The organism is Propionibacterium cyclohexanicum (assembly GCF_900111365.1).
Lineage (GTDB): Bacteria > Actinomycetota > Actinomycetes > Propionibacteriales > Propionibacteriaceae > Propionibacterium > Propionibacterium cyclohexanicum.
In genome coordinates this window covers 1-57078 of sequence record NZ_FOGZ01000001.1, presented here as the reverse complement: position 1 = coordinate 57078, position 57078 = coordinate 1, and the positions used below count along the sequence as shown (strand labels likewise).

At 67.7% G+C, this 57078-nt stretch carries 51 protein-coding genes and 1 other RNA gene (1 of these 52 only partly in view); 32 read left to right on the top strand and 20 right to left on the bottom strand.

The window, feature by feature from the left end:
* Nucleotides 1–320 carry the beginning of a PspA/IM30 family protein gene (locus BMX93_RS00260; protein ID WP_091966487.1) on the bottom strand. The gene continues 490 nt to the left of window position 1, outside the view, so the window shows 320 of its 810 coding nt (coding positions 1–320); the start codon lies at nucleotides 318–320; the stop codon falls past the left edge of the window.
* Nucleotides 321–574: 254 nt separating this feature from the next.
* On the opposite strand from BMX93_RS00260, the gene BMX93_RS00255 reads away from it, so the two are divergent.
* Both BMX93_RS00255 and BMX93_RS00250 read left to right on the top strand, forming a co-directional pair.
* Complete coding sequence (locus BMX93_RS00255) at nucleotides 575–1156, top strand: DUF3043 domain-containing protein (RefSeq protein WP_091966485.1); 582 nt, start codon at nucleotides 575–577, stop codon at nucleotides 1154–1156.
* On the top strand, nucleotides 1156–1371 hold the full coding sequence (locus tag BMX93_RS00250) for a hypothetical protein (protein ID WP_091966483.1): 216 nt from the start codon (nucleotides 1156–1158) through the stop codon (nucleotides 1369–1371). Before BMX93_RS00255 ends, BMX93_RS00250 begins: the two co-directional genes overlap by 1 nt.
* A gap of 46 nt (nucleotides 1372–1417) precedes the next feature.
* On the opposite strand, the gene gcvT is transcribed toward BMX93_RS00250, so the two are convergent.
* Complete coding sequence (gene gcvT, locus BMX93_RS00245) at nucleotides 1418–2554, bottom strand: glycine cleavage system aminomethyltransferase GcvT (RefSeq protein ID WP_091966481.1); 1137 nt, start codon at nucleotides 2552–2554, stop codon at nucleotides 1418–1420.
* 265 nt (nucleotides 2555–2819) lie between these two features.
* Here gcvT and sucB point away from each other — a divergent pair, with 265 nt between their 5' ends.
* From sucB to BMX93_RS00205, 8 genes are all read left to right on the top strand, one after another.
* Entirely contained in the window at nucleotides 2820–4655 is a 1836-nt protein-coding gene (gene sucB / locus BMX93_RS00240; protein ID WP_091966479.1) for a 2-oxoglutarate dehydrogenase, E2 component, dihydrolipoamide succinyltransferase, read from the top strand.
* A gap of 166 nt (nucleotides 4656–4821) precedes the next feature.
* Nucleotides 4822–5583, top strand: a complete 762-nt coding sequence (locus BMX93_RS00235) for a DUF4191 domain-containing protein (RefSeq protein ID WP_091966477.1) — start codon at nucleotides 4822–4824, stop codon at nucleotides 5581–5583.
* 142 nt (nucleotides 5584–5725) lie between these two features.
* Nucleotides 5726–7513: an ABC-F family ATP-binding cassette domain-containing protein gene (locus tag BMX93_RS00230; protein WP_091966475.1), complete on the top strand. Its 1788-nt coding sequence runs from the start codon at nucleotides 5726–5728 to the stop codon at nucleotides 7511–7513.
* A 153-nt stretch (nucleotides 7514–7666) separates the two neighbouring features.
* A complete protein-coding gene (glnA, locus tag BMX93_RS00225; protein WP_091966473.1) occupies nucleotides 7667–9088 on the top strand; it encodes a type I glutamate--ammonia ligase in 1422 nt (473 codons plus the stop codon).
* Nucleotides 9089–9333: 245 nt separating this feature from the next.
* Nucleotides 9334–10437, top strand: a complete 1104-nt coding sequence (locus BMX93_RS00220; protein ID WP_091966471.1) for a lactate oxidase — start codon at nucleotides 9334–9336, stop codon at nucleotides 10435–10437.
* Between the two features lie 54 nt (nucleotides 10438–10491).
* Nucleotides 10492–11019, top strand: a complete 528-nt coding sequence (locus BMX93_RS12620; protein ID WP_143052762.1) for a hypothetical protein — start codon at nucleotides 10492–10494, stop codon at nucleotides 11017–11019.
* An 11-nt stretch (nucleotides 11020–11030) separates the two neighbouring features.
* Entirely contained in the window at nucleotides 11031–14315 is a 3285-nt protein-coding gene (locus BMX93_RS00210; RefSeq protein ID WP_091966468.1) for a GH92 family glycosyl hydrolase, read from the top strand.
* A 76-nt stretch (nucleotides 14316–14391) separates the two neighbouring features.
* On the top strand, nucleotides 14392–14604 hold the full coding sequence (locus BMX93_RS00205) for a hypothetical protein (RefSeq protein WP_091966466.1): 213 nt from the start codon (nucleotides 14392–14394) through the stop codon (nucleotides 14602–14604).
* Here BMX93_RS00205 and BMX93_RS00200 read toward each other — a convergent pair.
* Together BMX93_RS00200 and BMX93_RS00195 are read right to left on the bottom strand one after the other, a co-directional pair.
* Nucleotides 14591–15547 carry an aldo/keto reductase gene (locus BMX93_RS00200; protein WP_091966464.1) on the bottom strand — a complete coding sequence of 319 codons (957 nt, stop codon included), beginning with the start codon at nucleotides 15545–15547 and terminating at the stop codon, nucleotides 14591–14593. The two genes, BMX93_RS00205 and BMX93_RS00200, sit on opposite strands and share 14 nt — an antisense overlap.
* Before the next feature lie 94 nt (nucleotides 15548–15641).
* Nucleotides 15642–16292, bottom strand: coding sequence for an NADPH-dependent F420 reductase (locus BMX93_RS00195; protein WP_091966463.1), 651 nt, complete (start codon nucleotides 16290–16292; stop codon nucleotides 15642–15644).
* Between the two features lie 203 nt (nucleotides 16293–16495).
* Here BMX93_RS00195 and BMX93_RS00190 point away from each other — a divergent pair, with 203 nt between their 5' ends.
* Nucleotides 16496–17113, top strand: coding sequence for a TetR/AcrR family transcriptional regulator C-terminal domain-containing protein (locus tag BMX93_RS00190; protein ID WP_091966461.1), 618 nt, complete (start codon nucleotides 16496–16498; stop codon nucleotides 17111–17113).
* Between the two features lie 43 nt (nucleotides 17114–17156).
* Here BMX93_RS00190 and dprE2 read toward each other — a convergent pair whose 3' ends face one another.
* Nucleotides 17157–17948, bottom strand: coding sequence for a decaprenylphospho-beta-D-erythro-pentofuranosid-2-ulose 2-reductase (gene dprE2 / locus BMX93_RS00185; RefSeq protein ID WP_091966459.1), 792 nt, complete (start codon nucleotides 17946–17948; stop codon nucleotides 17157–17159).
* A complete protein-coding gene (locus BMX93_RS00180) occupies nucleotides 17945–20917 on the bottom strand; it encodes a bifunctional [glutamine synthetase] adenylyltransferase/[glutamine synthetase]-adenylyl-L-tyrosine phosphorylase (RefSeq protein ID WP_245725635.1) in 2973 nt (990 codons plus the stop codon). The genes dprE2 and BMX93_RS00180 overlap by 4 nt, the downstream gene beginning before the upstream one ends.
* Before the next feature lie 122 nt (nucleotides 20918–21039).
* On the opposite strand from BMX93_RS00180, the gene BMX93_RS00175 reads away from it, so the two are divergent.
* A complete protein-coding gene (locus tag BMX93_RS00175; protein WP_143052761.1) occupies nucleotides 21040–21789 on the top strand; it encodes a sterol carrier family protein in 750 nt (249 codons plus the stop codon).
* Between the two features lie 57 nt (nucleotides 21790–21846).
* Here BMX93_RS00175 and BMX93_RS00170 read toward each other — a convergent pair whose 3' ends face one another.
* Nucleotides 21847–23148: a glutamine synthetase family protein gene (locus BMX93_RS00170; RefSeq protein ID WP_218139167.1), complete on the bottom strand. Its 1302-nt coding sequence runs from the start codon at nucleotides 23146–23148 to the stop codon at nucleotides 21847–21849.
* A 187-nt stretch (nucleotides 23149–23335) separates the two neighbouring features.
* Between BMX93_RS00170 and BMX93_RS00165 the strand changes: the two genes are divergently transcribed.
* Together BMX93_RS00165 and map are read left to right on the top strand one after the other, a co-directional pair.
* The gene (locus BMX93_RS00165; RefSeq protein WP_091966453.1) at nucleotides 23336–24208 is read left to right on the top strand and encodes a DUF2510 domain-containing protein; all 873 of its coding nucleotides are present in this window, start codon (nucleotides 23336–23338) and stop codon (nucleotides 24206–24208) included.
* A 46-nt stretch (nucleotides 24209–24254) separates the two neighbouring features.
* A complete protein-coding gene (map, locus tag BMX93_RS00160; RefSeq protein WP_091966451.1) occupies nucleotides 24255–25163 on the top strand; it encodes a type I methionyl aminopeptidase in 909 nt (302 codons plus the stop codon).
* Here the strand turns inward: map and BMX93_RS00155 are convergent.
* The gene (locus tag BMX93_RS00155; protein ID WP_091966449.1) at nucleotides 25138–25686 is read right to left on the bottom strand and encodes a hypothetical protein; all 549 of its coding nucleotides are present in this window, start codon (nucleotides 25684–25686) and stop codon (nucleotides 25138–25140) included. The genes map and BMX93_RS00155 overlap by 26 nt on opposite strands.
* 277 nt (nucleotides 25687–25963) lie before the next feature.
* On the opposite strand from BMX93_RS00155, the gene BMX93_RS00150 reads away from it, so the two are divergent.
* From BMX93_RS00150 to BMX93_RS00120, 7 genes are all read left to right on the top strand, one after another.
* Entirely contained in the window at nucleotides 25964–27610 is a 1647-nt protein-coding gene (locus BMX93_RS00150) for an amidohydrolase (RefSeq protein ID WP_218139159.1), read from the top strand.
* Between the two features lie 28 nt (nucleotides 27611–27638).
* Nucleotides 27639–28631, top strand: coding sequence for a sugar ABC transporter substrate-binding protein (locus BMX93_RS00145; protein ID WP_091966445.1), 993 nt, complete (start codon nucleotides 27639–27641; stop codon nucleotides 28629–28631).
* A 57-nt stretch (nucleotides 28632–28688) separates the two neighbouring features.
* Nucleotides 28689–30200 (top strand): sugar ABC transporter ATP-binding protein, encoded by a 1512-nt coding sequence (locus BMX93_RS00140; protein ID WP_091966443.1) that lies wholly within the window; start codon nucleotides 28689–28691, stop codon nucleotides 30198–30200.
* Between the two features lie 39 nt (nucleotides 30201–30239).
* Entirely contained in the window at nucleotides 30240–31304 is a 1065-nt protein-coding gene (locus BMX93_RS00135; RefSeq protein ID WP_091966441.1) for an ABC transporter permease, read from the top strand.
* 307 nt (nucleotides 31305–31611) lie between these two features.
* The gene (locus tag BMX93_RS00130) at nucleotides 31612–32682 is read left to right on the top strand and encodes a FecCD family ABC transporter permease (protein ID WP_218139158.1); all 1071 of its coding nucleotides are present in this window, start codon (nucleotides 31612–31614) and stop codon (nucleotides 32680–32682) included.
* Nucleotides 32679–33527, top strand: coding sequence for an ABC transporter ATP-binding protein (locus BMX93_RS00125; RefSeq protein ID WP_091966439.1), 849 nt, complete (start codon nucleotides 32679–32681; stop codon nucleotides 33525–33527). The genes BMX93_RS00130 and BMX93_RS00125 overlap by 4 nt, the downstream gene beginning before the upstream one ends.
* Before the next feature lie 11 nt (nucleotides 33528–33538).
* Nucleotides 33539–34627 (top strand): ABC transporter substrate-binding protein, encoded by a 1089-nt coding sequence (locus BMX93_RS00120; protein WP_218139157.1) that lies wholly within the window; start codon nucleotides 33539–33541, stop codon nucleotides 34625–34627.
* A 445-nt stretch (nucleotides 34628–35072) separates the two neighbouring features.
* Here BMX93_RS00120 and rnpB read toward each other — a convergent pair.
* An RNA gene (gene rnpB, locus BMX93_RS00115) (RNase P RNA component class A) lies at nucleotides 35073–35460 on the bottom strand.
* A 95-nt stretch (nucleotides 35461–35555) separates the two neighbouring features.
* Nucleotides 35556–36299 (bottom strand): zinc ribbon domain-containing protein, encoded by a 744-nt coding sequence (locus tag BMX93_RS00110; protein ID WP_091966437.1) that lies wholly within the window; start codon nucleotides 36297–36299, stop codon nucleotides 35556–35558.
* A gap of 235 nt (nucleotides 36300–36534) precedes the next feature.
* Here BMX93_RS00110 and BMX93_RS00105 point away from each other — a divergent pair, with 235 nt between their 5' ends.
* Nucleotides 36535–37986: an aminopeptidase P family protein gene (locus tag BMX93_RS00105; protein WP_091966834.1), complete on the top strand. Its 1452-nt coding sequence runs from the start codon at nucleotides 36535–36537 to the stop codon at nucleotides 37984–37986.
* A gap of 45 nt (nucleotides 37987–38031) precedes the next feature.
* Here the strand turns inward: BMX93_RS00105 and BMX93_RS00100 are convergent, their stop codons facing one another.
* Nucleotides 38032–38820: a YflT domain-containing protein gene (locus BMX93_RS00100; protein WP_091966435.1), complete on the bottom strand. Its 789-nt coding sequence runs from the start codon at nucleotides 38818–38820 to the stop codon at nucleotides 38032–38034.
* Nucleotides 38821–38911: 91 nt separating this feature from the next.
* Nucleotides 38912–39775: an HpcH/HpaI aldolase/citrate lyase family protein gene (locus tag BMX93_RS00095; protein ID WP_091966832.1), complete on the bottom strand. Its 864-nt coding sequence runs from the start codon at nucleotides 39773–39775 to the stop codon at nucleotides 38912–38914.
* 66 nt (nucleotides 39776–39841) lie between these two features.
* On the opposite strand from BMX93_RS00095, the gene BMX93_RS00090 reads away from it, so the two are divergent.
* The 3 genes from BMX93_RS00090 (at nucleotide 39842) to BMX93_RS00080 (ending at nucleotide 42971) form a co-directional block, all read left to right on the top strand.
* A complete protein-coding gene (locus BMX93_RS00090; RefSeq protein ID WP_091966433.1) occupies nucleotides 39842–41188 on the top strand; it encodes a magnesium transporter MgtE N-terminal domain-containing protein in 1347 nt (448 codons plus the stop codon).
* The gene (locus BMX93_RS00085; protein WP_425438723.1) at nucleotides 41188–41724 is read left to right on the top strand and encodes a DUF1003 domain-containing protein; all 537 of its coding nucleotides are present in this window, start codon (nucleotides 41188–41190) and stop codon (nucleotides 41722–41724) included. Before BMX93_RS00090 ends, BMX93_RS00085 begins: the two co-directional genes overlap by 1 nt.
* Before the next feature lie 89 nt (nucleotides 41725–41813).
* Nucleotides 41814–42971, top strand: a complete 1158-nt coding sequence (locus BMX93_RS00080) for an Mrp/NBP35 family ATP-binding protein (RefSeq protein WP_091966431.1) — start codon at nucleotides 41814–41816, stop codon at nucleotides 42969–42971.
* Nucleotides 42972–43046: 75 nt separating this feature from the next.
* Here the strand turns inward: BMX93_RS00080 and BMX93_RS00075 are convergent, their stop codons facing one another.
* Nucleotides 43047–43499, bottom strand: coding sequence for a sec-independent translocase (locus BMX93_RS00075; protein WP_091966429.1), 453 nt, complete (start codon nucleotides 43497–43499; stop codon nucleotides 43047–43049).
* Between the two features lie 79 nt (nucleotides 43500–43578).
* Nucleotides 43579–44463 (bottom strand): 4-hydroxy-tetrahydrodipicolinate synthase, encoded by an 885-nt coding sequence (gene dapA, locus BMX93_RS00070; protein ID WP_218139166.1) that lies wholly within the window; start codon nucleotides 44461–44463, stop codon nucleotides 43579–43581.
* Nucleotides 44464–44565: 102 nt separating this feature from the next.
* On the opposite strand from dapA, the gene BMX93_RS00065 reads away from it, so the two are divergent.
* Nucleotides 44566–45198 (top strand): O-methyltransferase, encoded by a 633-nt coding sequence (locus BMX93_RS00065; protein WP_091966425.1) that lies wholly within the window; start codon nucleotides 44566–44568, stop codon nucleotides 45196–45198.
* A gap of 91 nt (nucleotides 45199–45289) precedes the next feature.
* On the opposite strand, the gene glgC is transcribed toward BMX93_RS00065, so the two are convergent.
* The gene (gene glgC / locus BMX93_RS00060; RefSeq protein ID WP_091966422.1) at nucleotides 45290–46552 is read right to left on the bottom strand and encodes a glucose-1-phosphate adenylyltransferase; all 1263 of its coding nucleotides are present in this window, start codon (nucleotides 46550–46552) and stop codon (nucleotides 45290–45292) included.
* A gap of 99 nt (nucleotides 46553–46651) precedes the next feature.
* On the opposite strand from glgC, the gene glgA reads away from it, so the two are divergent.
* Nucleotides 46652–47848: a glycogen synthase gene (gene glgA / locus BMX93_RS00055; protein ID WP_091966829.1), complete on the top strand. Its 1197-nt coding sequence runs from the start codon at nucleotides 46652–46654 to the stop codon at nucleotides 47846–47848.
* A gap of 149 nt (nucleotides 47849–47997) precedes the next feature.
* On the opposite strand, the gene BMX93_RS00050 is transcribed toward glgA, so the two are convergent.
* The 5 genes from BMX93_RS00050 to dapE all read right to left on the bottom strand — a co-directional run bounded on the left by BMX93_RS00050 (nucleotide 47998) and on the right by dapE (nucleotide 52138).
* On the bottom strand, nucleotides 47998–48165 hold the full coding sequence (locus tag BMX93_RS00050) for a DUF3117 domain-containing protein (protein ID WP_091966420.1): 168 nt from the start codon (nucleotides 48163–48165) through the stop codon (nucleotides 47998–48000).
* Nucleotides 48137–48544: a DivIVA domain-containing protein gene (locus tag BMX93_RS00045; protein WP_091966419.1), complete on the bottom strand. Its 408-nt coding sequence runs from the start codon at nucleotides 48542–48544 to the stop codon at nucleotides 48137–48139. The genes BMX93_RS00050 and BMX93_RS00045 overlap by 29 nt, the downstream gene beginning before the upstream one ends.
* A 19-nt stretch (nucleotides 48545–48563) precedes the next feature.
* Nucleotides 48564–50048, bottom strand: a complete 1485-nt coding sequence (locus tag BMX93_RS00040; protein ID WP_091966417.1) for a chloride channel protein — start codon at nucleotides 50046–50048, stop codon at nucleotides 48564–48566.
* Between the two features lie 99 nt (nucleotides 50049–50147).
* The gene (locus tag BMX93_RS00035) at nucleotides 50148–51023 is read right to left on the bottom strand and encodes an LOG family protein (RefSeq protein WP_245725634.1); all 876 of its coding nucleotides are present in this window, start codon (nucleotides 51021–51023) and stop codon (nucleotides 50148–50150) included.
* Nucleotides 51020–52138: a succinyl-diaminopimelate desuccinylase gene (gene dapE / locus BMX93_RS00030; RefSeq protein ID WP_091966827.1), complete on the bottom strand. Its 1119-nt coding sequence runs from the start codon at nucleotides 52136–52138 to the stop codon at nucleotides 51020–51022. The genes BMX93_RS00035 and dapE overlap by 4 nt, the downstream gene beginning before the upstream one ends.
* A gap of 210 nt (nucleotides 52139–52348) precedes the next feature.
* On the opposite strand from dapE, the gene BMX93_RS00025 reads away from it, so the two are divergent.
* The 5 genes from BMX93_RS00025 to BMX93_RS00005 all read left to right on the top strand — a co-directional run bounded on the left by BMX93_RS00025 (nucleotide 52349) and on the right by BMX93_RS00005 (nucleotide 57007).
* Nucleotides 52349–52909: a TetR/AcrR family transcriptional regulator gene (locus BMX93_RS00025; protein ID WP_091966415.1), complete on the top strand. Its 561-nt coding sequence runs from the start codon at nucleotides 52349–52351 to the stop codon at nucleotides 52907–52909.
* A gap of 44 nt (nucleotides 52910–52953) precedes the next feature.
* The gene (locus tag BMX93_RS00020; protein ID WP_091966413.1) at nucleotides 52954–54387 is read left to right on the top strand and encodes an MFS transporter; all 1434 of its coding nucleotides are present in this window, start codon (nucleotides 52954–52956) and stop codon (nucleotides 54385–54387) included.
* Nucleotides 54384–55598: a M20 metallopeptidase family protein gene (locus BMX93_RS00015; RefSeq protein WP_091966411.1), complete on the top strand. Its 1215-nt coding sequence runs from the start codon at nucleotides 54384–54386 to the stop codon at nucleotides 55596–55598. Before BMX93_RS00020 ends, BMX93_RS00015 begins: the two co-directional genes overlap by 4 nt.
* A 212-nt stretch (nucleotides 55599–55810) precedes the next feature.
* Nucleotides 55811–56533 carry a ZIP family metal transporter gene (locus BMX93_RS00010; protein ID WP_091966409.1) on the top strand — a complete coding sequence of 241 codons (723 nt, stop codon included), beginning with the start codon at nucleotides 55811–55813 and terminating at the stop codon, nucleotides 56531–56533.
* A 267-nt stretch (nucleotides 56534–56800) separates the two neighbouring features.
* Nucleotides 56801–57007, top strand: coding sequence for a hypothetical protein (locus BMX93_RS00005; RefSeq protein ID WP_091966407.1), 207 nt, complete (start codon nucleotides 56801–56803; stop codon nucleotides 57005–57007).
* Nucleotides 57008–57078: the final 71 nt, after the last annotated feature.

Below are 57078 nucleotides of genomic sequence, written 5' to 3'. Positions count from 1 at the left end.
GTCTTGAGATCGTCGAGCTGGCCCTGCAGACCGGACTTGCGGGTCAACGCCTCGCGGGCGAGGTCCTCGCGTCCGGCCCCCAGCGAACGCTGGGCGGCGACCGTGAGCTTGTCCATCTCCTGGGTCAGCTGGTTGGCCTGCAGTTCGACACGCTTGCGGCTCGTGGCCACGTCCGCGACGCCACGACGTACCTTCTGGAGCAGCTCGACCTGCTTTTGGTAGGAGTAGTCCAACGTTTCCCGGGGGTCCTCGTACTTGTCCAGGGTCTTGTTCGCCTTGGACTTGAAGATGAGGGACAACCGCTCGAATATGCCTGCCATAGCTGCGTCGGTCCTTCCGAATGACGTGCGTCGCCTGCGATGGATGGGCCATCACAAGTCGGTTGGATCAAGCCTATTGCCAAGCGGGGGTGCGCCGAAACGAATCCGGCGAGCCGGCTGGTCGGGATTGGGGGGACGACGAGGGTGTCCCTCACTGCGCCCACACCCGGGGGATCTCCGGCGCACGGCGCCTAGAATTGGATCCGATCTGACTCCAGACCAGTCAATGGCAGACCGCCGAGAAGGAGCACCCCGTGGATCAGTTGCGTGCACGCAAGCCGCTGGACGACCAGGGCCCGGCCCCAGCCGCCGCGTCCGCGCCGTCCGGTTCGCCGGCCCCCTCGGCCAAGAAGGGTGCACCGACTCCCACCCGCAGGCAGGCCGAACAGGCACGCATGGAACGCCTGCATCCGGTGCTCACGCAGAAGGAGATCCGCAGCCGCGAGCGCGAGGCCCGTCTGAAGAAGCGCAGTCTGGCTTTCGAGGCCACCGAGTCGAGGGCCGAGCGGGCATTGCTGCGCAACCATGTCGACGCCCACTGGTCGGTCTGCGAGTTCACGTGGCCGGCGATCGCCATCCTGCTCGTCGTCTCGCTGGCGGCGCGCTATGCCCCGATCCTCACCTACTTCGGTTCCATCGCCATCTGGGTGTTCTTCTTGGTCTGCGGTATCGATGTCGCACTGCGGTGGCGCAGCTTCAAGAAGGAGGCCACCCAGCGCATTCCTGACTTCGCCGTGCGCAAGCGAGGCCTGCTCGCCTATATGGCCTCGCGGATGATCACTCTGCGCCGCTTCCGCAACCCGGCCCCGGCCATCGCCAGAGGGGCGCAGTACTGATGGCCTTCACATGGAGCGCCCAGCCTGCTCCGGGGGTCACCATCGATGAGCAGCAGCTGAGTGAGCTGGGCTTGCACGAGAGTTTCGCCAGCCGCGCGGAGGCAGAGGCCTGGCTGGGCGAGTACTACCTCGACCTGTCGCAGGCCGGGGTCGCCTCGGTGAGTCTGTTCGACGACGGAACGCTGGTCTACGGGCCGATGTCGCTGGACGAGTAGCCACGCCACCCGGACGCGGGGCTCGACGCCCGGTCCGTCCCCCGCACTAGTGCACTCGGCTGGGCCACAGCGGAGGCTTCACGACCTCGAAGTCCTCGAGCCGGGAACGCACCTGGATGCCGACATGCTGGCCGGGCTGCACGTGCGCGTCAAGATAGGCCAGGCCGATTCCGACGCGCAGGCTCGGGCTGTAGGTGCCCGAGGTGACGGTGCCCAGCGAGGGCGAACCGGGGCCCTGGTCCGCCGCGAAACAGTGCATGCCGCCCCGAGGAATGGCGCGCCCGCTGGCCCGCAGGGCCCTGAGGCGGCGCGCCGGGCCCGCGCTGCGGATCTCCACCAGTGCCTCACGGCCGCGGAATCTCGGCTTGTCCCAGCCGATTGCCCAGCTCAGTCCGGCGCTCACGGGGTCGATCTCCAAGGACAGCTCGTGGCCGTGCAGGGCGTAGCCCATTTCGGTGCGCAGCGTGTCGCGGGCGCCCAGTCCGCAGGGCCGCGCACCCAGGGGCGCACCGGCCGACAGCACGGCCAGCCAGATGCCCTCGGCTCGCCCGGCATCGACGATCAGCTCGTAACCGCGCTCCCCGGTGTACCCGCTGCGGCACACGCTGAGCGGGACGCCAGCCAGCGCCGCCGTGGCGAAGGACATGTACTCCATCTGCGTCGGCAGACCCAGGCTCTCCAGCAGCGCAGGACTGGACGGTCCCTGCACGGCGATGATCGCGTGACGTCCGTGCTCGTCGGCCACCTCGATGCCCCGAGGAGCCAGATCCCGCAGGATCTGTGCGACCTGTGCGCAGTTGGCGGCATTGGGCACGAGCAGCAGTTCGTCATCGGCCAGCAGATAGGCAATGAGATCGTCCACCACGCCGCCACGCTCGGTGCACAGCAGCTGGTACTGCGCTGAGCCGGGCCTCAGGCGCCCCAGATCGTTGGCGAGCACCGTATTGAGCCAGCTCATGGCGCCCGGGCCGCTCACCCGTACCGTGCCCAGGTGCGAGACATCGAAGACGCCCGCAGCCGTGCGCACTGCGGCGTGCTCGCTCAGCACCCCGCCCCCGGCGTACTCCACAGGCATCTGCCAGCCGCCGAAGGTCACGAACCGGGCGCCCTGTCGCTCATGGCAGGCGTGCAGGGGCGATTGCTGGGGCGAGCGGGTGGCCGTCGTCCGGTCAGGTGTGGTCATCGCAATGCCTTCCACTGGTTCTGGGCCTTCCACTGGTTCTGGGCCTTCCGCTGGTTCGGGGCACCACGCTAGCGAGCCGCCAGGCCGATCGACGCCCCGATCCATCGCTGGGCGCCCCGCCGTGTTCGCTGCCGGCTGTGACCCGGCGGCGGGGTGGATCGCCGCGTCCCACTCGCACAGGCGCCGTTGGGCGTTAGGCTGGCAGCGTCCGCCGGAATGAACCGGCCGTGCACAAAGACCTGTGGTGAAGGAGTCCCGTACAACCATGTCGACCGAAGTCACACTCCCCACACTGGGCGAAAGCGTCAACGAGGCCACGGTCTCCCGATGGCTCAAGGAGGTCGGCGACCACGTCGACGCCGATGAGCCCTTGCTGGAGGTGAGCACCGACAAGGTGGACACCGAGATCCCGGCGCCCGTCGCCGGGACGCTCACCGAGATCCGCGTCAACGAGGACGAGACGGCTCAGGTGGGACAGGTCCTCGGCATCATCGGTGAGGCCTCCCAGGATGGCGCGCCGGCCTCGCACAGTACTGCGACGCCCACTGTCCAGGAGCCGACGCCGACCCCCACCGGTGAGCACGTTCAGCCCGAGGAGCCCGCCAAGCCACAGGAGTCGGCCCCGACCGTGGTTCCCTCCGCCGAAGCCGAGGAGCCCGCCGAGAAGAAGCCCTCCGAGACTGCGAGCGCGCAGCCCTCGGGCGCCGAGGCAGAGCTCACCGAGGTGACGCTGCCCACACTGGGTGAGAGTGTCAACGAGGCAACCGTCTCGCGCTGGCTCAAGGAGGTCGGCGACGCCGTCGAAGCCGACGAGCCCCTGCTCGAGGTGAGCACCGACAAGGTCGACACCGAGATCCCCGCCCCCGCGGCTGGCCACCTGCTGGAGATCAGGGTGAAGGAAGACGACACGGCGCAGGTGGGGCAGGTGCTTGCCGTCATCGGCGAGGCCGCGAGTGCGCAGCAGCCCGCCCCGGCACCCGCCGAACCGGCACCGAGCGCACCCCAGGCCAGCCCTGCTCCAGCTCCTGGCGCACCTGCCCAGTCCGCGCCGACGCCCCCTCCTGCCGAGAAGGCGCAACCTGCCCCGGCGGCACAGCCCGCAGCCGAACGGCCCGCGCAGCCTGCCCCTGCCTCACCGGCACCGCGGGCCACGGTCCCCGATTTCGACGGCTACGTCACCCCGCTGGTGCGCAAGCTCGCCAGAACCGAGGGCGTGAACCTCTCGGAGGTGAAGGGCACCGGGGTGGGTGGCCGGATCCGCAAGCAGGATGTGCTGGACGCCGCTGCCGCTGCGAAGGCAGCCCAGGAGGCGGCCGCCAGGGCAGCCGCGGCGAAGTCCGCCACGCCGGTCGCACCTTCCGCGGACGCCGACAAGCGCGGCACCACCGAGAAGCTGTCGAAGCTGCGGGCGATCGTCGCGGCGCGGATGACCGAATCGCTGCGCGTCTCGGCCCAGCTCACCGCCACGGTGGAGGTAGACCTGTCCGCCGTGGCCCGGGTGCGAGCTGGCGCGAAGGACAGCTTCCGCAAGACCGAGGGCGCCGGCCTGACATATCTGGCATTCATCACCAAGGCAGCCACCGAGGCACTGCGCCAGTTCCCGAAGGTCAACTCGAGCATCGATGTCGAGGCGGGAACCGTCACCTATCACGATTCCGAGGACATCGGTATCGCGGTGGACACCCCGCGTGGTCTCATGGTCCCGGTCATCAAGGGGGCCGGTGATCTCAACGTGGGGGGCATCGCGAAACGGATCGCCGATCTGGCTGCCCGCAGCCGCGACTCCAAGATCGGGCCGGACGAACTCACCGGCGCCACATTCACGATCACGAACTACGGCTCCACGGGAACCCTGTTCGACACGCCCATCATCAACCAGCCCAATGTCGCGATCCTCGGCACGGGGGCGATGGTGAAGCGTCCGGTGGTCGTCACCGATGCCCACGGTGAGGACACCATCGCCATCCGGCCCATGATGTACCTCTCGATGACCTACGATCACCGGATCGTCGACGGTGCCGATGCCAGCCGCTTCCTGTCGGCTGTGAAGGCCCGTCTGGAGGAGGGCGACTTCGGCGGGGAGTTTGGCTTGAATCACTGAGCATCCGCAGGCATATCGATGGGGTTCCGCCACCGGGCGGGACCCCATCGTGCCGCTGCGACTCGGGCCGTGCCCGCATCCCCGAGCAGCACCGCTGGGGTGCACTAGACTTGCTCGACGGCGGGGACGCCGCGATCCCCCTTCCCTGGAGCACGGAGACTGATCAATGGCGAGCGAACGGGCCAAGGAACTGGCCAAGAAGCAGAAGGCCGAGGCCAAGGCGCTCAAGGCCGCCAAGAAGAATTCGAGCGACCCCACCGACTGGGGCACTGCCAAGCAGATCCGTGAGACCTACAAGCTCACCGCGAAGTACCAGCCGAAGATCCCATGGATGCTTGCCGGTGCGGTACTGATCTGCCTGATTGTCGGGGTGGGCATCGGTCTGGCGGCGGGAACCTGGTATCTGTGGGCACTGCTGGGACTGCTGGGCGGCGTCACGGCGGCGCTGTGGGTGCTGCAGCGGGAGGCGAAGAAGGCTTCCTTCGCCCGTGTCAAGGGCCAGCCCGGTGGCGCCGAAATGGCACTCACCATGCTCGACAAGAAGAAATGGCACTACACGGCGGCTGTCGCGGTGGATCGGCAGACCAATTGCGTGCACCGAGCGATCGGACCGGGTGGCATGATCCTCATCGGCGACGGCAAGGGCTCCCAGAGCCTGCTGCGCACCGAGGTCCGCCGCCATCAGCAGGTTCTCTACGGCGTCGAGGTGCAGACCGTTCTCGTCGGCGAGGGCGAGGGCAAGGTGCCGGTCGAGAAGTTGACCGCCTATCTCAAGAAGCTGCCGAAGACGTTGACATCCGAACAGATCGAGGAGATCGAATACCGCCTCAAGGCCCTCGACAAGCTGCGCTCTCGCGTTCCGATCCCCAAGGGGCCGATGCCCACCGGAGGCCACGCCAAGATCTCGCGCCGGGCCATGCGGGGCTGAGCGCCCCGCGGGCGCTGGCCCGATTCAGCCGCAAGCCTGCGGGTGCTCGCCCCGTGGGACCCGCGGCCGGGCTGGTCCTGTGACGGGCAGCACATTCCTGGTTCGCAGTCGGCGCCACGGCCCACCTAGGCTGTAGGGCGACATGTCGAATCTCATCAGCGCCGAGGCCCTGTCCCTGGCCTATCCCACCACAACCGTCTTCGACTCGGTCTCCCTCGGGGTGAACGAGGGAGACCGGATCGGCATTGTCGGACGCAACGGCGATGGCAAATCGAGCCTGCTGTCCCTGCTGGCCGGACGTCGCCAGGCAGATTCCGGCCAGGTGACGATGCGCAGGGACATTCGGATCGGTGTGCTGGACCAGCGCGACGATCTCTGCGACACGAACTCGGTCCTCGACGCCGTGGTGGGCGATGTCCCCGAGCATGTCTGGGCCGCGAACCCGAAGATCCGCGATGTGGTCAACGGTCTGCTGAGCGAGATCGACCGCTCGGCGTCCATTGGCGCGCTGTCCGGTGGCCAGCGGCGCCGCGTGGCGCTGGCACGCGTCCTTGTCGGGGACCATGATGTGCTGGCACTCGACGAGCCGACGAATCATCTCGATCTGGAGGCGATCGCGTGGCTGGCGGGCCATCTTGCGCACCGCTGGGCCACGAACAGCGGTGCGTTGCTGGTCGTCACGCACGACCGCTGGTTCCTCGACGAGGTGTGCACGACCACCTGGGAGGTGCATGACCAGATCGTCGAGCCTTTCGACGGGGGCTATGCCGCCTACATCCTGCAGCGGGTGGAACGGGACCGGCAGGCTGCGGCCCGCGAGGAGCGGCGCAAGAACCTGGCCCGCAAGGAACTGGCCTGGCTCAGTCGGGGGGCGCCGGCGCGCACCTCGAAGCCCAAATTCCACATCGAGGCGGCCAACGCCCTCATCGCCGATGTGCCGGCTGTGCGCGATGCCCTCTCGCTGCAGTCGCTGGCGATTTCGCGGCTCGGCAAGCAGGTGGTCGATCTGCTCGGGGTCTCGGTGAGCTATGGCACCCATGAGGTGCTGCACGACATCACCTGGCTCATCGCGCCCGGCGAACGCACCGGCATTCTGGGGGTCAACGGGGCCGGGAAGTCGACCCTGCTGGGGCTGGTGTCCGAGTCGGTCGCCCCCACCTCGGGGCGGGTGAAGCGCGGCAGCACCGTCAAGGTGGCCACGCTCTCCCAGCAGATGACGGAGCTGGCGCCGTTCCAGGGCTACACGGTGCGCGAGATGCTCGAAGGCCTGCATTCCAGTTACACCATTGGCACCGGCTCCAAGGCCCAGGAGCTCACCCCGGCCCAGTTCCTCGAGCGCATGGGTTTCGCCCCCGGCCAGTTGGCCACCCCCGTGAGGGACCTGTCCGGGGGCCAGCAGCGGCGACTGCAACTCCTGCTCGTGCTGCTGGGCCAGCCGAATGTGCTCATCCTCGACGAGCCCACCAATGATCTGGACACTGACATGCTGGCGGCGCTGGAGGATCTGCTCGACTCCTGGGCAGGCACCCTGCTGGTGGTCTCTCATGACCGCTACTTCCTCGAGCGCGTCACCGATCAGCAGTATGCCGTGCTCGACAAGGGGCTCCGTCATCTGCCGGGCGGCGTGGACGAATACCTGGCACTGCGTACCGCTCAGCAGCAGAACCGGCCGGGCGCCGCCGGCAATCGCGCCGAGACGAGAACCGGGTCGGCGTCGGCCACCGAGCGCGCGACCCGCAAGGAGCTGGCTGCCATCGAACGCCGCCTCGCGAAGCTCGCGTCCCAGATCGAAGCCCGGCAGGACGCGATGGCCCAGCACGATCCGAGCGACTACCAAGGCCTCGGCGCACAGGCCGCTGCCCTGGACGAGCTGAAGGCCGAGAGCTCTGCCCTGGAGGACCAGTGGCTCGAACTTAGCGAACAACTGTGAGCGCCCGGGGCCAGGCCACACCAATGCGAAGCCGCCGTAACACGGCTGAAACATGACCGCAACACGGACCGTGGAGCCGACCGCTATGGTGACCACATCACCCGTGAAGTGGGCCTCACGATGCCCGCTCACATCCAGAGCGTGGAGGATTCTATGTTTTCAGGCGCCGACGACCTGTTGAAGTTCGTGAAGGACGAGGGCATCGAGTTCGTTGATGTCCGCTTCTGTGACCTTCTGGGTGTCATGCAGCACTTTGTCGTCCCATCCGGCTCGTTTGGCCCCGAGGTCTTCGACGAGGGTCTGGCTTTCGACGGCTCCTCGGTCAAGGGCTTCCAGAAGATCAACGAGTCCGATATGGCGCTCATGCCCGACCCCACCAGCGCCTTCCTGGATCCCTTCCGTGCCGCCAAGACACTGGTCGTGAACTTCTTTGTGCACGACCCGATCACGAAGGAGCCTTACAGCCGCGATCCTCGCAATATCGCGCGCAAGGCCCAGAACTACCTGCTCACCACGGGCATCGGCGACACCGCCTACTTCGCCCCCGAGGCCGAGTTCTATGTGTTCGACGATGTGCGCTTCGAGACCACCGCCAACAAGTCCTTCTACAGCGTCGACGCCGAAGCCGCCGCCTGGAACAGCGGACGTGTGGAGGAGCGCGGCAACCTCGGCTACAAGGTGAAGGTGAAGGGCGGCTACTTCCCGGTCGCCCCGACCGATCACTACGGCGACCTGCGCGACGAGATGGTCAGCTATCTGGAGGACTCCGGGCTCATCATCGAACGCGCCCACCACGAGGTCGGTTCGGCGGGCCAGGCCGAGATCAACTGGCGCTTCGATGAATTGCTGATCAGCGCCGACAACGTCATGAAGTTCAAGTACATCGTGCGCAACACCGCCCACGAGCACGGCAAGACGGCCACCTTCATGCCGAAGCCGGTCTTCGGTGACAACGGCTCGGGTATGCACTGCCACCAGTCGATCTGGTCGAAGGGCGTGCCGACCTTCTTCGACGAGAACGGCTACGCACAGCTGTCCGACACGGCCCGCTGGTACATCGGCGGTCTGCTCAAGCATGCGCCCAGCCTGCTGGCCTTCACCAACCCGAGCGTGAACTCCTACCACCGCCTGGTGCCCGGCTTCGAAGCTCCCGTCAACCTGGTCTACTCGAACCGGAACCGCTCGGCCTGCATCCGTATCCCGATCACCGGCCCGAACCCCAAGGCCAAGCGCATCGAGTTCCGCTGCCCCGACCCGAGCGCCAACCCCTACCTGGCCTTCTCGGCCATGCTGCTGGCCGGTATCGACGGCATCCAGAACAAGATCGAGCCCCCGGCTCCGGTGGACAAGGACCTCTACGAGCTGCCTCCCGAGGAGCACGCCAACATCTCCCAGGTGCCCGGCTCCCTGGACGAGGTGCTCGAGGCCCTCGAGAAGGACCAGGACTATCTGCTCGCCGGTGACGTCTTCACCGCCGACCTCATCAGCACCTGGATCGAGCTCAAGCGCGAGGACATCGCGGCGCTGCGTCAGCGTCCCCACCCCTACGAGTTCGACCTGTATTACCACATCTGAGCCGTTCCCGGGCGAGTGAAGCCGGGGCCCTGCGGGTTCGTCTCGCGGGCCCCGGCTTTTCTGCGCCTTTCGAGGCCGCGCTGGGCTGTATTCGGGTCCTGGCGAACCCGGGTACACCGGCATCGGCTCCCTGACAAGTGGGGACGCCAACAGCTGAGTCACTGTGGATCCCGGGAAGCCGGTGGTACCGCTGAAGGGGTAATCCATCCGCGCCTCCCTGGCAGGGAGAGCAGAATCGAGTGACGATGACGGTGACCAACGGGTACGAGCAAAGTGACCGGGAGCAAGCAATCAAGATCATCAACCTTGACGAGCTGGAGGACCAGGCCCGCCAGATCATCCCCCAAGGCGGCTTCGGCTACATCAGCGAAGGCTCGGAGGACGAGTGGACCAAGGCCCGAAACCGGGCCGCCTTCAACACCGTACAGATCGCACCGCGTGTACTCCACTCGGTCGAAGCCCCCTCGACCAGCACATCGGTGTTCGGCGTGAGCATCAAGACTCCCGTCATCATGGCTCCGACCGCAGCCCAAGGACTTGCGCACACCCGCGGCGAAGCGGCCACCGCCGAGGGCGTGGCCGCGGCCGGCACCATCATGTCCCAGAGCACCTATGGCACCACCTCGATCGCCGAGACCGCCGAGGCGAGCAAGGGAGCACCGTGGTTCTTCCAGCTGTACATGAGCAATGACTGGGAGTTCAACGAGGCGCTGCTGGACGAGGCGAAGAGTCACGGTGCCGCAGCTGTCGTGCTCACCGTCGATTCGATGCAGGGCGGCTACCGCGAGCCGGACATCCGCAACGAATTCCAGTTCCCGCTGCCGATGGCGAATCTGGCGGCTTTCAGCGAGACAAGCGGCAAGGGCAAGGGCATCTTCGAGATCTACGCCGCCGCCAAGCAGAAGATCACCGGCGCGGACGTGCGCCGGGTGGCCGAATACGTCGGTCTGCCGGTGATCGTCAAGGGAATCCAGGATCCCTGCGACGCCGCGCTGGCGCTGGGCTCGGGAGCCTCGGGCATCTGGGTGTCGAATCATGGCGGGCGTCAGCTCAACGGCGGACCCGGCTCCTTCGATGTGCTGCCCTCGATTGCCCGCGCGGTGAACGGCCGTGTGCCCGTCATCTTCGATTCAGGGGTCCGGCGCGGTTCCCAGGTATTCAAGGCCCTGGCCAGCGGCGCCGATCTCGTGGCCATCGGGCGCCCTGCCATCTATGCGCTGGCGCTGGGTGGTGCTCAGGGGGTCCGGACTGTCTTCGAGTACCTCACCCATGAGTTCCGGATCGTCATGCAGCTGGCCGGAACCCAGACCGTCGACGATGTGAAGCGGGCCAAGCTGCTGCATTACTGACCTCGCAATGGGCGAGGGACGCCGTGGGGACGGGCACAGCGGCATACTGGCCCCATGCGCGTCCCCACCCGTCTCGCCATCGCTGGCTGTGCGGCCACCGCCGCCCTCGTGCTCGCGATGAGCGGGTGCAGCCCCAGCGGGCCGACCGCAGGCACGGCGTCGTCACCAGGTCCGCAGCTGACGCCGACTCCCACCAGCTCACCCAGGCCCGCCGAAAGCGCCAGATTGCCGCAGCGGGCCGACGGCTGGGCTGCCAGTGCATCGCCGACAATGCTGCCGACCGACGTCGACAATGTGCGGGTACGCATGCAGACAGCCGTCTTCCACGACGCATCTGGCACGGGCAGCCGGATCGTCACCCTGGTCATCAGCCCTGACGAGGGATACGGCCAGTCCCAGCACAAGGCCCTGACCAACCAGCAGGTCTTCGGACCCGCCGTGTGCGGCATCCCCGAAGGCGTGCCGAATGCGATCAGCTGCCTGATCCAGCTCAACGGCGGCATCCTGCAGACCACCGGCACGGGGCAGGATCTTGCTGGCCTGGCAGGCTTCACCAACAACATCTATGCATCCTTCCAGTGAGGTGGCAGAACATGGCGCGGATTGACCCGAAGGGATCGCTCAGCGTGCGTCCTGACCCAGGCCCCGACAACCCCAGCGGCGCATCCGGTACCGGACTCATCCCCGGACCCGTCTTCCGCTACGAGTTCGGCGCGGAAGGCGGCTCAGCCCGCCTGGACGGGCGGCTTGGCGTGCCGCCCCATGCCTGCCTGGCCTTCGCCCTCTTCCCCGAGCTGCAGTTCGACCCGCCCGGCGGCGGCGCGCCCGACCCCGTGCCCAACGTCGGCTCCTGCCTCGTCGGGGTGCGCGTCCTCCTCGACGGCAAGGCGGTGGAGCTCACCGATCAGTACGGCCAGCCCTCCAGCACCGAGGACCCCGGATGGCTGTGGACAGACCAGTGGAACTGGCTGGAGTTCGATCTCGCCGATCTGGCCGGCGCCACCCTGTCCGAGGTGGAACTCGTGGCACCCCCGGGCCACCGGGGCAGCGGCTGGTTCCAGCTCGCCGGGGTCCGCACCACAGCTCAGGAGCCCGCCGATGTGGTGGCCCGGGCGACGATGATGCGCGGCTCCCACTCCGACCATGATTTCTCGCGCGGCAACACCTACCCGATGGTCTTCCGACCCGGAGGCTCGCACGCTCTCGCACCGCTCACCGATGCGCGGGCGATGAGCTGGCTGTACCGCTGGAACGATCGGGGTCCTGTGCCGAGGATGCAAGGCTTCGGCTTCGTCCACGCCCCCAGCCCGTGGATCGGGGACCGCAACAACGCCCACTTCATGCCATGGATGGGTCGCGCCGAGGTGACGCCCGAGCGCCGCGAGCTGCTCTTCCGCCACCTCGAGGAAACTTCCCGGCCCGATCTGTACACGGTGAGATTGGTGGGCGTGGACCGGCGTCCGGGCAGCATTGCGGCGTCGATGACCGCCACCCAGCACGGCGGGGTGCTCCGGTTCGACTACGAGACGCAGGAACGCTGCGGACTGGTCGTCGACCAGCCTTTCGGCGGCCGCACCCGCATCGAGAACCTGCCCGACGGTCGGGCTGCCATCATCATGTCGATCGACGCCCGGGTGGGCTTCGACGACCCGGACAATCCCATGCCCGGCGCCTATGTGTACGCCGAGACGCTGCAGCCCGTCCAGCCGCTGCGTGCCACCGAGATGCCGAAGATCTATCACGATCTGCGCCTGGGCGAGCACGGCCTTGAGCGGACACGATGGGGCCACGCACTGCTGCGCCGGCTGTCGCGGGTGCGCGAGCAGGCCGGCGTGCTGAGGCTGCGCTCGGGCCAGCGCCTGGAGATCAAGGCGGCAATGAGCAGCATCAGCGTCGAGCAGGCCCGGCACAACCTCGACCTCGAGATAGGCCGGCGCGGCTTCGACGAGGTGGCCGCCGAATCTCACGCGCTGTGGGCCGAGATCCTCGGCCGCCTGGAGATCGAGGGTGGCCGACCCTGGCTGCGCGAGGCCGCCTGGAGCGATCTCGCGCGATTGCTGGCCTGGCCACGCTCCCATCATGAGAACGCCGGGAGCCCCGCCGAGCCGCACCCGGTCTACGCGTCGCCCTTTCGACCCCGCGTCCACCCCGACACCGCCGAGCACACGGGCTGCGCCGTCGTGGACGGCGAACTGGTCGTGGACAACGGGTACTGGGACACCTACCGAACCGCCTGGCCCGCCTACCACCTGCTCTTCCCGAAACGGGCCTCGCGGCTGCTCGACGGCATCGTGCAGCAGTACCGCGATTCGGGCTGGATGAGTCGCTGGAGCGCCCCCGGCCACATCGACTGCATGGTCGGAACGAGCTCGGACACCATCTTTGCCGATGCTAGCGCGCACGGTATCGCCTTCGACGAGCTGACGGCCTACGAGTCGGCGGTGAAGAACGCAACAGTGCCCTCTGCCAGCCCGCTGACCGGACGCAAGTCGATTGCCCGAGGCCGGTTCACCGGATGGATCGACACCGACGAGACGGAGGGCTTCAGCTGGACCGTCGAGAACGCGATCTGCGATGCGTCGATCGCACTGTGGTCGCGCCGGCTGGCCGATCGCGCCACCGAGCTCGGCGTACCCGACCGGGCCGAAGAATTCCGCACCAATGCGCGCTACTTCACCAACCGGAGCCTGGTCCCCCAGGCATGCTATGACCCCGATACCGGTTTTTGGCAGGGCAGGCGCCCCGACGGCAGATTCCGGCTCGACTCCCACGACTTCGACCCGCTCCTGTGGGGCTACGACTACACCGAGACATCGGCGTGGGGAATGGCCTTCGCCACTGTCCAGGACGGCGCCGGACTGGCGCGGCTGCTGGGCGGCGAGCAGGCGTTGGCGTCCCGGCTGGACCGCGCCCTCGCCACCCCCGAGCCCGCGAACGATCGCACCCGGGGCAGCTATCCCCAGATCACTCACGAGATGACCGAAGCCAGGGCGGTACGGCTTGGCCAGATCGCGGTCTCCAACCAGCCGGCCCATCACAGCGCCTATATGTACCTGCACGCCGGGCGTCCGGACGCCACCCAGTGGCTGACCCGCGAAATCGCCGAGAGGTTGTGGGTGGGTTCGGAGATCGGGCAGGGCTATCCCGGCGATGAGGACAACGGGGAGATGAGCGCCTGGCAGCTGTTCACCATGGTCGGTCTGTATCCCCTCCAGCCCGGCAGCGGGGAGCTGGTGCTCAGCGCACCGGTCTTCCCTGCCGTGCGCTGGCATCGGGAGAATGGCACGACGCTGGAGATCGTGGCCCACGACGTGGAGCATCGGTTCATCCAGCGCGTGGAGATCAACGGTGAGCCGTGGGGGCAGGTGAGCGTTCCTGTCGCAGTCCTGCACGCCAACTGCCGTATCGAGTTCTGGCTCGGCGCCGAGCCCAGCGACTGGGGATCCCGCAGCAGGCCGGCATCGATGAGCACCATGACCGGTGAGGCCCGCAGCTGGCAGCCCGACCGCAGCCGGGCCGCCCGCCTGTCGCTGACCGGCCCGGATGGCCGCGAGATGGTTGGCGAGCAGGCGTTGGCCCAGCTGGTGGACGATCGTGGCGAGGCCATCATCGAGCTGCCTGCCGGAGCGTGCCTGGAGTTGCGTTGGAGCGAGCCCTTCCGGGCCTCACATCTGACGCTCACCACGGACGGGCAGGGCGCAGCCGGCTACCGCCTCGAGGCACTGGCCGCCGGAGGCTGGGCGCCGGTACAGGTGCACCCGACCGCAGCCCTGTGGCGCAATCAGACCGTGCCGCAGGCCTTGGGCGACAAGACCTTGTCCGCGCTGCGGCTCACCATCACCGCGCCCCTGGCACTGCGTCAGATCGAGGTGTACTGACGGCGCCGGGGCACGAATCCCGGGGAGGATAAGTCGGGGGTCCGCACAACCCCGCCCGCGATGTCACCGTGGCTCCATGACCTCCATACCGCTCCTGCGCCCTCATGGTCTTGTCTCCAGCCCCGCGTTCAGCCACGTGGCCGTGGTCCCGCCAGGAGCAACGACGATCTACGGCGGCGGGCAGAACGCGGTGGACGCTGCCGGTGCGCTCGTCGGCGGTGACGATGGTGAACCAGCCGTCGCACACCTGGCCGTCGTGCCTGCCTCGGCACCGCTCAGCGCTGCGTGACGCCCGCCCACTGTGCCCCGGACACCGCGTCGAGCTGCCTGATCTCGTCATCGGAGAGCTCAAGGCTTGCTGCCGCCAGCAGATCGGGCACCTGCTCGACGCGTGAGGCGCTCGCGATGGGAGCCGCCACGGCCGGGCGCTGGCGCAGCCAGGCGAGAGCCGTCGAGGCGATGCTGGCGCCATGCTCGTGCCCGATGGCCTCCAGGGCGTCGATGATCGCCAGCCCCTGCTCGGTGGCATAGCCGGACGCCGCCTTGGCCCGCGGTGAATCCCCGGTGGCCTGGGCCGAGCGGTATTTCCCGGTGAGGAATCCTGCGGCCAAGCCGAAATAGGGAACCAGCGAGATCTGCTGTGTCACGGCGAGCGGCACGACATCGGCCTCGGGGTCACGGTGCACGAGATTGTAGTGCGGCTGGATCGCCACCGGGCGGGCCTGCGGCTGCCCAGCAGACAGCTCGAGCCACTCGCGGATGCGGGCCGCCGAGTAGTTGGACACCCCGACATAGCGCACCAGTCCATCGCGCACCAGCGAAGCGAAGGCCTCGACGGTTTCGGCGAGCGGAGTGTCCGGGTCGTCGAAATGCGCGTAGTAGAGGTCGATGTGGTCCACGCCGAGCCGCTTGAGCGAGGCCTGCGCGCCGGCCCGCACATTCTTCGCGGAGAGCCCCGGGAAATCCGGGTGCTGGCCCACCTTCGTGGCGATGGTGACATGCGCCGGGCGGCGTGAAGCCAGCCACTGGCCGAGGATGGTCTCCGATTCGCCACCACCGTGTCCGGGCACCCAGGCGCTGTAGGAATCGGCGGTGTCGATGAAATTGCCGCCACCGGCGAGGAACGCATCGAGAATGTCGAAGGAACTCTGCCGGTCTGCGGTCCAGCCGAACACATTCCCGCCGAGCGCGAGCGGAAAGACGTCGAGTTCGCTGGTGCCGAGTGTGGTCATTGTGTCTCCCTCGTGGTTGTCCGGCCTGCTGACCCCAGTATTTCCAGGCCGCCCAGAACCCTCAATTGCCGAGTCGTCGTCGCGGCGCCGATCATCATGCGCCATCCCGGTAGCGCGTGGCGATGGCAAGGGCGTGGACCAGCTGCGGGGCGCTGAGGGGCTGTACATACCCGGGGGTGTCGCGCTGGATGCGCCAGCCCTCACTGAGCGGGCTCAGCGGCACCGGGTCGAAGCCGAAGGCATCGAGCAGCCGGGAGACGACCGCCAGGGCGGGCTGGTGATCCGAGACCGCAACGAGCGCACGCCGGTCTGGCGTGCCAGCCGGGGAGGCTGCGCTGGTGATCTGGGCAGCCTGAATGTGATTGAAGGCCTTCACCACGAAGGACTGGGGCAGATGGGCCTGCAGGAGCTCCGAGGTGGTCGTGGTCTCGTCGTCGAGCTCGGCGATCTGGCCGTCGCGCTGCGGGTAGTAGTTGTTCGTGTCGATGACGATCTTCCCCACCAGGGGCTCGACCGGGACGGTGTCGATCGCCTTGAGCGGAATGGTCACGACCACGAGGTCGCCGTCCTGGGCTGCCTGCTCAGGGGTGGCGGCACGCGCCGAGTCCCCGAGCTCGGCGATGAGAGCAGTGAGGGTTTCGGGGCCGCGACGATTGCTCAGCACCACCTCATAGCCGAGCGACACTGCCGTGCGGGCGATCTGACTGCCGATGTGACCGGCGCCAATGATTCCGATAGTGGTCATGACGGGCCAACACCACACAACGCCCGGGCATTCCCCTGGTGTCAGCGTGTTACAGGCCTGCCCGAGGATTGGTGTGCGGGCCCGGTCTGATCCGGGAGGAGCCCCGAAGGGCCGGGAGGAGACGGCCGTACCCGATTGGCAGGCGAATCGCCGATCAGTCACCGGCTGCCAGCCCGGTGGCCGGATACACCTAGGCTCGCCTCGTGGCTTTGAGCAAGCAGGACGTGGTGGACGCGGCATTGGGCATCCTCGACGAGTACGGACTCGCCGATCTGACGATGCGCCGGCTGGCCGACAACTTGCAGGTGCAGGCCAGCGCCCTGTACTGGCACGTCGCGAACAAGCAGACCCTGCTCGCCGAGCTGGTGCGCGCCATCCTCGCCGACCTGCCCCACCCCAACGGACCCTGGCGTCCGGGGCTGGCCCAATGGTCCGAGCAATTGCGCGAGCGGCTTCTCGGACATCGTGACTCCGCCGAGCTGGTTTCCTCGATGCGCGCCATCGCGCTGGCCGCCACGGACGTGGAGGACGCGCCGGCCGCGCTGCTGCGCCGTGAGGGCATGGGCCCGGAACAGGCGAGGCTGGCCGCCCAGACCCTCGTGCACCTCATTCTCGGCCACGTCTACGAGGAACAGCAGCACGCCCAACTGGCGCCGCTGGCCATCGCGCACGCCCGCCCGGATCCGCAGACGCCGCAGGCAGCACCGAGCAGTCCCGACCGCGACAGCCTCCCCGACCACGAGAGTGCCCCCGACCACGACTTCTCGGCGGGCATCTCACTCCTGCTCGCCGGGATCGACGCCAGCCTCCGCGAACCGTGAGCGCACCGAGCAACCCGTCTGATCCCCCCCCAGAACCGAGGAATCACCAGGGAAGATGACGCGCCAACCGCCTGGGGACCAGCCGATAGGCGAGCATGATCGGCCCGAACACCGCCGGCACCCGCACCAGGCTGCACCCGAGCCGGTCTGCGAGGACGATCCGCCGGGCAAGACTGTGGGGGCTGAGCGCCAGCGCCGCATCACGGCCGCTCGTCATCGAGGAGCGCACGAAGCCGGGGCGCACGACGAGCACCCGCAGGCCCTCGGGTGCCAAGGCATCGCCCAGCCCCAGGTAGAAACCGTCCATGCCGGCCTTGCTCGCCCCGTAGACGAAGTTGGCGCGACGCACCCGTTCTGCCGCCACCGAACTGATCGCGATGATCCGCCCGCCATGCCCCGATTCCCGGCGCTGGGTGCGCAGCCGGTCGGCAACGAGCACCCCCAGGCTCACCGGAGCGGTGGTGTTCACCGCGAAGGTGTGCACCGCAGTGGGCTGGTCGGTCCAGGCCTGCTCAGGATCTCCGAGCACCCCCAGCGCCATCACCACGAGATCGACCGGACGCGCGAAAGCCTCATCGACCACCCGGGCATGCCCGGCAGTGTCGAGGGCGTCCATGTCCAGCGTGGTGACCTCGCTGGCCCCGGCGGCGAGCAGACGCGCCCGAGCCACGCTCAGTCGCCGGGCCCCAGCGCGCGCCAGGAGCACGACCGGTGCCGGACGGCGCCGCAGGAGCTCGGCCAGCAGGGCAACCCCGATGTCACTCGTCCCGCCGACCAGTACCAGCGCTCCTGGCGCGTGCCCGGCCTGCCTCGACCTGCGGGTCAGCACATTCATGAGGATGCTCCCCAGAAGACTCGTTCCACGACCGCGCTGGCATGGCGGGTGATACGCCCATAGGACTCCAGCAGCTGGGAAGCCTCCGCCTTGCCATGACCCATGAGCATCGCGACGGCCGCCAGCTCGCGCGAATCGGAGGGCAGCTGGTCGCTGCTGCGCGCCCGCACCAGCATCGTGGCATTGCGCATCCGGCTCGCGGCATGCCAGGCGTCCCGCAGCGCTGCGGCGTCCTCGGCGTCGAGCAGTCCCTCGGCCTCGCAGGCATTGAGAGCGCTCAGCGTGGACGGGCTGCGCAGGGCGGGCAGCCGCCCGGCATGGCGCAGCTGAAGGAGCTGGACGGTCCACTGCACATCCGACAGCCCGCCGGGCCCGAGCTTGAGGTTGCGGTGCGGGTCGGATCCGCGTGCGATCCGCTCGGCCTCCATACGTGCCTTCAGCCGGCGGATCTCCGACTCCTGGACAGCGCTGATCCCCTGGGGCGGCCAGCGCAGTTCGCTGATCCCGGCGAGCAGTTCCCGCACCAGATCCTCGTCGCCGGCCCCCACATCGGCGCGCAGCAGGGCCTGGTGCTCCCAGGTCTGCGACCAGCGCCGGTAGTAGGCCAGGCAGCTCGAGACCGTGCGCACCAGAGGGCCGTCGCGGCCCTCCGGACGCAGGCCCGCGTCCACCTCGAGCGGCGGCTCGGGGCCCGGTGACCTGAGCAGTGCCCGAACCGTCGAGACCACCGCCAGCGCCTGGGCGCTCTGCTCGGGCCTGGTCCCGTCGGGGACAACGAACATGGCGTCGATGTCGGAAGCATAGTTGAGCTCGGCGCCGCCCCAGCTGCCCATTGCCACCACGCCGATGGGTGGCACCGGTTCGGGATGGTCCCGTACCGCCACCACCAGGGCAGCCTGGATCGTCGCGTCGGCGAGCGCGGTCAGGCCCTGGCCCACGGCATCGACATCGATGCGCCCGAGCACATCGCCGAAGGCCAGCCGCATGAGCTCGCGGCGTCGCAGCGCCCGCACGGCGCTCACCGCATCCTGGGCGCCCTCGTGACGGCGCACCACGGCCGTCATCGATGCCATGAGGCTTTCTCGGCTGCGCGGCGTGAGCTCGGATTCGTCCTGGAGCAGCTGCACGGCGCTGGGATCGCGGTTGAGCATGGCAATGATGTAGCGGCTGGTGGACAGCGTCTGGGCGAGCAGCTCGGCCATCTGCCCCTCGTCGCGCAAGGCGCGCAGATACCACGAGGTCGAGCCCATTGCCTCCGAGAGCCGCCGGAAGCTGATCAGCCCGAGATCGGGGTTGGGGCCCTCGGCGAACCAGCCGAGCATGGCAGGCAGCAGCTGCCGCTGGATCTCCACGGCCCGCGTCGAGCCGCTGGTCAGGGCCTCGATGTGATGCAGCGCACCGGAGGCGTCCAGGAAGCCCAGCGCCTTGAGCCGGTCCTGTGCAGCCTGCGGGGAGAGCCGCAGCTCGTCGTCGGACAGCGTGCTCACCGTGAGCAGCAGCGGGGAGTAGAAGACCCTGCGCTGTCGGCGTTCCACCTCCAGAGCAGTGCGCCGCCAGGTGGCCCACAGCGCATCACCGTCGGCCGCGCCGAGGCTGCGCGCAATGTGCTCGCGGTCATCGCCGGGGGGTGGGAAGAGATGGCTTCGCCGCAGGTGCTGCAGCTGAACGCGATGCTCAAGGGTGCGCTCGAGACGGTAGGCGGCGTCGAGCGCGGCGGCGTCGGCCCGGCCGATGTAGCCGTGGTCGGCCAGCGCATGAAGGCTGACCAGGGTGCCCCGGTGCCGCAACCGGTCGTCCACCCGGCCGTGCACCAGCTGCAGCAGTTGGACGCTGAACTCCACATCGCGCAAGCCACCCGAGCCGAGCTTGATCTCGTATTCGGCATCGGCGGCGGGAATCAGCTCGACAACCCGGCGGCGCATCGACTGCAGCTCGGCCATGAAATTCTCGCGCCCGCCCACCTGCCAGATCAGGGGCCGCACGATATCGATGAATCCCCTGGCCAAATCGAGGTCCCCGGCCATCGGGCGGGCTTTGAGCATGGCCTGGAACTCCCAGTTCCTGGCCCACCGGGTGTAGTAGGCCCGGTGCCCGGCCAGGCTGCGCGTGAGGGGCCCGGCATTGCCTTCGGGACGCAGCGCGGCGTCGACCTGCCAGATCGTGCCGCACGCCGAGTGTGCCGAGCAGATCCGCATTGTGGCCGCTGCGAGCTTGTTGGCCACCGCCATCGCTGCCCCATCGTCGGCGCCGGGATCGGCCGGTTCGGCGACGAACAGCACGTCAATATCGGACAGGTAGTTGAGCTCCTGCGCCCCGCACTTGCCCAGGGCGACAATTCCCAGCCTGGCGGCCCCCGAGCCGCTCACCTGCGCCCGGGCGATGGCCAGCGCACAGATCATCACGGCGTCGGCAAGATCGGCCAGCTCGGCGGCAATGTCATCGACGACCGTGCTGGGATCGGGACAGCTGAGATCGCGTCCGGCGATACGCACCAGATGTCGCTTGTTCGCGAGCCGCAGCCGGTCCGCCGCGCCCTCGTCACCGGCACTCGCCATGGCCAGCTGCTCGGGCGGGGCACCCGCCAGGGAGCCCAGGCCCACGGCGCCCAGCAGGTCGTCGAGGATGCGCCGCGCGCTCCACCTGGCAGGCTCGGGACGCAGCACCTGAAGATGGATCGGATGAGCGGTCAGGTGACGGGCCAGCGCGCGGCTGAATCCCGCGACAGCGATCACCCTGGCGCGCCAGCCGGCATCATCGGACAGTTGCGAGATGAGCGCCGCAGCGCCGGCACTGAGATCCGCCAACGTCACCAGGGCCTGATCGGGATCGGCGGCTCCCGCCAGCTCGTCCACCAGGCCGGGCGTGCGCAGATCGAGCGAGTCCACGAGCCCCGCGGCGCGCGTGACGTCGGTGAAGCCCTTGCGGGCCAGCTCAGCTGTCGTCGACGTCGTCCGTCCGCGTGCCCTCACGGCTCCTCCGATCCCAGCTGTCTCGCGGCGCTCTGGGCGTATTGTCTCCCACCGAGACAGAATTAATCCCATCGTCACCCACGGTCCACCGGCAGACAACCCGGATCGACCATCGTAGAGGAATGACGAGCATGGCCGAGCGCACCCAGCTGTCGGTCCAGCGAATGGCACAGACGCTGGCCGATCAGTTCCCCATCCTGTTGCAGGCCGCGGCAGGCACGGGCAGGCGCGCCCTCGCCGAGTTCATCGCGCTGTGCGAGGAAGTGCTCAGCTGCGTCGACTCCCCCACCCGGACCACTCCGGACTCGCTTGCCCAGTTCATCGGCGCACGGGACGCCGATGTCATGAACCACGACGAGACGACCCGGGCGATCATGGGCACCGAGAGCCTTGGGACGCTGCGCCGGCAGGCGGACAATGCCAGCTCGCAGGCGGCGGTGGCGCTGGCCCGGCCGAATCTCCCGCCGGCGGTGAGTACGAGCAACGGGCCGGTCCATCTGCCCGATCTGCTGCGCAGCCTCACCGTCGAGGCGGCGCTGCTGGCCGACCACTGCGGCACGACACTGGATCGCGCCGGGACCGCGCAGTGTCTGCGGGCTGTGGCGTCGGTGCTGGGGGAGCGCTTCCCGGGCCATACCATCGAGGTGCGGGTGCCACCCTTCGCCGCCGTGCAGCTGGGCTCGCTCACAGCGGGCCCGGTGCACCACCGCGGCACTCCGCCCAATGTCGTGGAGACCGACACCGCAACCTTCTGGGCGCTGGCCATCGGCACGCTGAGCTGGACGCAGGCCCGCGAGGCACACCGGCTGCGCGTCTCCGGGGTGCATGCCCCCGATGTCGCGCAGATGCTGCCCATCGTGCGCCGACGCTGAGCCAGCGTGCCCTACCCGGCGCACAGCCGGGCGGTCGCCGGACAGGGGGTGACGGGCTCACAGGCTCGGCAGGTGCTCCCGCAGCTCGAAGGGAGTCACCTGGCGGCGGTATTCCTCGAACTCGGCGCGCTTGTTGCGCAGGAAGTACTCGAAGACATGCTCGCCGAGCGTGTCGGCCACCAGCTCGCTGGACTCCATCGCGGCGATTGCAGCGCCGAGGCTGCGCGGCAGGGAGTTGATCCCCAGCGCCTTGCGCTCACGCTCGGTGAGCGCCCAGACATCGTCCTCGGCTTCCTCGGGCAGTTCGAGTTCGCGGGTGATGCCGTCCAGTCCGGCATTGAGCAGCAGGGCATAGGCAAGATAGGGATTGCACGCGGAGTCGATGGCCCGGTACTCGACCCGGGCACTGGAGGACTTGTTCGGCTTGAACAGCGGCACCCGCACGAGTGCGGAGCGGTTGTTGCGTCCCCAGCAGACATAGGCGGGAGCCTCTCCCCCGCCGGTCAGGCGCTTGTAGGAGTTGACCCATTGGTTCGTCACAGCAGTGATCTCGCGGGCATGGGTCAGCAGGCCGGCCACGAACTGCCTGCCGATCTTCGAGAGCCGCACCTCGTCGCTGGCGTCGTAGAAGACGTTGTGGTCGCCCTCGAACAGGCTCATATGGGTGTGCATGCCCGAACCCGGCGCATCGGTGAAGGGCTTTGGCATGAACGACGCCACGATGTTCTGCGAGGCGGCGATCTCGCGCACGACGACCCGGAAGGTCATGATGTTGTCCGCCATCGACAGGGCATCGGCATATCTCAGGTCGATCTCGTGCTGGCCGGGGGCGCTCTCGTGGTGGCTAAACTCCACCGAGATGCCCATCTCCTCGAGCATCATCACGGCATCGCGGCGGAAGTCCGTGCCGTCGTCCATCGTGGTGTGGTCGAAATATCCGGCGGTGTCGAGCGGGACGGGCGGCTCGCCGGGCACCAACGGCGCCTTGAAGAGGAAGAACTCGATCTCGGGGTGGCAATAGAAGGTGAAGCCCATGTCGGCAGCCTTGTTGAGGGCGCGCTTGAGCACATGGCGGGGATCGGCGGGCGCCGGCGAGCCATCGGGCAGCTTGATGTCGCACAGCATCCTGGCGGTGTTCGCCTGGGTGCGCCACGGCAGCAGCTGGAATGTGCTGGGGTCGGGGCGGGCGATCATGTCGGCCTCGTAGACGCGCGCATAGCCCTCGATCGACGAACCGTCGAAGCCGGTGCCTTCGGCGAATGCTCCCTCGAGCTCGGCGGGAGCCATCGCAACCGACTTGAGAAAGCCCTGAACATCGGTGAACCACAGGCGGATGAACCGTACATTGCGTTCTTCCACAGCCCTCAGGACGTACTCGGTTTGGCGATCCATGCACCCAGTCTGCCAGCGCCACCGGCCAGGCAGTGAACGAGCCTGCCTTCCAATCGGGTTACACTCCGGTGACAAGCCCCCATCCGGTCCACGCGCGCCCTGTCCACGGCACAGCAGGTGGCCGGCGCCGTGTCCATCGACGAGGAAGGCGCGTATGCCCACCGCTGGCTGGTATCCCGATCCTGCGGGCACCCCAGGCCGCTACCGCTATTGGGACGGGCAGGCCTGGAGCGAGGCGACCACCACCGACCCGTCCGCGTCGGCCGTCCCTCCCGGGCCTGCGGCAGGCCCGAAGCGCCGCTGGGGGCCCATCGTCCTCATCGCCGCGGTGCTGGCGGCGGTGGTGGTGATCCTGGCGCTGATCTTCGGGCCCGGCAACGGCTCCTCCTTCCAGGAGGCCCCGGTGGACACCGACTCGGCGAGCCCGACCACCTCGCAGTGGGACGAGACGAGCACGCCAACCCCTACTCCTTCGGCCGATCAGTCGCTGGCCCGCTGCCCGGTGACTCAGGTTCGCGACACGACCCGTCAGACCTCTGCGAACACGCTGCGCGGCGGGGGGCTTGAGGTGCCGCGCATCCCCGGCTGGCAGTCCGACTCGTCGTTCTATCTCGACTGGGTGAGCGATCTGCACACCGCTGTCGATGACGTCTACCCGGGCTGGATCTCCAACGAGTCGGTGGGCGCGCTCAATGCCGTCGACGGCTTCACCGACATCCGCCAGTCCGCGCACCAGACCATGGAGTGCTTCGCCAGCTCGGGCTACTACATCGGCTACACGGGTCGCAAGGACCTCGTGGACGAGCAGATCTCGGTGGACGGGCACCAAGCCTGGCATATGCGTTCCGAGGTCTATGTGTCGATGCCCAGCCTGCCTCAGGTCAAGGGCGACACGGTCGACGTCATCGTGGTCGACACCGGGAACAAGGATCGCCTGGGACTGTTCATCTCCAGCGTGAACATCGGGGACAGTTCCCGGATGGACAAGATGAGCGCGGCGATCGCCGGGCTCAAGGTCATCGGCTGAGCCACCGCACCAGGCCGGGGCGGTGGGCACTCCTACACTGTCAGGCGTGAGTGCCGTGAAACCCTTCCGCCAGACCCCCTTGCGCGATGTGCCTGCCCAGATCGCGCGTCCGCCCTATCTCGGCAAGTCCGGTCCGGAGGTCTACACGGGCTCCGATGTCCAGACCCCCGAGATCGTGGCGAAGATGCGCCGCGCGGGCCGGCTGGCGGCCGACGCCATCCTGGTGGCTGCCGCCGAGATCGCGCCGGGGGTCACCACCGATCACCTCGATGCGGTGGCCCACGAGTTCATGTGCGATCACCACGCCTGGCCGGCCAGCCTCGAATACCGCGGCTTCCCCAAGAGCATCTGCACGAGCGTGAACGAGGTCATCTGCCACGGCATTCCGGACACCCGCCCCCTGGAGGACGGCGACATCGTCAAGCTCGACGTGACCACCTACATCGACGGAGTGCACGGCGACAACTGCGCCACCTTCTACGTCGGGGAGGTCGACGACGAGTCGAAGAAGCTCACCGAGGTCACTCGCGAATCGATGTACCGCGCCATCAAGGCCTGCAAGCCAGGGCGCCCCGTTTCGGTGATCGGGCGGGTCATCGAGAAGTACGCCAAGCGCTTCGGCTATGGGGTGGTGCGCGAGTACACCGGGCACGGTGTGCACACCGCCTTCCACTCGGGGCTGGTGATCCTGCACTACGACGAGCCCCGGCTCGACACGATCATGCGTCCCGGCATGACCTTCACCATCGAGCCGATGCTCACGCTGGGCAGCGCCCGCACCGAGCAGTGGGACGACGGCTGGACCGTGGTGACCCGGGACGGCTCGCGCTGCGCCCAGTTCGAACAGACCCTGGCGATCACCGAGACCGGAACCGAAATTCTCACCGTGCCCAGCAGCGGCGAGCTCATCGCCGGTGGCGACCCGGGACTCATCGACCTGTCGGCGGTGCACTGAGCGTGCCTGCGCTGCGGCGCGTGAACAGCTGGTTGTCCAGGGCGCAGCCGATCAGGACAAGGGCGGGGAACCAGGTCAGCGCGTCGAGGTTCAGGACGAAGGGCCACTGGCTCCCGCTCAACAGCCCCACCGGGTTGAGCAGCACCAGGGCGCCCGCCGCGCCCATGATGCGTCCGTAGACCATCCGGGCCGGGCGGCCGTACACCATCTTGCTGAGCCGGAAGATGGGCACGGCCGCCATGAGCTGCCACATACCGGCACTGAGCATGATGTTCACCAAGACCTGGGTGAAGACCTGATCGCCGCTCAACCCACCGCCCAGTCTCCCGCCCATCGCCCAAGAGGCCCACCAGGAGACCACGTCATCGCCGCCCGAGGCGGACACCGCCCCCAGCACGAACAGCGACGCGAAGGCGATCGCGACCATCCAGGCGAGGACCGCGCCCACCGACATCGCAATGGTCCCGACGACCGTGCCGACGCTCAGCTGCCCGTCGCGAGGAGGTGGTGTACCGGTGGACACACCGTCAATGCTGCCACAGGCCCGGCTCGGCCCCGCCGGGTGACATCGCCGGGCTGGCCCGGCCGGCCACGGCCACGGACCAGGGGGCCGGGCGCGCCGTCTCGGCGGCACCGTCAGTTACAGCGTTGTGAAAACTATATTACAAGCCCACTTTTTAGACTCTGAGTCTGGGTTCTTGCTGCATGCTGTCTGTGGAACGACCGCCAGACAACCACTCCCTTGAGGAGATTCCGCCATGTCGCAATCCCAGTACATCGTCCGGGGACACCTTTGCACGATGAATCCCGCACAGCCTGTTGCCGAATCGATGCTCGTCGATGCTGGCCGCATCGCCGCCATCGATTCGTACCCGGAAATCCGTGCTCGTGCTCGCGCCGATGCCCCGATATTCGATGTGGCCGACGCAACAGTCCTGCCCGGACTCATCGACGTCCACACTCATCATGCGGTCGCCGGTCTCGGAGATCTCTTCGAGCTCACTTTCCCGCAATCTCTCGGGCCCCAAGAAATCGCCGCAAAGGTGGCCGAATGGGTAGCCGAGCACCCTTCCCAGGAATGGGCGATCGGGGGCAACTGGGGCTCCGATCAGTTGCCCCGGCTCGCCAGCGCGCAGGCCCTCGCGCTGCTCGACGCCGCATCCGGGGGGCACCCGGTGCTGCTCAAGGACGACACCCAGCACAACCGATGGGCCAACTCCGAGGCCATCCGGCGCGCCGGGTTCACCGCCGACTCATCCGATCCGGAGGGCGGCCACCTCGTGCGCGACGCATCCGGCGCGCTGACCGGAGTGCTCTTCGAACGGGCCGGGGCCCAGGTCGAACAGGCCCGGAGCGCCACAGGCGATCTCAGCGCCGCCGAGTACGCCCGCGGCTCCCAGCGCGGCATCGAGATCCTGCAGAGCTACGGAATCACCGCGATCCAGGAGGCTGCCGCAACGCCGCGTATCCTCCAGGGGCTCAGCCTGCTCGACTCCCAGGGCGAGCTGGATGCCTGGGTGGTGAGCTCCATGCTCATCAACGACAACATCTTCGGCAGCCCCGCCGTCGGGCTTCCCCTGCTCGACATCGCCCAGCAGTACCGCTCGAGGCACCACCTCCCCAACTACGCGAAGATCTTCATGGACGGCGTGCCCACCGCGCGCACCGGCGCCTTCGTCGAGCCCTATCTGCCCGTGCCCGGACACGGACAGGAGCGGGGCACGACGACCATGGATGTCGACGAGCTCTCCTCGTGGCTGGGGATCCTTGCTCAGCGAGGCCTGGGCGCGAAGATCCACTGCACGGGCGATGCAGCGGTGCACGTCGTCGTCGAGGCCGTCGAGAGGGTGCACAGCGAGGGAGTCTTCCTGCCGGTCCAGATCGCCCACGGCCAGTACGTCTTGAGCGAGGACATCCCGCGAATCGCGGAGCTCGGGATTGTCGCCGACATCTCTCCCTCGCTGTGGTTCCCCGGCCCGATGATCGATGCCATGAGACAGGTGCTCCCCGCCGAGCGCGCCGAACACCTGCAGCCCAACCGGGCACTGCTCGACCTCGGAGTGCCCATCGGGGGAGGATCGGACTTCCCGGTCTCACCCCAGCCCAATCCGTGGATCGGGATCGCCGGGCTCGTGACACGCAGCGACCCCACAGGGCAATACGAGGGCCGGCTGTGGCCGGAGCAGGCCATCTCGGTTGATGAGGCCATCGGCGCCTACACCCTGGGGGCAGCGCGGGTCATCGGGCTCGACGCCTTCACCGGCAGCCTGGAGGTCGGCAAATCAGCCGACTTCGTGGTACTCGACCAGGACCCCTGGGACATCCCTCCCGCCGAACTCGCCCGGATCCAGGTCCAGTCCACCTGGTTCGAAGGCCGGCAGGTCTTCGCCCGCTCCGATGCCGACCAGTGGGCACCAGCCCGGGCTCTTGCCAGCGCCCAAGCCTGATCGCCCCATACACCTCGAAGGAAAAGCCATGCGCTCAATCCGCTCCGTGTTCACCGCCCTCGTGGCCCTGTGCGCCGCCTTCGCCCTGGCGAGCTGCAGCACGATCACCGCCTCGGCAGGCGCGCCCTCGTCCAGTGGCCCGAAGACGGTGAAGAAGATCCTCGTCGACTATCCCTTCACGAGCCTGCCGATCTTCGGGATTCTGAAATCCCAGGTCGAGACCGTGGCCAAGGAGAAGAACGTCGCCGTCGAATTCACCAACGACAACAACGACCTCACCCAGCAGGTGTCGAATCTCACCACCTATCTCAATTCCGATATCGACGCAGTCATCTCGTTCCCGATGGACGCCTCGTCGCTGGGCGGCCTGGCGAAGCAGTACATGGACGCCGGAAAGCTGTGGATCACCTACGGCGGCGATATGAGCCAGCAGAGCGGCTCATTGCAATTCAGTTTCCGCGATTCCGGAGAGCAGCTCGGGAAGAATGCCGGCGAATGGGCGAAACAGGCGATCGGCGGCATGGGAAAGGCGATCATCCTCAAGGACGACGCCACCCAGATGGGCCAGGAACGTACCGCAGGCTTGGTCGCCGGACTCCACGAGAGCGCACCCGGCGTGCAGATCGTCGCCCAGGAGCAGGCAGTCACTCCCCAGGATGCCCTGACGGCCACGAATGCGCTGCTGTCGCAATACCCCGATGTGAACATCGTGCTCACCGCCGTGGGCGACGCCGGACAGGGCGCCTATCAGGCACTCATCGGCTCCGGCCGGCCGGCCGACAGCAGCACGACCTATGTGGGAGGGCTCGATGCGAACAAGTTCGCCCTGGAGCAGATGAAGGCCGGGACCTTCTACCGGGGCATCGTCACGATCTCCCCCGACGACATCAGCAATGCGATGGTCGACTATCCCGTCTCCGTGGGTGCCGGCACCGCCAAGCCGCTGTTCAACGTTCCGGTGAGCCTGGTCACACCGGACACCAAGGACGCCCTCGATGCCTTGCTCCGCTCGTTCCAGTGACCCATCGCCCATGCCAGCCGACGACGCCCGATGCGCCGCCCATCTGAGGAGACTTCCATGACGGTTTCGGTCAGCAAGCTCACCAAGCGCTATGGCGCGACCCTGGCCCTCGACAGCGTCGACCTGACCTTCCGCTCCGGTGAGGTGCACGCCCTGCTCGGGCACAACGGGGCAGGAAAGTCGACACTGATCGGCTGCCTCGGCGGAGGGACCACCCCGACCGCAGGATCCATCGAGATCGATGGCGTGGTGACCGAGGGGCTCACCCCCGGGTCGGCAATCAAGGCCGGCATCGCCGTGATCTACCAGCACCTGTCGGTCATGGACGGGCTGTCGGTGATGGACAACATCTTCCTGGGACAGGAACTGCACCGGGGACCTCTCATCGATCGCTCGGCCCAGCGCCTGCGGGCCAGCGAACTGCTGGGCAGGGTGAAGAGCTCCGCACGTCCCGACGACCTGGTGGGCGATCTGAGCATGGGCCAGCGCCAGCTCGTGGAGATCGCCAAGGCGCTCGAGCGCGACGCGAGACTGCTCATCCTCGACGAACCCACTGCCTCGCTGTCGGCCCGCGAATCCGAGGCCCTCGGCCAGCTCGTCCTTCAGCTCAAGACGGAGGGGATCGCCATTGTCTACGTCACCCACCTCCTGGAGGAGGTGATGCGGCTGGCGGATCAGGTGAGCGTGCTGCGCAACGGCCGGAAGGTGTGGTCGCACACCATCGAGGGGATCGGCAAGTCCGATCTCGTGACGGCGATCAGCGGGGAGCAGAGCGGCTTCGGCGTCCCAGAGCCGGTGAGCCCCGATGCGCCGGTCGTGCTCGGGCTCTCGGGCATCGAGGTCCATGACGCGCCGCCAGTTGATCTGAAGGTGCACGCCGGCGAAGCAGTCGCCCTCTACGGGCTCATCGGCGCCGGACGCACAAGGCTGCTCGAGACCCTCTTCGGGGCGCGGGCCGGCGCCCGGGGCGAACTGCGCGTCGACGGTCAGCCCATCCGAATACCCCGGGATCCGGCCGAGGCGATCGCCCGCGGAATCGGATTCGTGCCCTCGGACCGCAAGACCCAGGGCCTGTTCCCCGATTTCTCGGCCCTCGAGAACACCGTCTTGGCAGTTCAGCGCCACCGCGGCCATGGCCTGTGGCGCTCGGCTCGCTGGGAGCGGGAGTTGTTCACGGCAGTGGCCTCGGGGATGCGCCTCAATCCGAGTGCGCCAGGCCTGCCCGCACGCAGCTTCTCGGGGGGCAACCAGCAGAAACTGGTCATCGGACGGTGGGTCAATCCGGCCTCGAGCATTCGGGTGCTCCTGCTGGACGACCCCACCCAGGGTGTCGACGTTGGTGCACGGGAGGAGATCTACCGCATCCTTCGCCAGGAAGCCCACACGCGCCAGATCGCCATTCTCTTCGCGACCAATGAGCCCGAAGAGGTCCTCGCCCTGGGCCATCGCTGTCTCATCATGGCCCAGGGACGCATCCTCCGGGAGATCCGCTGCGCGGACAGCTCGCCCGAGCAGCTCCTCGACATCGTGCACAGCGCGGTTCCCAGCGCCCCGGCCGGCGTCCGCTGACACCCGGCAGAATCCATGCTCGGAAAGGAAACAACTGTCATGTCCACCTCACTGGCACGGTTCGGGCGCTTGCTCGGGCGTAGCCCCCTCCTCATCCTGCTCATCGTCCTGGTGATCGTGGTCCAGCTCATGACCGGGGCCCAGCTCACCTGGCCGAATCTGCGCGGTGTCCTGCTCGACAGCGCCGTCACCCTCACCATCGCCGCCCCTCTCGCGATGCTCGTGATCGCCGGCCAGATCGACCTGTCCGTGGGCTCGACCCTTGCCCTGGGTGGCGTGATCGCCGGTCAGGTTGCCAACAACGGCCATGGCAGCACCCTCGTGGCCCTCCTCGCCGCCATTCTCGCCGGCGCCCTGGTCGGGGTGGTGAACGGCGCGCTGAGCACCTATGGACGGCTGTCCTCCTTCATCGTCACCCTGGGCACCCTCACCGCGGTGCGCGGCGCCGCCCAGTTGCTGAGCCCGACACCGAGCGGGAACTACGGGCCGGGGTTCGGTTTCCTCGGCGTCGGCCTCGTCGCAGCAGTCCCTGTCTCCGTGTGGATCAGCGTGCTCCTGGTCGTGGTCCTCGCCGCCTTCCTCGCCTGGACGCCCACCGGCCGCCATGTCTACGCAATCGGGATCAATCCCGAGGCGGCCTATCTGTCGGGCATCCACGTGCGCCGGGTGCCCTTCGGCCTGTTCGTGGCGTGCGGGGCCGCGGCCGGACTCGCGGGCGCCTTCACCGCAGCTCGTCTCAACAGCGCGCCGGCCGGACAGCTGGGGCTGGGTTTCGAGCTCACCGCCCTCACGGCGGTCCTGCTCGGCGGTGTCGCGCTGACCGGGGGAAAGGGCAGCATGGGCGGCGTCGTCGTCGGTGTGCTGTTCCTGGGGCTACTGAAGAACGGCCTGACCTTGCTGCATGTGACGACCTTCTGGCAGCAGGTGGCCAGCGGGCTGGCGCTCATCGTCGCCGTGGCGATCTCGCTCCTCTCGCAGCGCGTGCGGCCTGTCCGTACGGTGGACCCCGCACCAGCGATCCCGGAAGAATCCGGCCCCGCGGACCTCTCCCCCGCTGCACACGATACGAACCCGGCACACAAGAGCCTTGCCATGAGCAGCTGACCGCAGGCCCGTTCACGAACCGGCACCCCTCGTCGAGGTGGTGCCGGTTCGTGCGCGCGCAGCCGCGACCTACCGCCTCACGCAATCCCGGCATCTGAGGCTGCCTGCCCGGATCGGTGTGGTGACGAAGGCGACCGGCAGCTGGCTGTCAACATCCGGACAGCTCATCCGAATCCGCGCATACGCGTAGAATCCTGCCTGTCATCCCCATTATCGGGATCTTCATCCTGCACCATTCGTACCTGCGGATTGCCGAGCCCCGCATCCCGACCCGGTCCGGCCTGCGTCGTCCACGAGAGAATGCGCCATGAACCGGACAGCCGTGCACTCGCACCAGCCGGAGGCCAGCGCGCGTGCGCGCGGAGCCCCCATGGCACCGCGGGCCGTGCTCCTCGCACTGCTCATCGCATTTCTCGTCATCTTCGTGGCCTCCTTCAGCCTCGGGCGTTTCGCGATCTCCCCACCGGTGGTCGTGGACACGTTCACGAAGCTGATCACCGGCCAGCCCTTGGTGCCATCACCCACGCACACCGTGCTCGTGCAGGTACGCCTGCCCCGCATCCTCGCCGCCACCCTCATCGGTGCCGCTCTGGCCACTGCCGGGACAGTCTTCCAAGGGCTCTTCCGCAACCCGATGGTCTCCCCCGACATCCTGGGCGCCACCTCCGGCGCCGGTTTCGGGGCGGCTGTGGGGCTCTTGATGTCCCTCAATTTGCTCGACGTCTCGCTGCTGGCCTTCGTCATGGGCGTGGCAGCGGTCCTAATGTCCTATTCGATCAGCGTCGTGGTGGGTCACGGTGACGACACCATCCTCATGCTCGTGCTCACCGGCATGGCGGTATACAACCTCTTCCTGGCCCTCATCTCGCTGGTGAAGTTCGTGGCCGATCCCGACAACAAGCTGCCGGCCATCACCTTCTGGCTCATGGGCGGGCTGTCCACGATCACCATGCGAAGCCTTGGAGTGCTTCTCATCCCGCTGCTCGTGGGCTGGATACCGATCCTCCTGCTGCGTTGGAAACTGAACGTGCTGTCCTTCGGCGAGGAAGAGGCTCAGGCCCTGGGCATCAGCACGGGCAGGCTTCGCTGGATCTTCATCATCTGTGCCACGCTGCTCACCGCCTCGTCCGTGGCCGTGAGCGGGATCATCGCCTGGGTAGGCCTGGTGATTCCCCATGTGGCTCGCCGATTCGTCGGGCCCAATTTCACCCAGCTGATACCGGCGTCGATGCTGTGCGGATCCGCCTTCCTGCTCCTCGCCGACGACGTGGCGCGCACGGCGACCGCCCAGGAGATCCCGCTGGGCATCCTCACCTCCCTCATCGGCGGCCCCTTCTTCATCCTGCTGCTCGTCCATGGCCGGACGGTGAACCGATGAGGCTCACTGTCGACGACCTGTCCTGTGGCTACGGCGAGCACCGAGTGGTGGACGAGCTCTCGCTGACGGTGGATTCCGGGGAGGTGATGTGCCTGCTCGGCCCCAACGGGGTCGGCAAGACCACCCTGTTCAAGACCATCCTCGGCTTCCTCGCACCCCAGGGAGGCAGGGTCTTGATCGACGGGCGTGACGCCCGCACACTCGGCCGCCGTGAACAGGCCCGACTCATTGCCTATGTGCCGCAGGCTCATACCCCGCCCTTCCCCTTCAGCGTGCGCGATGTCGTGACGATGGGGCGCACCGCCCGGCTCGGACTGTTCTCCTCGCCGGGCCCGGCCGACAAGGCCTTGGCCCTCGAGTCCCTCGAGCGCCTGGGCATCGATTCCCTGGCCGAGCGCCCGTACACCGAGATCAGCGGCGGCGAACGCCAGATGGTGCTCATCGCCCGCGCGCTCACCCAGCAGGCCCAGCTGCTCATCATGGACGAGCCCACGTCGAGCCTGGACTTCGGCAACCAGGTACGCGTGCTGCGCCAGGTGCGCCGGCTGGCCGGCGAGGGACTGTGCATCGTCATGACCACCCACGAGCCCGACCATGCCCTCTGGTGCGATGCCCGAGTCACCCTGCTCGAGCCACACGGCCCGGCCCAGGTGGGCTCGGCAGCCGAGATCATCACCGAGGCCGCCATGAACCGCGCCTACGGGGTCGCAGTTCGCATCGGTTCCATCGCAGGCCCGGGGGGTCCCCCCGTCGAGGCGTGCGTGCCCTTGCTCACCCATTCTTCGGTGCCGGATCGATCCGCCAGCAACCAGCTGTCCGCCCGGGCATCGCAGCAACGATCATGAGGAGATCACCCATGCGATTGCACACCAGTTCTTCGGCCACCAGACTCGTGACCGGCACGCTCGGCGCGTGCCTGGCCCTGTCAATGGCTGCCTGCTCGGCCAGCCCGGCGGCGTCGTCCAGCTCGCCCTCCGCCACAGCGTCCACCCAGACCATCACGGACCAGTCGCAGCGCACGGTGAGCGTGCCCACCTCGATCAACCGAATCGCCGACTCCTGGCCCGCCCACACCGAGGTGCTCATGCTGCTGGGTGCCGGCAACAAGATCGTGGCGACGGCGAACACCCCCAAGTCGAGCCCATGGATGTTCACGGTGCAGCCGAGCCTCAGAAACGCAGTCACCACGAACGCGCAGAACTTCAACACCGAAGCGCTGGCAGAAAAGCAGCCCGATATCCATTTCATGTCACCGGGCACCACGAACTCCGACAAGATCCAGGCCATGGGCATTCCGACGGTGCAGCTCTACTTCTCGACCTATGAACAGATGAAGCAGACGATCTCGATCACGGGACAGATCCTGGGCAAGGACGCCAGCGCGCGCGCCGCCGCCTACGACGCATACCTCGACCACACGGTCTCCGATGTCCAGAAAGTCACCGCGACGATCCCCGCTGCAAGCAAGCCAAAGGTGCTGCACATCCAGTCACTCGAGCCCCTGCAAGTGGACGGCTCCGATACGATCATCGATCAGTGGATCAAGGACGCCGGCGGCGTGAACGCGGCCCAGTCCATCACGGGAAACAAGAAGCCCGTCTCGATCGAGCAGGTCACGGCCTGGAACCCCGACGTGGTGATCATCGGGACCGGCGATCCCGGCTCCGCGGCTGCCCTCGAGAAGGACCCAGCCTGGGCAGGCGTGAAAGCCGTGCAGGACAAGAAGGTGTACTCAAACCCGGCTGGAGTCTTCCAGTGGGACCGCTACAGTCCCGAAGCTGTCCTCGAGCTGCCCTGGGCCGCCAAGACCCTTCACCCCGAGCTCTTCCCGAATACCGACATGAATTCCCTGGTCAAGCAGTACTACCAGCAGTTCCTGAACTATCCGCTCAGTGACGCCCAGGCACAGCTGATCCTGGCTGGAAGGCCCCCAGCGAACAGCTGACGGCCAGCCGCGCTCCGCTCCCACCGACTGCCCACCAGGCCCCAGGCCCTGGGGCGACCACGCCACACCCCGCCCTGCGACCCGTCGACCACGAGCTGCCTCACGAAGACCGCCCGCGAGGGGATCCCCCCTGACTCAGATGAAAGCGCCCGCGAGATGGGGCTCTTCACGAGCTGTTTCTGACTCAAGTTGGGCGATTCGCCAGGCTTCGGGGCGTGAGGGCGAAGTTGCGTCACTTTTGGCACGAGTGGGGCTCGGACACAAGTGGGCTGAGGAAACCATGAACACGTACGCGCACCTGCGGCCTGACTCCGGCGACCGCAGCCAGGACGCCGGCGAGGCGGCTCCGCGGGCGGAGCCTGGACAGGAGTTCGGGAATCCTTCTGACTCCCTGCGGACTTCCAGCCACCCTGGCCAGAGTCTTGCCTAGTCACAGACAGAATTGGTGACGAGTCGGCCGATAAGCCGGATTCTGTGGCTCGATGAGCCGATGACCATCCATCTGCGACCGCTGTTGCCAGCGGCCTTCCCCCGGCACTCGCGCACCGGGCGTGCAACCTACCCGCAGACTCGGGCGGGCAGCCCTCGAACGCCTGCGCGGACCCGAAGGTCCTTCTTGGTCTTGCTCCGGGTGGGGTTTGCCATGCCGCCGCAGTCACCTGCGACGCGGTGGTCTCTTGCACCGCCGTTTCACCCTTACCCGATTGCTCGGGCGGTTTGTTTTCTGTGACACTGTCCCGCGGGTCACCCCGGGTGGATGTTATCCACCACCCTGCCCTGTGGAGTCCGGACTTTCCTCAGCGCCAAGGCACCGCGGTCATCTGGCCGACTCGTCGCCAGCAGTCTAGCGCCGCGCCTCACCTTCGCCGCCACGCGGAGGTGGCGAGCCGGCCCATTGAGCCGGTTCAGCGGGCAGCTGTGCACCGGCTCACAGGCCAGACTTCTCGGTGCGCACCAGGATGCGCCCGCACTCCTCGCAGTGCAGCACCTCGGTGGCCGGGGCGGCGGCGAAGCGGCGCAGCTCGGCGACGTCGAGTTCCAGCCCGCACCCTCCGCATCGGCGGGCACGCAGCTCCGCCGCTGCCGTCGAGCCTGATCGCTTGTGAATGCGCTCATAGTCGGCCAGCAGATCGGCCGGCAGCGACTCGGCCGCGGCGGTGCGTTCCCGGGTGAGTGACTCGGCCTGACGCGCGATCGTGGCCTTGGTGTCCTCGCGCTGGCTCAGCAGTGCCCGCATCCGGTTCTCGATCTCGGTGCGCTGCGCGACGAGCTCCTCGTGCTGGCGCCCCTCGTCCTCGACCTGCTGCATGGCTTCCAGCTCGTCCTCCTCGAGGTCGTCGATGCGTCCCTTGAGATGATCGATCTCGGCCTGAAGACTTGCCATCGCCCGCTGCTCGACGACCAGCCCGTCCTTGGCGCGCTTCTCGTCGCGCTCCAGCCGGGCCCTTACCGGCGTGAGATCGGCCTCGGCGCGCTCGAGCTGACGCTGGGCGTCCTCCTGGCGGGTCTTCGTCGCCGTGATCCGCTCCACCAGCTCCAGGCGGACGGTCTGGAGCTGCGCCAGCTCCTCGTTCTCGGGCAAGTGCCCGGACTGGTGACGCAGCTGCAGCAGCTTCGAGTCGAGCGCAGCGACATCGAGCAGCCGTCGTTGGGCGGTGGGATCGGCGAGCATGGGAGTCCTTCCTGTTCGGACCAGGCTATCCGGCCCCGAAACTGTCGGTCGGGCAGTTCCGCCCACCTGAACCCAGGGCAGCTCCGCCCACCTGAACCCAGGGCAGTTCCGCCCACCTGAACCCCGGGCAGCTCTGCCCGCCAGGGACCCTGGGCAGTTCTGCCCGCTTGGACCCTAGTATCGGAGCACGGGCCGCATACGGCGCCCCGATCCGGTGAATGTGGTGATGATGGCGATGGCACAGGAAAAGATCGAGCTCCCCAAGGGACGCGCGCCCTTCTCGGAGGCGTTCAAGGCGTTCATCTCGCAGGGCTGGTCGCCCTACGATCCGAACCCTCCCCAGACCTTGGCCTCCGCGCCGAGCGCCGCGGCTCACCGCCTTGAGGCCTCACAGCTGTTTCCCGGAGAGCGCCTGGTCATCCCTGCCGGCGCCTACAAGGTCCGCAACAACGATTGCGACTACGCCTTCCGCCCCCATTCCGGGTTCGCCCAGATGACCGGGTTGGGCACCGACCGCGAGCCCGACGCGGTGCTCGTCGTGGAACCCGACGCCAGCGCGAGGCTCTACTTCCACCCGCGCGTGCCGCGCACCGATCCCGAGTTCTATGCCTCGCCGCGATATGGCGAGATGTGGGTGGGCCAGCGCGAATCACTCGACGAGATGTCGGCGCTGTGTGGATTCCCGACTGGCGACATCACGGAGCTCCCGCAAGCCCTGACCTCCGGACATGGAAGGGTGCCGCTGCGGGTGGTACGCGACGCCGATCCGTCTGTCACCGCCCTGGTTGACGCGCTGCGGGGCGAAGCGCAGCTCGACCGCGATTCGGAGTTGAGCACCGCACTGAGCGAGCTGCGGCTCGTCAAGGACGACTGGGAGCTCGCTCAGCTGCGCGAGGCCTGCCGCCTCACCGCACTGGGCTTCGAGGACGTCGTCGCGAACATGGCCCGCGCCGTGGAATACGGCCGCGGCGAGCGCTGGGTCGAAGGCATCTTCGGTCTGCATGCCCGCCACGACGGCAATGCGGTGGGCTATGACACCATCGCGGCCGCCGGCGATCATGCGAACACGCTGCACTGGGTGCGCAACGATGGCCCCCTGGTGCCCGGCGAGCTGCTCCTCATGGACGCCGGCATCGAGCTCGACAGCCTCTTCACAGCCGACATCACGCGAACGATGCCGGTCGGCGGGCACTTCTCCGAGGAGCAGCGCCAGATCTACGACGCCGTGCGGGCCGCCCAGCAGACCGGCATGGACGCCGCCCGCCCCGGCGCCCAGTTCGCCGATGTGCACGCCGCCGCGATCGGCGTGCTCACCCAGGCCTTCGCTGACTGGGGCATCCTGCCGGTGAGCGTGGACGAAGCGCTCAGCCCCCAGGGCGGCCAGTTCCGCCGCTGGATGGTCCACGGCACTAGTCACCACCTCGGTCTGGACGTGCACGACTGCGCGCAGGCCAGAGCCGAGCACTACCGCCTCGGCGAGTTGAGGCCCGGCATGGTGATCACAGTGGAGCCGGGCATCTACTTCAAGTCGACAGATCTCATGGTTCCCCCGCAGCTGCGCGGCATCGGCGTACGGATCGAGGACGACATCGTCATCACCCCGAATGGGTACGAGATCCTCTCCAGCCACCTGCCTCGCGACAGCCACGAGGTGGAATCCTGGATGTCGACCATCGCGCCCCGCTGAGCAGGGCCCGCCGGCTCCCGGAACCGGCTCGAGACCGCCGAGAACTCAGCCCTGGCCGCGGTCGGTGGGATCGAAGGTCCTCGGGGCCTGCGGCTCCCGGGGCCCCTGGGGAGCACCCGGACTTTGCGCACCCGGAGTCTGCGGGCCGGGCCACTGCGGGTTCTGCGCACTCGGGCTCTGAGCACCCGGGTCCTGCGGGCCGGGTGCCGGCTGTGGCGGCCACGCCGGCGGCGGGAAGGACGAGGGGTCGGGATCGCCTGTCGACGGCTGACCCGGGCCAGCCTGCGTCCAGGGCTCGGGGCTTGCCGAGGGGCGTCGGGGCTCGCGCCCCTGTCCGGCGCCACCCGAGAGCAGGGCCCGCGCCTGGCTCGCCACCGGGGCTTCTCCCAGGATCTCGTAGCGGGTGGCCATGACCTGGGTCGCCGAGGTGAAGTCACGACGGCCCCCCGTCATCGCGTAGCTGATCGACGAGGTGATGAGGTTGGCGATGATGAAGATGGACACCGCCCCGAACAAGGCCAATGACAAGCTCGTGGAGGGCATCAGCAGTTTGATGAACAGGGCACCGAGCACGCCCCAGGTGACACCGGTCATCACCGCGGTGGCGATCACCTTGCCCCAGTTCAGGCCGCCAGTGATGCGTTCGACACTCTTGAGATCGGTGCCGACGATCGACAGGTTCCCGACCGGGAAGCGCTGATCCGCCAGATAATCGACAGCGTGCTGGGCATCCTCGTAGGAGTCGTAGACCGCTATGGACACGGGGTGCTGCAGCGTGAACCGCTGGGCAACACGCCCCGACTGGGCGTTGCCCTGGGGACCGAAGAATGACATGGCACGCTCCTGTGGCCGAGGGGACGATCGCATTCACGACCGACCCCTCCACCCTAACCGGCCCTGCCGGGCGCCGAAGGCGTGGTCACTCTCAGCGAGCACCGATCGCGTCGTACATGGCCAGGGTGCGCCGCGCGGTCTCCACATGGAGGTTCTCGATCATCCTGCCCTCGAAGGTGACCACCCCCTCGCCTCGTGCCAGGGCCGCCTCGAAGGTGGCAATGAGGGCGCGGGCCCGCTCAACCTGCGTTTCACTGGGCGCCCAGGTCTGGTTCGCGAAGGCCAGCTGACAGGGATGGATGAGGGTCTTGCCGTCGAATCCGAGGTCGCGTCCGGCCAGGCACTCCTTCTCGAAACCCTGCTGATCGTGCACATCGTTGTACACGCCGTCGAGGGCCACGAGATGATGGGCACGGGCAGCGCAGATCACTGCGGACAGGGCATAGCCCAGCGGCGCACGTCCGGCCACCTCGCGGGCCCCCAGCTCGGCGAGCAGATCGTTGGTTCCCACGACCACCGCCTCGAGGCGTTCGCAGGCACCGCAGATGGCGTCGGCATCGAGAATGGCGCGGGGCGTCTCGAGCATCGCCCACAGTCTGGTTCGGTCTGGTGCGCCCAGTTCGCTCAGCCGAAGGGCCAGCGCTGCCAGCTGCTCGGGACTGTCCACCTTCGGTACGGTGATCGCGTCTGGTCCTGCCTGGCATACCGCAGCCAGATCGTCCTCGTGCCAGGCGGTGCCCACCCCATTGACACGCACCACTAGCTCTCGGTGGCCGTAGTTGCCTGAGGTCACCGCCTCGCAGGCGGCGCGCCGGGCGCTGGCCTTTGCCTCGGGCGCCACCGCGTCCTCCAGATCGAAGATCACCGCGTCGCAGTCAAGCGAGGTGGCTTTCGCCATGGCCCGTGGATTGGACGCTGGCATGTAGAGCACCGAACGGCGCGGACGCAGGCTCATGAACACCACGCTAGTCCGGTCGCGGCGGCCGGGCTCCCCACGGGTCGGCTCGAGTAGTCTTTGCACGTGAGTGCGAATCCCTCATCCGTCTTCCTGTCTCGGCTCCAAGGGCTTCCCGTACTCGACGCCTCCGGCGATCAAATCGGTAAGGTGCGCGATTTCGTCGGCCAGATCCGCGTCTCTGGGCGTCCGCCGACGATCAAGGGCGTGGTGGTGGAGCTCCTGGCCGCCCGAAGGATCTTTGTCCCGATGCTCCGGGTGTACAGCCTCGACGCGAACCAGGTCAGCCTGTCCGGAGTCATCGACGCACGCCGGTTCGTCAAGCGCGACACCGAGACACTGGTCTACGACGACCTGTTCGACAGAGCGGTGATGGCCCCCGACGGCAAGCCGGCCACGATTTTCGATGTGGCGATGCGCCAGGTGCACGTGCGCCAGTGGGAGATCCACGAGGTGGCGCTGCGCGAAACGCTGCCCAAACGCCCATTCGGCTTCACCTCGCGCAAGGGTGCGATCCGCACCGTGCACTGGTCCCAGATCGCGTCCTCCGTGGCCGCGGCGGACCAGGCGACCGACCGGAAGGTTGCCCAGCTGGTGGACATGCGCCCCGCTGACGTGGCCCGCGAGCTGCATGACATGGACCCCAGCCGGCGTGCAGAGGTGGCCCGGGCGCTGGCGGACGAGCAGCTGGCCGATGCCTTCCAGGAACTACCCGAGGACGAGCAAGTCTCGTTGCTGTCCTCCCTCGAGGTGGAACGCGCCGCCGACGTCTTGGAGGAGATGGACCCCGACGACGCCGCCGACCTCATCGGCGACCTGCCCGACGAGATCGCCGAGGACCTGCTGCAGCGCATGGAGCCCGAGGATGCCGCCGATGTCCGCAGTCTCATGCAGTACGAGGAACTCACCGCCGGCGGCATGATGACGCCGGAACCGGTGATCCTTCCGCCCGATGCGACGATCGCCGATGCCCTGGCCAAGGTGTGCAATCCCGAGGTCACTCCCTCGACCGCTTCGATGGTGTTCATCACCCGCACGCCCACGGACACCCCCTCGGGTCGTTATCTCGGGGCCGTGCACATCCAGCGCCTGCTGCGCGAGCCGCCGAGCGTGATGGCCGCCACGGTCATCGACACGACGCTTCCCACCCTGCGTCCCGAGGACGATCTGTCGAAGGTCAGCCGTTTCTTCGCCACCTACAACCTGGTCGTTGCCCCGGTGGTCAACACCTCCGGCCAGCTCATCGGTGCCGTGACCGTGGACGACGTGCTCGACCACATGCTGCCCGACGACTGGCGCGGCGACCAGATGGACGGGATCGATCATCCCGACGAGCAGGAAGCCAATCCGGACACGCCCACGGGCACGCCCGGATCCACCCCCGTCCACTCACAGTCCCAGGAGGCACGCTGATCGTGGAGAACACCCGTGCCGAGGAACGGCTGAGCACACCGGGAGATCGTTCCCGCTTCCCGCACCGACCGCATATCACGCTCTCCCAGGAGAGTTTCGGGCAGTTCGCCGAATTGATCGCCCGCTTCATGGGCAGCCCGACCTTCATCTTGTGGATGTCGGTCTTCGTTGTCGTCTGGATCTCGCTCAATGTGCTGGGCGGCTGGAAGCACTGGGACCCCTACCCCTTCATCCTGCTCAACCTGGCCTTCTCGACCCAGGCTTCCTACTCCGCCCCGCTGATCCTGCTGGCCCAGAACCGCCAGGAGGCACGCGACAAGCTGAGCCTGGACGACGACCGGCGGGTGGCCGCCCAGTCGCGCGCCGATATGGACTTCCTGGCCCGCGAGGTCGCCTCACTGCGCGCCAGCGTGGGTGAGGTCGCCACCCGCGACTTCGTCCGCTCGGAGCTGCGCGACCAGCTCGAGGAGCTACTCATCGAGCTGGACCACAGCCGCGATCCCGAGGAATCCGACCAGGCACAGGCCAAGGCCTGAGCAGCCCCGCCACATGTGCAGCGGAGCGGGCGTGCCCCCCCATGAGACGGACTTGAATTCTGCGCTCGCCGTGACGTAGACACGGTGCCATGAGCGAAACCGAGAATCCCCTCCTGCCTGCCATCCGGGCGGCACTGCACACCGTCCAGGACCCGGAGATCCGCAGGCCGATCACCGACTTGGGGATGGTTGACTCGATCGGCATCGACGATGCGGGTGTCGTCACGGTGAAGGTCCTCCTCACCGTTGCGGGCTGTCCTTTGCACACCACCATCCGTGCCGATGTCGACAGGGCGCTCAAGGCTGTCAAGGGAGTCAGCGAGGTCGTCGTGGATCTGGGCGTGATGACCGACGAGCAGCGCGAGGCGATGCGCGACAGTCTTCGTGGCGGCCGGCCCGAGCACCAGATCTCCTTCGCCCAGCCGGGCAATCTCACCCACGTGCTCGCCATCGCGTCCGGCAAGGGCGGGGTGGGCAAGAGCTCGGTCACCGTCAACCTGGCGCTGGCGCTGGCCCAGCGCGGCCTGTCGGTGGGCCTGCTCGACGCCGACATCTACGGCCACTCGGTGCCCGACATGCTCGGCCTGCCCGACGCGCATCCCACGATGGTCGACGACATGATCATGCCGGTGCCCGCGCTGGGAATCAGCGTGATCTCGATGGGCATGCTCAAGGAGTCCCGCGACCAGGTGATCGCGTGGCGCGGTCCGATCCTCGACCGGGCGCTCACCCAGCTGCTCGCGGACGTCTACTGGGGCGATCTCGACTGGTTCCTCGTCGATCTTCCTCCCGGCACCGGCGACGTGGCGATGTCGCTGGGCCAGAAGCTGCCCGATGCCGACGTCATTGTCGTGACGACCCCCCAGGCCAATGTGGCCGAGGTGAGCGAACGGGCCGGCACGATGGCAAACATGCTTCACCAGCATGTCATCGGCGTCGTGGAGAACATGAGCTGGATGGAGGCCACCTGCCCGCAGTGCGGCAACACCCACCGGGTGGATTTCTTCGGTGCCGGGGGCGGCGCCCAGACCTCCGCCAAGCTCAGCGAGCGGATCGGGCGCCGGGTGCCGCTCATGGCACAGATCCCGATGGACGCTGCCGTGAGCTCGGGCGGAGAGAACGGTGACCCGATCGTGCTGGCCGCTCCCGACAATCCGAGCGCCAAGGCCATCATCGAGCTGGCGGATCAGCTGGCGGCCACCCCGAGGGGCCTGGCCGGGCGCTCGCTCAACCTCTCGGTGGGCTGAGCGCCCTCTCGGTGGGCTGAGCGCCGGGGCCCCGGCGCCGGGCAGCGCATGATCTCCCGGCGCGACCGAGGGGCCTCAGGTGGCTTCCAGGTCGAAGCACACGCCATAGCGCTGGCGCATCGCCTCTGATGCGCTGAGCGGCTCGGGTTCGGCCACCAGCTGGGCGTGCGCGCTCTCGTTGAGCTGCGTGGTGGCCTGCTCGACATCGGCGGTCGCGGCGTTCAGCTCGGACTTCACGGTGTCGAGCTGGTTCTCGATGTCATTGATGTCTTCCTGGAAACCGTCGAGCACGTGCTTCTGGACGAAGGTCCGCGGATTGAGATCCTGGATCGTGAGGTCTTTGTACTCGGGACCCAGCTCGTCCTTGAGCTGGTGGGTCGCGTCATTGGCCACCTTGCGCAGGTAGTAGACGATGCGGGCCGCCTTGCGGCTGAACTCAGGGATGCGTTCGGGCCCGAACATGATCACGGCAAGCGCCAGGAGAATGATGAACTCGCCGGCGTTGATACCGAATACCAAGGGAACCACGGCTCAAGGCTAGCGTGTCGCGCCACAGATGCCGGACCGCGTGCCCCACGGGTTCAGTTCACCGAGTGCCTCCACAGGCTCAGTTGAGGTCCGCCGCGTCCAGCAGCCGGGCGAAGTGCTCAGCCAGCTCGGCCGGTGCCTCGCCCAGCGGCGCCCGGCAGCGCCCCACCGGCAGACCCTCATGGGCCAGCCCGGCTTTGACCATGAGGCAGCCCTGGGTGGCGAAGACCCCAGTGAAGATCGGCAGCAGGGCGCGGTGCAGGCGCAGCGCCCCGGCCAGGTCACCGGCCAGGAATGCCTGGATCATCCGCTTCGCCGGACGTCCCGTGAAGTGCGTCGAGGTGCCCACCACTCCGACCCCACCGATGGACAGCAGAGGGAGGGTGATCGCATCGTCACCCGCATAGAAGTCGAGATCGGTGGCGGCCATCACCTGCGACGACGCGTCCAGGTCCTTCTTCGCATCCTTGACGGCCCTGATGCGCGGATGCTGGGCCAAGGTGATGAGCGATTCGGTTTCGATGGCCCTTCCGGCGCGATGCGGGATGTCGTAGAGGGCCACCGGAAGCGACGTGGCGTCCGCGACTGCCACGAAATGATCGATGATCCCCTGCTGGGGAGGCAGCGAGTAGTAGGGGGTCACGACGAGCAGGCCGTCGGCGCCGATCTGCTCGGCCTGACGGGCCAGTTCGATGCTGTGGGCGGTGTCATTGGTCCCGACCCCGGCGACGATCGTCGCCCGGTCGCCCACCTCCGCAACCACGGCCGCGAGCAGCTCGCGCTTCTCGGCGTCGCTGGTCGTAGGGGATTCTCCGGTGGTCCCCGAGATGAGCAGCCCGTCGTTGCCCAACTCGTCCACGAGATGGCAGGCCAGCCGCCGGGCGGTCGACAGATCGAGTTTGCCCTGGTCGTCGAAGGGCGTGACCATCGCCGTCAGCATTCGTCCAAAAACGGGCTCGTCCATCATCGTCCCCCTGTGTGTGCCATTCGCTACCGGCACCATCGTAGAGACCGGGAAGACTAGGCTTGGCACGTGACATCGCCGCGCAGCCCACAGAATGCACCCATGGAGGTCCTGGACGCCCGCTCTCTGGCATTCGCCGAGGACTTCGTCGAGTGCTCCGAGGCGCTACGTTCCGCTCGCGACCAGGCGATCGTGCTCCAGGCTCCGGTGATCAGTGGCGGCACGGCAGCGGCTCTGACGGTCCTCACCCGCGCTGTTCAGGCCACTGCAGTGGTCGAGGTGGGCACCGGAACCGGCGAGTCGGGGCTGGCCTTCTTCGAGGGCATGGCTGCCGATGGCGTGCTCACCTCGATCGACTCCCGTGCCCAATGGCAGCTGGAGGCCAGAAAGGCCTTCCTCGGGCGGTCGATTCCCACCCGTCGTTTCCGGCTCATCCCGGGAAATCCTTTGGGGATTCTCAACAATCTGCGCGATGGCGCCTACGACGTCGTCTTCATCAACGGCGACAAGCTGGAATTCGTGGAGTACCTTGCCCAGGCGCTGCGCCTGCTTCGTCATGGCGGTCTTGCGATCATGAACAATGCGCTGTGGCACAACAAGATCGCCGACCCCGGCAATGACGACGACGAGGCGGTCATCATCCGCGAGGCACTGCAGTCGGTGATCGAGACCGAGGAGTTCACGAGCGCGCTGCTGCCGGTGGGCGAGGGTCTGCTCGTCGCCGTGCGCGCCTGAAGCCCACCGGCAGACCCTCCTCGATCCAACAGGTCTTGGTCCCCCCAGGCCGGGCGGCCCCGGCCCCAGGGGGTATGCCAGGCCGATACGCTCAGTACCTGCTGGGCCCGTCGCTGGGCTTCCTCGAGGCGCCGTCGGCCGTCACCAGGAAGTCCTTGGGGACCGCCGTCACGCCGCCCGCACTGACTGTGAGGCCGCGCCGACGATCCTCCTGGGGATCCACGCCGATGGCGACGCCGTCGGCGACGACGACGCCCTTGTCGAGGATGGTATTGCGCAGGGTGCAGTTGTGGCCCACCGAGGCAGCGTGCATGAGGACGCAACGGTCGAGCGAGGAACCGCTCTCGACCCGCACCTTGGGGCTGAGCACCGAGTGATCGACGTCGCCGCCGGAGATCACGCAGCCAGCCGCCACGAGCGAGCTCTCGGCGGTGCCGTGCAGGGTGAACTTCGCCCCGGGGGCTTGCACACTGTCGGTCCAGATCGGCCAGCGCTCGTTGTACAGATTGAACTCGGGCACCACTTTGACCAGATCCATGTGCGCCTCGTGGAAGGCATCGAGGGTGCCCACGTCGCGCCAGTAGTCGCGGTCCTCCTCGGTGGCCCCGGGGACCACATTGTCCTTGAAGTCATAGACGAGGGCGTCAGCGGCGTCGACGAAGGTGGGCACGATGTTGCCGCCCATGTCGTGCTTCGACTCGGCCTCGTGCGCATCGGATTCGAGGACGTCGACGAGAGCCTTGCGCGTGAAGATGTAATTGCCCATCGAGGCCAGCGACTGTTCGGGTGCGTCGGGCAGTCCCGGCGGGTCGTCCGGCTTCTCCAGGAAGCCCTTGATCCGTCCGTCCAGGGCAGCGTCGATGATCCCGAATCCCGACGCCTCGGCACGCGGCACCCGGATCCCGGCCACGGTCGCCCCGACCCCGGCGTCGATGTGCACCTGGAGCATCTGGCGCACATCCATCCGGTAGATGTTGTCGGCCCCGAAGACGACGATGTAGTCGGGGTCCGCGTCGTTGATGAGGTTGAGCGACTGGTAGATGGCGTCGGCGCTGCCCTGATACCAGTGCGGCCCGCGGCGCTGCTGGGCCGGAACCGGCGTGACGAAGTTGTTGAGCATCGTGGACATCCGCCACTTGGTGGAGATGTGGCGGTCGAGCGAATGCGACTTGTACTGTGTCAGCACCGCGATCTGGAGCAGATTCGAGTTGGCGAGGTTTGACAGCACAAAATCGATGAGTCGGTATGTGCCGCCGAAGGGTACGGCCGGCTTTGCACGATCAGCAGTGAGGGGCATGAGCCGCTTTCCCTCACCCCCCGCGAGGACGATGGAAAGAACATTTGGGTAGGCCATAAAACCAACCTAGGGCCCGAACGCAGGACGCGACAAGGACTAGCGGGAATTGCCCTGCCAAACCTCCGCCGGACCGTGCGGGTGTGGGACCATTCGACCATGCACGTGTCAATCCTCACCCGCGAATACCCACCCTCCGTCTACGGGGGGGCCGGTGTGCACGTGGCCCAGCTCGTGCCCAGGCTGCGCGAGCACGTCGACGTCGACGTGCAGTGCATGGGCGACCCTCGCGATGGTGCCACGGCCCACCCCGAGAGCTTCCCGCCAGGTGCCAATGCGGCGCTGCGCATCCTCGGAACCGATCTGGCCATGGTGGCCGCCCTGCCCTCCGAGCTCGACCTGGTGCACTCCCACACCTGGTATGCCAACATGGCCGGTCATCTGGCCGGGCTGTTCCGCTCGATTCCCCACGTGGTCACCGCTCATTCCCTCGAGCCCCTGCGACCCTGGAAACGAGAGCAGCTCGGGGGCGGCTACGAGCTGTCCAGCTGGGCCGAACGCACTGCCTATGAGGGCGCCTCGGCAGTCATCGCGGTGAGCAGCGCGATGGCGGGCGATATCGCACGCTGCTATCCCGATCTGGACCCCGCCAAGCTCCACGTGGTGCGCAATGGCATCGACACCCAGGAGTTCTACCCCGATTCCCGGCACGACTTCCTCGACCGGATCGGTATCGACCTGGACCGGCCGATGGTGTGCTTCGTTGGCCGGATCACCCGCCAGAAGGGGCTGGTGCATCTGGTGCGGGCCGCCCGGGAGTTCGACAAGGGCACCCAGATCCTGCTGCTGGCCAGCTCACCGGACACTCCCGAGATCGCTGCCGAGTTCTCCCGCAGTCTCGATGCGCTGCGCGCCGAGCACGGCTCCGATGTGTTCTGGATCGAGAAGATGGCTCCCCGCGATGCCGTGCGCCAGGTCTACAGCCATGCCACCGTTTTCGCGTGTCCCTCGATCTACGAGCCGCTGGGCATCGTCAACCTGGAGGCGATGGCCTGTGAGTCGGCCGTCGTGGCCTCTGGCGTGGGCGGCATCCCGGAAGTGGTGGATGACTCCGTGACCGGCCTGCTCGTCGACTACGACCCCCAGTACGGCGACGAGCAGGACTACATCGCCGACTTCGAGCACCGTTTCGCCGCCAGGGTGAACGAACTCACCAGGGACACCGCGCGGGCCGCGCGCTATGGGCAAGCCGGTCGCCAGCGCTGCATCGACCATTTCAGCTGGGAGGCCATCGCCGCCCAGACGGTTGCGGTCTATCAGGCGGCGCAGCAGTACTTCGAGCAGCACAGGGCCTGACCTCCGGGTGGCAGAGGGCCGAGATCCGACGGCGCTGCCCCACGACGACAAGGCGTCCGGCACTCCCCTGCAGGGAATGCCGGACGCCTTGATTCGAGAAGAGCCGTCGGGCCTGGACTCAGCTGGTGGATCGCAGGCCAGCGGGGTGGTCAGCCGACGACGCCCTTGAGGCAATCGAGAAGCTCACTGGCCTCGGTGGCATTGAGTTCGACGACGAGCCGGCCACCGCCGTCGACGGGAACCCTCATCACGATGCCGCGACCTTCCTTGACCACTTCCATCGGTCCGTCACCGGTTCGGGGCTTCATTGCTGCCATTCGATCCTCGCTTCTCATCGTCATGCACGCCGTCGCTGACGCCGGTGCTCCCATTATCCCCCAAATCCGGGGACGACGCAGATCCCGAAGTGACCGAACCGATGACCGCGGGTTCGAGCGACGAGGAGAATGCGCCGGTCTCGTGGCAGCGCAGCTGGCCCTCCAGCCGCGCCAGCACCGCGTCCACCTGGCTCATCTCGTATCCTCGGGTGACCACCGCGAAGTGGATCTGCTTCACGTCATCGGCGGACAGCTCGCCATCGGGCAGGTCCGGACCTGGACGGTCGGGAAGCTCAGGACCGAGCTGGCCGAGCTGACCGTGGGCCGCGAAGACCCCCAAGGCGATGACAACGACGATGAGTATTCCGATGGCCCACATCACCCGACCATGCTACGGCTCACGGCTGCGGTCCCGGGCTGAGCGGATGCCCACCGAGGCTTCCTCCCCGCTCGCGCAGGGAGTAGTACTCGAAGCGGTCGCGCAGCTGGCTTATATAAATCGACTTCCCGTCGACGATGAGGGTGGCTATCGCCATGGCGAGCATCGCCGGGGCCAGCAGAGTGAGATTGCCTGTCATCTCGGCAACCATGAGCATGACACCGATCGGCGCGTGCGCGACAGACCCGAAGCAGGCGATCATGCCGATGATCACATAGGGCATCGGGTCATGGGTGACCCCGGGAAGGGTGTGCACGAGGCGCCACACGGCGGCACCGGCGCAACCACCGATGACCATGCCGGGGCCGAAGACACCGCCCGAGCCCCCTGAGCCGATCGACAAGGTGGTGGAGACGATCTTCGCCAGGGGAATGACGAGCACCAGCCACAGGGGCGTTGTGAGCAGCCAGTCGCTCGTCATCTCGAGCTGGATCCAGCCATATCCGGTGCCCAGCGCAGCCGGCACTGCGAGCCCGATGAGCCCGACACACAGCCCCCCGATGGCCGGGCGGATCGCATTGGGCACGGGCAGCCGCTTGAGCAGCGCTCCCCCGCCGTAGAAGATCGATGCGTAAGCGCGTCCAGCCACTCCGGCCGCGACGCCGACACAGGCGTACCAGATCAACCCCACTGGATGCTGGAAGCTGGCCGCAGAGTGACTGCCGAAAATGGGCCGGAAGCCGAAGAAGGTGCCGAATACGGCGAAGGCGACGATGGACGAGACGAAGCTCGGCATGAGCGCGTCGGACTCCATGTCCTCGCGGTAGAGCAGCTCGGCACCGAGCAGGGCGCCTCCCATCGGCGCCCGGAAGATGGCCCCGATGCCCGAACCCATCGCGGCCGAGACGGCGATCCTGGCATCCTGCCTGGGCACCTTGAGCCAACGGCACAGCTGGGCGATCACGGTAGCGCTGATCTGCGCTGTTGGGCCCTCTCGTCCGCCCGAGCCGCCCGAACCGATGACCAGCGAGGAGGCGATGACCTTCACGACCGCGACTCGCCCTCGAAGGGAGGTCGGATCGTGGTGCACGGCGTGGATCGCGGCGTCCGTACCGTGGCCCTCGGCCTCCGGGGCGAGCCAGGCGACGAGGATGCCGGCCACCAGCGCACCGCCCGTGACGACGAGCGGGATGGCCCAGGGCCGGGTGAAGGCCCCGTTGGGCAGACCACTTCCCTCGCCAACGGTGGTCGGTGGCTGGTAACCGCCGATCCCCACGAGCAGCCACTGGGTGGCGTGGCTCAGACACCAATAGAAGATCACCGCGCCGAGCCCCGAGACCACGCCGATCACCACACCGAAGAGCAGCCAACGATTGATGGAATCCTGGAACGACTGGGGAAGATGAGGGGTATATCGGTGCGCTAGGGCACGTAGCCGACGGGGGGCGTGCGCCGACCGTTCTTCGCTGGCGTCCTCGGGATCTGCTGGTTCGGGCTGTGACACGGCGGCATTATCCCACCACCGGGCGCTGCACCCCCTCCCCCCGGTCCTCGGCTTCCGGGGCTGCGCGCCCCCGGCCGGCGGCAAGGCCCTCGGGCAGGGTCAGGCTCGGTCCGGCCCCAAGGCGGCTCCGGTGGCCACCCGCACCGCCTCCTCAACGTCATCGGTGATGGTGAACAGGTCGAGATCAGTCCGGGCGATGTAGCCGGCCGCTGCGGTCTGCTCCTCCAGCCACTCGCGCAGTCCCGACCAGTAGGACGAGCCGAACAGCACGAGGGGGAAGTGCTTGACCTTGCCGGTCTGCACCAGGGTGAGCGCCTCGAACAGCTCGTCGAAGGTGCCCATGCCACCCGGCATGACGATGAAACCCTGGGCGTATTTGAGGAACATCACCTTGCGGACGAAGAAATAGCGGAAGTTGACGCCCAAGGTGACGTAGTCGTTGAACGCCGCCTCGAAGGGCAGCTCGATGCCGAGTCCCACCGAGGTGCCCCCTGCCTCGACGGCACCACGATTCGCGGCCTCCATGATGCCCGGGCCACCACCGGTGATGACCGCGTGCGCGGACTCGACGAGCAGTTGTCCGATGCGGTGGGCCTGCTCGTACTGCCCGGTGCCACGAGCCACCCTGGCAGACCCGAAGATGGCCACGGCCGGTCCGAGCTCCTCCAGCGCGTCGAAGCCCTGGATGAACTCGGACTGGATCCGCAGCACACGCCAGGGATCGCTGTGAATCCATTCGGCGCCACGCCGCCCGGCGATGAGCTGCTCGTCCTTGGTGCGGCCGGTGACCTGGCGGCCGCGGCGAACCGACGCCCCCGAGACGACCTGGCCGCCATTGGGCACCGGCACATTGTCCTGGGGAGGCTGGTTGTCCTGGGGAGGCTGGTTGTCCTGGGGAGGCTGGTTGTCCTGGGGAGGCTGGTTGTCCTGGGGAGGCTGGCCACCGTGGTCCGCAGCTGCGGTGGGCTCGCTCACCGGGACATCACCGGCCCGTCTGCGAGCTGGTGGCCGGTGCCATCCGAGGACAGCCAGCTGGCGAGTGCGGCGGCGCACTGGTCGAGCTCGGAGAGCCGACAGCGCTCGTCGTCGGCGTGGGCCGTACCCGGATCTCCGGGCCCGAAGTTCACCGCCGGGACGCCCAGCTGCGCAAACCGGGCGACATCCGTCCAGCCGTACTTGGGCCCCGGCTGGCCGCCGACGGCCGCGCAGAACTCCTGCGCGAGCGGGCGGTCAAGTCCCGGACGCGCTGCCGGGGAGAGGTCCTCGAGCTCGAAGTCGATTCCGGGCAGGTCGAATCGGGCGCGCATCGCGGCCAGCGCATCGTGAGCCTGCACGTCGGGCGCGAAGCGGTAGTTGACCGTCAACTCGCAGTGGTCGGGGATGACATTGCCGGCAATCCCGGCGCTGATGGTGGTGGCGTTGAGGCCCTCGCGATATCTCAGCCCCTCGACCTCCACCTGGCGTGGCCGGAATTCGCGGATCCTGTCGAGAGCGATGGTCATGTCGTGGATGGCGTTGTGGCCCAGCCAGCTGCGGGCGCTATGGGCAGCGATGCCGCGGCTGATGAGGCGGAAGCGGACCGAGCCCTGGCAGCCGCCCTCGATGCGGCTCGAGGTGGGTTCCATGAGGACCGCGAAGTCGCCGCTCAGCCAGTCGGGATGCCGATCGGCGATCACCGTGAGCCCATTGGCGCTGGCCTCGATCTCCTCGCACTCGTAGAAGACCCAGCTGATGTCGTGGCGCGGCTGGTCCAGCTGGCCGGCCAGGTGGAGCATGACGGCAATGCCGCCCTTCATGTCGGAGGCGCCCCGTCCGATGAGGTAGTCCTCGCCGTGACGCCGCTCGATGCGGCCAGGAAGGTTGTTCTTCACGGGCACGGTATCCAGATGCCCGGCGATGACCACCCGGCGCGCCCTGCCCAGGTCGGTGCGCGCGACGATGCTGTTGCCGAGCCGGTCGACGCGGAGCCCGGGCAGCTCACCGAGGGCCTGCTCGACGGCGTCGGCGAGTGGCTTCTCGTGCCTGCTCACCGACTCGACATCGACGATCTCGGCGAACAGCCGATGGAGTTCTGGGGTGCTCAGAGCCATGGATTCAGCGTAGGCCACGTGCCCGGGTCATTGCGTCCAACAGCCCGGGAGGCCCGCCGCCGAGCCGGCTCACCCGGCGGGCGAGGGTGCGCCAGGATCAGGTTCGCGTGCCATTCCCGCGCCGTTAAGAGTTTGTAAAACGCTACGTTGCGTAGCTCTACTTGTGGTTCTCTGTCCTTCGTGACACGACCGCACGGCGCTGGACGCCCGATGGATGAGGAGACGACCGCGCGCATCCTCACGCACACCCTTCGTGCGCTCATGACCGAGGGCTACGCAGGCCTGCGGATCGAACGGATCGCAGCAGCGGCAGGCTGCGCGAAGACAACGCTCTACCGCCGCTGGCCGAACCGCGCGCAGCTCGTCGTCGACGCGCTGGCACCCTTCCTCCAGCCCGGTTCCGAACCGGACACCGGCAATGTCGTCGATGACCTCCTTCAGTTCACGCTGCAGAACAACCGGAACCAGACCCAGCGCGAGATCCCTGGGCGCACCAGCCAGCGCCTGTGGGGTGTGCTCGTCGAACCGGACGTGCACGAGCTGCTCACAGTGGGCTACATGGCATCGCGTCGGGCGATGGGCACTGCCATTCTCCGCCGAGCCATCGAGCGGGGAGAGCTGCCCTCCGATATCGATGTCGACACGATCTTGGACGCCCTTGCGGGGTTCACCTTCTTCCGCAATGCGGTTCGCGCCATGCCGGCGGACGAGAGGACCCATCGTTCGCTCGTCGTCGCCCTCGTCACGTCTCCCCCACGGGTGGCCTCCTGACCCCCTCCCAACGAACACTGCCCTCGCACCATTGGAGTCCAGCCATGAACAACAACTCATCGCCCCGGCCCTCGCACGTCGGAGGCGTCGTCGGCTTCCTCGTCTTCGTCGAACTGATCAGCGGCATCGTGCAGGGCTTCTACGTACCGCTCATCGGACGGATCGCCCGCGTCCATGCGGTGACGGACGCCGACGTCACCTGGTTCGTCACCGTGCAGACCCTGTCCGCCGCAGTCTGCGTACCGGTCCTTTCCAAGCTCGGAGACATCTTCGGCCACCGCCGCATGCTGCGCATCGCTGTCGTCCTCGTCGCGCTCGGCACCGGGCTGGTGGCCTTCGCGCCGGACTTCACCCTGGTTCTCCTCGGCCGGATTCTCGTCGGGCCGCTCGCGGTGTGGCTGCCGCTCGAGGTCGCCCTGGTCCACAGCCGACTCGACCAGGAGGACTCCCGCCGCGCGATCGGCATGCTCGCCTCCGCGCTCACCTTGGGCGCTCTCGTCGGTGCACTCCTGTCCGGGGTCCTCGCCGCGGTCACCACCTCGCTGTCCGTGGTGCTGGCGGTGCCATTCATCGCGACACTCGCGTGCGCCGTCATCGTGTTCACCAAGGTGCCGGAGACCACCGTCCGCACCGCGCCCTCCATCGATGGGGTGGGGTTCGCGGGCCTTGCCCTGGCGATGATCGCGATACTGTCCGGATTGAACCTCGCCAAGAGCCAGGGATTTGCCGCCGCATCGACGCTGGCCGTTCTCGCCGTCGCGGTGCTGCTGCTGATCGGCTGGGTGATCTGGGAGCTGCGCGCCACGCCGCCCGCAGTGGACCTGCGGATGATGACCTCACGGGCGCTGTGGCCGGTGTACGTGACGTCCTTCCTGTTCGGGATCCTGGTCTTCGGAATGCAGACGATCGGCCCGACCTTCCTTGCCGCAGACCCCTCGGCCACCGGCTACGGATTCAGCCTCCAGCCTGCCGCGATCTCTGGCTTCTCTGCGGCGTCCACCGCGCTGAGCGTTCTCGGCGCGTCCACCTTCGCCTGGTTCGCGCGCCGCATCGGGATCAAGTCCCTTCTGCTCGTCGCGACCGGGCTGGGGGTCGTGTCCAATCTCATCCTCGTCGTGGGGTGGAGCGCGCTTCTCGCCTACTTTGTCGCCACGGCCCTGTCGGGTATCTCGCTCGGCCTTCTGCTCGGTGCCCTGCCCGCTCTCATCGCCGAACGCTCCCCCTCGGACCAGACGGCGATCGCCACCGGGTTGTACAACACCCTCAAGACCGTCGGCGGCTCCATCGCCGGCGCCGTGTTCGCGGTGGTTCTCGCCGCGTTCTTCGTCCCCGAAGCCGGGGCGTCGTCGATCGGCGGCTACCAGATCGTCTGGGGAATATGCGCCGCGGGGTTCGTCGTCAGCTCCGTCGCCCTCCTGTTCACCCCCGCCACCACGACCGCGCCCGCGGCCGTCCTCAAAGTTAAGGAGAATGCATGACATTCATGGATGACGCTCGCGTCCTGCTCCCGGAGCTGGTAGCCCTGCGAAGGGATCTCCATGCCCACCCCGAGACCGGGCTGGAGCTACCGCGCACCCAGCACGCCGTGTTGCAGGCGCTGTCGGGACTTGACCTGGAGATCACGACCGGCACCCGTACCACCTCCGTCACCGCGGTGCTTCGCGGTGGGCGGCCCGGGCCAGCGGTTCTGCTGCGCGGCGACATGGACGCGCTGCCTGTCGTCGAGGAGACCGGGCTGGCGTTCGCGTCGACCAACGGAGCGATGCATGCCTGCGGGCACGATCTCCACACCGCCGCGCTGGTCGGCGCGGCCCGTCTCCTGCACGCCCATCGCGAGGAACTGCCTGGAGATGTCATCTTCATGTTCCAGCCCGGCGAGGAAGGGAACAAGGGTGCCTCTGTCATGATCGACGAGGGCGTCCTCGACGCCGCGGGTGCCCGTCCCATCGCCGCCTACGCTGGACACGTCGCCCCTGGCGAGCCCGGCAGGGTGTTCACCCGGCCCGGCCCCATCCTCGCCGGCTCCAACCGCCTGCACATCACGGTGCACGGGCGAGGCGGGCACGCCTCCTCGCCCCAGTGGGCTCTGGACCCCGTGCCGGCACTCACCGAGATCGCCACCGCCTTGCACACGATGACCACCCGACGGTTCGACCCGACCGACCCGATCGTGCTCACTGTCACCCAGCTGCGCGCCGGTGACGCGATCAACGCGATCCCGTCCCAGGCCAGTCTCGGTGCCACCGTGCGGACCTTGTCTGCCCGCTCGCTCGAGATCCTTCGCGAAGAGACCAAACGCCTTGCGGAGGGCATCGCCGCAGCGCATGGCTGCACCGCGACGGTCGACCTGGAGGTGCTCTATCCCGTCACGATGAATGACCCCCAGGAGGCTCGCGCGACCCTGGACCAGCTCGCGGAGCTCTTCGGTCCGGATCGCGTCTCGCAAGCCCCCGCAGCAGCCATGGGCTCCGAGGACTTCTCCTTCGTCCTGGCCGAGGTGCCGGGATGCTACTTCTATCTCCTCACCTCCCCGGCAGACATCGACCCGGCAACAGCCGAAGCGAATCACTCGCCCCGAGCGCAGTTCGACGACGCCTACATCGCCGATCTCGCCGACGCCCTCGCCGATCTCGCGTACACCCGCCTCGAACGGGCGAGCCAGGAAAGCGATGGCGGCGATCCCCAGTGATCGCCCCATCGATCGGGGAGAACCCCGGGGTGCGCTGTGGCCTGCCCATGGCCCCGACGTCGCCCGGGATTTCCCGTGCCTCGAAGGATTGCCCGGCTGACCAGTCCTGGCCGACGCCGAGCCTCGGGCGGAGCTGGCCCGCAGCGGGCTCGGCGCGGGACCTCCCGCACTAGCATCAGGGACAGTCTCGACGACGTGAGGACGGAGGGCGTATGGGCGCCGCGGTGCTGTGGGGGATGGTGGCGGCCGCATCGCTCGTGATCGGGGCGCTGTTCGGCGTATGGCGGAGCTGGCCCGAGAAGCTGACAGGCGCCGTGCTGGCCTTCGGCGCAGGCTCCCTCATCAGCGCAGTGAGCTACGACCTGGTCCGGGAGGGCGCGATGCTCGACGGAGGCCCCGGCGTCGCCGGCGGGCTCGCGGTAGGGGCGCTCGCCTACTTCACGGCAGATCGGATGCTCGAGCGATGGGGTTCGCGGCACCGGACCGGCCCCTCGGCGGGGACCGGTGCCGGGCCCGCGCTGGCGCTGGGGGCGTTCCTCGACGGGATTCCCGAGCAGGCGGTCCTCGGGATAGGGCTCGCATCCGGGGAGGGCGTGAGCATCGCGCTGCTTGCCGCAATCTTCGTCTCGAACCTCCCCGAGGCGATCGGGTCATCAGCGCAGATGCGCTCCAATGGCCGCCCCGCCAGCGCGATCCTGCGTCTGTGGATCGCGATCGCGCTGGTGTGCGCGGCGGCGACCGTTGGGGGCTATCTCGTGGCGGACGTCGCGTCGTCGCGGCTCAAGGCGGCAATTGACGGCTTCGCAGCCGGGGCGCTGCTCGTCATGCTCATCGACTCGATGATCCCCGAGGCGGCCCGAAAGTCCGGGCTCGTCGCAGGTCTGTTCACCACTCTCGGGTTCGCGACGGCGGCATTCCTGTCCGCCACGGGCTGAGATCGCCGGCGGCCTTGTCGGCGACCCTCCCCGCGGCTCGAGACATCCCAGCTGCCAATGCAGGCTCGCATGCGCAGCCCCAGTTCGGGCGCCCTGTCTCGTGCCGTGGAGCTGTGGCACAATCCCGCTATGAAGTGAGCTGGCGCTTCCAGGACACCTCTCGCGCTTCCCGGCCGCGCGGTAATTGGCGAATCGGCTAACCCGCGCCTCGAGCGATGGCCGGCCATTGCCGCGGCGGTCTTCACTGTCATCTATGTCAGTTCGAGATTGCCCTTCAAGGAGGCCTGGACCGCAACCTTCCTCCAGCTCGCCATCTTGGCGGCAGTGGCGTATTCGGGCCATCGCCTGGTGCTCAGCGCAGTCTCGGTTCTCGCACTGCTGTTCCTGCTCTACGTGACCAATCCGGCAAGCGATATCACCTTCTCAGCGATCGCGGGCTATGTCATTACCGGCTCTTCACAGATGAGGGTGTAGGTGGGGTCTGAAGCCGCCGGTCTCGAGCAGGCTGCGGGCGATGTAGTTGGTGAGGTTGCGGAAGCCGAGGG

Bases quoted from the DNA above. Each gene is read 5' to 3' on its own strand.
- BMX93_RS00175 (WP_143052761.1), top strand. From the start codon at position 21,040: ATGACGAGCATGGCCGAGCGCACCCAGCTGTCGGTCCAGCGAATGGCA.
- BMX93_RS00110 (WP_091966437.1), bottom strand. From the start codon at position 36,299: ATGCTCGCCGATCCCACCGCCCAACGACGGCTGCTCGATGTCGCTGCG.
- BMX93_RS00235 (WP_091966477.1), top strand. From the start codon at position 4,822: ATGGCGAGCGAACGGGCCAAGGAACTGGCCAAGAAGCAGAAGGCCGAG.
- BMX93_RS00105 (WP_091966834.1), top strand. From the start codon at position 36,535: ATGGCACAGGAAAAGATCGAGCTCCCCAAGGGACGCGCGCCCTTCTCG.
- glgA (WP_091966829.1), top strand. From the start codon at position 46,652: ATGCACGTGTCAATCCTCACCCGCGAATACCCACCCTCCGTCTACGGG.
- BMX93_RS00130 (WP_218139158.1), top strand. From the start codon at position 31,612: ATGAACCGGACAGCCGTGCACTCGCACCAGCCGGAGGCCAGCGCGCGT.
- BMX93_RS00200 (WP_091966464.1), bottom strand. From the start codon at position 15,547: ATGACCACACTCGGCACCAGCGAACTCGACGTCTTTCCGCTCGCGCTC.
- BMX93_RS00250 (WP_091966483.1), top strand. From the start codon at position 1,156: ATGGCCTTCACATGGAGCGCCCAGCCTGCTCCGGGGGTCACCATCGAT.
- BMX93_RS00095 (WP_091966832.1), bottom strand. From the start codon at position 39,775: ATGAGCCTGCGTCCGCGCCGTTCGGTGCTCTACATGCCAGCGTCCAAT.
- glgC (WP_091966422.1), bottom strand. From the start codon at position 46,552: ATGGCCTACCCAAATGTTCTTTCCATCGTCCTCGCGGGGGGTGAGGGA.
- BMX93_RS00065 (WP_091966425.1), top strand. From the start codon at position 44,566: ATGGAGGTCCTGGACGCCCGCTCTCTGGCATTCGCCGAGGACTTCGTC.
- BMX93_RS00020 (WP_091966413.1), top strand. From the start codon at position 52,954: ATGAACAACAACTCATCGCCCCGGCCCTCGCACGTCGGAGGCGTCGTC.
- BMX93_RS12620 (WP_143052762.1), top strand. From the start codon at position 10,492: ATGCGCGTCCCCACCCGTCTCGCCATCGCTGGCTGTGCGGCCACCGCC.
- glnA (WP_091966473.1), top strand. From the start codon at position 7,667: ATGTTTTCAGGCGCCGACGACCTGTTGAAGTTCGTGAAGGACGAGGGC.
- BMX93_RS00050 (WP_091966420.1), bottom strand. From the start codon at position 48,165: ATGGCAGCAATGAAGCCCCGAACCGGTGACGGACCGATGGAAGTGGTC.
- dapE (WP_091966827.1), bottom strand. From the start codon at position 52,138: ATGGCTCTGAGCACCCCAGAACTCCATCGGCTGTTCGCCGAGATCGTC.
- BMX93_RS00045 (WP_091966419.1), bottom strand. From the start codon at position 48,544: ATGTGGGCCATCGGAATACTCATCGTCGTTGTCATCGCCTTGGGGGTC.
- BMX93_RS00205 (WP_091966466.1), top strand. From the start codon at position 14,392: ATGACCTCCATACCGCTCCTGCGCCCTCATGGTCTTGTCTCCAGCCCC.
- BMX93_RS00220 (WP_091966471.1), top strand. From the start codon at position 9,334: ATGACGGTGACCAACGGGTACGAGCAAAGTGACCGGGAGCAAGCAATC.
- dapA (WP_218139166.1), bottom strand. From the start codon at position 44,463: ATGGACGAGCCCGTTTTTGGACGAATGCTGACGGCGATGGTCACGCCC.
- sucB (WP_091966479.1), top strand. From the start codon at position 2,820: ATGTCGACCGAAGTCACACTCCCCACACTGGGCGAAAGCGTCAACGAG.
- BMX93_RS00210 (WP_091966468.1), top strand. From the start codon at position 11,031: ATGGCGCGGATTGACCCGAAGGGATCGCTCAGCGTGCGTCCTGACCCA.
- BMX93_RS00120 (WP_218139157.1), top strand. From the start codon at position 33,539: ATGCGATTGCACACCAGTTCTTCGGCCACCAGACTCGTGACCGGCACG.
- BMX93_RS00010 (WP_091966409.1), top strand. From the start codon at position 55,811: ATGGGCGCCGCGGTGCTGTGGGGGATGGTGGCGGCCGCATCGCTCGTG.
- gcvT (WP_091966481.1), bottom strand. From the start codon at position 2,554: ATGACCACACCTGACCGGACGACGGCCACCCGCTCGCCCCAGCAATCG.
- BMX93_RS00165 (WP_091966453.1), top strand. From the start codon at position 23,336: ATGCCCACCGCTGGCTGGTATCCCGATCCTGCGGGCACCCCAGGCCGC.
- BMX93_RS00015 (WP_091966411.1), top strand. From the start codon at position 54,384: ATGACATTCATGGATGACGCTCGCGTCCTGCTCCCGGAGCTGGTAGCC.
- BMX93_RS00135 (WP_091966441.1), top strand. From the start codon at position 30,240: ATGTCCACCTCACTGGCACGGTTCGGGCGCTTGCTCGGGCGTAGCCCC.
- BMX93_RS00140 (WP_091966443.1), top strand. From the start codon at position 28,689: ATGACGGTTTCGGTCAGCAAGCTCACCAAGCGCTATGGCGCGACCCTG.
- BMX93_RS00195 (WP_091966463.1), bottom strand. From the start codon at position 16,292: ATGACCACTATCGGAATCATTGGCGCCGGTCACATCGGCAGTCAGATC.
- BMX93_RS00080 (WP_091966431.1), top strand. From the start codon at position 41,814: ATGAGCGAAACCGAGAATCCCCTCCTGCCTGCCATCCGGGCGGCACTG.
- BMX93_RS00150 (WP_218139159.1), top strand. From the start codon at position 25,964: ATGAATCCCGCACAGCCTGTTGCCGAATCGATGCTCGTCGATGCTGGC.
- BMX93_RS00230 (WP_091966475.1), top strand. From the start codon at position 5,726: ATGTCGAATCTCATCAGCGCCGAGGCCCTGTCCCTGGCCTATCCCACC.
- BMX93_RS00100 (WP_091966435.1), bottom strand. From the start codon at position 38,820: ATGTCATTCTTCGGTCCCCAGGGCAACGCCCAGTCGGGGCGTGTTGCC.
- BMX93_RS00025 (WP_091966415.1), top strand. From the start codon at position 52,349: ATGGATGAGGAGACGACCGCGCGCATCCTCACGCACACCCTTCGTGCG.
- dprE2 (WP_091966459.1), bottom strand. From the start codon at position 17,948: ATGAATGTGCTGACCCGCAGGTCGAGGCAGGCCGGGCACGCGCCAGGA.
- BMX93_RS00125 (WP_091966439.1), top strand. From the start codon at position 32,679: ATGAGGCTCACTGTCGACGACCTGTCCTGTGGCTACGGCGAGCACCGA.
- BMX93_RS00145 (WP_091966445.1), top strand. From the start codon at position 27,639: ATGCGCTCAATCCGCTCCGTGTTCACCGCCCTCGTGGCCCTGTGCGCC.